The following is a 57,403-nucleotide window of genomic DNA, read 5'->3' as shown; positions in this document are numbered from 1 at the left end:
CGGGGTTTGCGGCACTCCGCCCGTGGCGATGACCACCATATCCGGTGATAGCGCCAACACATCCTCAGCCTCGGCATAAACCTCTGTTTTAATAGGGATATTCATGGCTGCAAGCTCGCTAAGCCGCCAATCGATGATCCCCGCCAACTCGCGCCGGCGCGGGTTTTTGACCAGCAGGTTCACCTGCCCGCCGGGCTGGGCGGCGGCCTCCAGCACCACCACATCATGCCCGCGCGCCCCCGCCACGCGCGCCGCCTCCAGCCCCGCCGGCCCGGCCCCCACAACCACCACGCGGCGCAGCCGTTCGCTGCGCGCAATCACATGCGGCATCACCGCCTCGCGCCCGGTAGCGGCGTTGTGAATGCACAAAGCCTCGCCGTTTTCGTAAATCCGATCAAGGCAATAGGTGGCCCCGACACAGGGGCGGATGCGCGCCTCATCGCCCGCCATCACCTTGGCGCTGATATGCGGGTCGGCCAGATGCGCGCGCGTCATGCCAACCATGTCGAGCTTGCCCGTGGCCACCGCGTGCCGCGCAGTGGCCACATCGGCAATGCGCGCGGCATGAAACAGCGGAAATTTCGTGGCGGCGCGCAGATCCCCCGCAAAATCCAGATGCGGGGCGCTGGCCATGCCGGCAATGGGAATGACCTTGGTCAGGCTGGCATCGCTGTCGATATTCCCGCGGATGAGGTTGATGAAATCGAACTGGCTTGATGCCGCAATCCGCTGCGCAATCTCCATACCTTCGGCGCGCGAAATCCCACCTTCGACCATCTCATCGGCCACCATGCGGATACCGACAATGAACTCCGCCCCCACGGCGCGGCGAATGGCGGCGATCACCTCAAAGGCAAAGCGCAGCCGCGCGTCAAGCGCGCCGTTCCAGCCATCATCGCGCTGGTTCAGGCGCGGCGACCAGAAGCTGTCCATCAAATGCCCATAGGCTTCAAGCTCGATCCCGTCCAAGCCCGCCGCCTGCATCCGCGCCGCCGCATCGGCATAATCGGCGATGATGCGGGCAATGTCCCAATCCTCCGCCGCTTTGGGAATGGCGCGATGGGCTGGCTCGCGCACCGAACTGGCCGAGACGACCGGCAGCCAATCTCCGGTATTCCACGCCGTGCGCCGCCCCAGATGGGTGAGCTGGATCATCACCTTGCAGTCATGCGCGTGACAATCCGCCACAAGCGCCGCCAGGGGTGCCACAATCTCATCCTTGTAGGCCAGCAGGTTGCCAAAGGCGGGCGGGCTGTCGGGGGAGACCAGCGCCGAGCCTGCCGTCATGGTCAGCGCCATGCCGCCGCGCGCCTTTTCGCGGTGGTAAAGCCGATACCGCTCGCCCGGCATTCCGCTTTCGGAATAGGCCGGCTCATGCGCGGTCGACATGATGCGGTTTTTCAGCACCAGATGTTTGAGCGTATAGGGCTGTAAAAGCGGATCACGAGACATGGCGGGCCTTTCGACTGGTCCCCCAGTCTAACGCCGCCTTGCCAGCGCGCAATCGCCCAAAAGCGACAGCGGGCCGCCATCTTTTGCTCTTAAATATCCCCGCCGGAGGCTCCCGCCGCCGTGCTGCGCGCTACCGGCTCAGGGTGCGCGCCACCGCATCTTTCCAGCCGGCATAAAGCGCGTCACGGTCCGGGCCGGCCATCGCTGGCGCAAACTGACGCTCCAGCCGCCAGCCTGCTGCAAACGCAGCCATATCCGGGTAAATCCCGGCGCGCATTCCGGCCAGCCAGGCCGCCCCCAGCGCCGTGGTTTCCAGCACATCGGGGCGGTCGACCGGCGCGGCGATGATGTCGGCCAGAAACTGCATCGTCCAATCGCTAGCGCTCATCCCGCCATCCACCCGCAGCACGGTATCGCCCGCCGCCCAGTCGCGCTGCATGGCCTCCAGCAGGTCGCGGGTTTGAAAGCCGACGCTTTGCAGCGCAGCGCGGGCCAGTTCCGCCGGGCCGGAATTGCGGGTGAGGCCAAAAATCGCCCCACGGCATTCGGCATCCCAATAGGGCGCGCCGAGGCCGGTAAAGGCGGGCACCAGATAGACCTGATGGCCGCGATCCGCACGCGCGGCCAGCGGCTGGGTTTCGGCGGCCTTGCGGATAATGCCAAGCCCGTCGCGCAGCCATTGCACCACGGCGCCCGCAATGAAGATCGAACCTTCGAGCGCATAGGTCGGCGCGCCATCAAGCTGATAGGCGATGGTGGTCAGCAGCCGGTTTGTCGAGGTGACCGGCGTTTTGCCGGTGTTGAGCAGCGCAAAACAGCCGGTCCCATAGGTGGATTTCATCATGCCGGGCTTGAAACAGGCCTGCCCGATGGTTGCGGCCTGCTGATCGCCCGCAACGCCCAGAACAGGAATGGCGCGGCCCAGCAGATCGGCGCGCGTTGCACCAAAATCGGCGGCGCAATCCTTCACCTCGGGCAGCATGTTTTGCGGGATGTTCAGCAATGTGCAGATATCGGCATCCCAGGCGCCCTCGTGGATATTGTAAAGCAGCGTGCGCGCGGCATTGGTGGCGTCGGTTGCGTGGCGCTTGCCGCCCGTCAGGTTCCAGATCAGCCAGCTATCGACCGTGCCAAAGGCGAGCTCACCCGCCTCGGCACGGGCGCGCGCACCTTCCACATTATCCAGGATCCAGGCCAGTTTGGTGGCCGAGAAATACGGGTCGAGCAGCAAGCCGGTTTTGGCTTGCACCATATCGCCATGCCCGGCGTCACGCAGCCGCGCACAGCTATCGGCGGTGCGCCGGTCCTGCCAGACAATGGCGTTGTAAACCGGCTGGCCGGTTTTCCTGTCCCAGACCAGCGTGGTTTCGCGCTGGTTGGTGATGCCGATGGCCGCAATATCATCGGCCCGCAGCCCGGCGCGTTCCAGCGCCCCGCGGCAGGTGGCAGCGGTGGTCGACCAGAGATCGGCCGGGTCATGCTCCACCCAGCCGGATTGCGGAAAATGCTGGGCAAATTCGCGCTGGTCCTGGGCGACAATGCGCATCTTCGCATCAAAGATTATGGCGCGCGACGATGTGGTGCCCTGGTCAATGGCAAGGATATGGCTCATGGTCCGGCCTCCATATCAGCGGTGAGTTTCGCGGTCATTTCAGGGGTAAACTGTAGCCCCAAACGGGTGCGGCGCCACAGAATATCTTCGCTGGTTTGGGCAAATTCACAGCTGCGCAGCCACGCCACCTCGGCGGCGGTAAGCGTGGCCCCGTAATGCGGGCCAAGATCGGCGGCAGATTTTGCACCGCCCAAAACCTCCCACGCCTCCAGCCCATAGGCGCGAAACAGGCGCGTGGCCCATTTTTTACCCAGAAACGGATAATCCTTCATCAGCCTGGCCTGCAATCGGGCCACATCGGCCACCGGAAAATCGCCGCCCGGCATGGGGGCGCGGGCAGTCCATTTTCCGGCATGGGCGGGCAGATGCGGGCCGAGTTTGGCAAGCGCCGATTCCGCCAGCCGCCGATAGGTGGTGATCTTGCCGCCGAAAATATGCAGCACGGCGGGGCCATCGGCATTGAGCGACAGCACATAATCGCGCGTGGCTGCGGTGGCGGAACTGGCCCCGTCATCATAGAGCGGGCGCACACCGGAATAGCGCCAGACCACATCGGCCAGCGTGATGGGCTTGGCAAGATAGTCCGAGGCCAGCTTGCACAGATATTCCGCCTCGTCATCGGTGCAGATGGCGGCACCGGGGGCGCCGTCATGGTCGACATCGGTGGTGCCGATCAGCGTGAAATCCTGCTCATAGGGAATGGCGAAAACCACGCGATTGTCGGGGCTTTGCAGAATGAAGGGGCGGTCATCGTCAAACAGGCGGCGGGTGATGATATGGCTGCCGCGCACAAGGCGGATGCCTTCGGTTGACGGCAGGTTCAGCGCATCGTCGATAACATCGCGCACCCAGGGGCCGGCGGCGTTGACCAGCGCGCGGGCGTAATGGGTTTGGGTGTTGCCGTTCCGGTCGGTTTCAATGCGCCACAGATTTGCTTCGCGCCGGGCGGATGTGACCTTGGTGCGGGTCAGAACATGCGCGCCCCTGGCTTGCGCGTCGCGTGCATTCAGCACCACAAGCCGGCTGTCCTGCACCCAGCAATCGGAATATTCGAACCCGGTGGTGAAACGCGATTGCAGCGCCTGCCCGGCCGCATCTTTGCGCAGGTTGATGCGCCGCGTGGCGGGCAGAATCTTGCGGCCGCCCAGATGGTCATACATGAACAGGCCAAGGCGCAGCAGCCAGCGCGGGCGCATCCCTTTTTGATGCGGCAGGATAAAGCGCAGGGGCCAGGAAATATGCGGCATGGCGGTGAGCAGGGTTTCACGCTCGCGCAGGGCCTCGCGCACCAGACGGAACTCGTAATATTCCAGATAGCGCAGCCCGCCGTGGAAAAGTTTGGTCGAGGCCGAGGAGGTGGCCGAGGCGAGATCGCCCATTTCGGCCAGCGTTACCGACAGCCCGCGCCCCGCCGCATCGCGCGCGATTCCGCAGCCGTTGATGCCACCGCCGATGATGAACAGATCGGTTGGATTTTGCGCGTTGGACATGATTCACCTCTGCCGGTCAAAATGCGCGTTTATGCGCGTTTTTGCAATGTTTGTTTTCGGTGTTGCCAAATTTGGTTGCGTTTTCGCGCGAAGCGCGGCAGATTTGGGCATGGCCCAGAATTTCAGACATGCCGAGATCTTGCAGCTTGCCCGTGCCGAGGGGCGCGTGCTGGTCGAAGATCTGGCCGCGCGCTTCGGGGTCAGCCTGCAAACCGCGCGGCGCGATCTGGCCAGCCTGTGCGAAAGCGGGGCGCTGGCGCGGGTCTATGGCGGGGCGATGCTGCCAAGTGGCGTGGCCAATATCGGCTATGAGCAGCGGCGCCAGATGGGGGCGGCGTCCAAGGCGCGGATTGCAGCGGCCTGTGCGCGCGACATCCCCGATGGCGCGTCGGTGTTCCTGAATATCGGCACAACAACCGAGGCGGTGGCGCGCGCGCTGCTGGGCCATAAAAACCTGCTGGTGGTGACCAACAACATCAACGTGGCCAATATTCTGGGGCCAAGCGGGGCGGCAGAAATTGTAGTGGCGGGCGGCAGCTTGCGCCCCTCCGATGGCGGGCTTGTGGGCGATGCCACGGCCGAGTTCATCCGCCAGTTCAAGCTTGATTATGCGGTGATTGGTGCATCCGCGCTCGATGCGGATGGCGATCTGCTGGACTATGATTTTCGCGAAGTGCGGGTAACGCAGGCGATATTGGCCTCGGCCCGGCTGCGCTTTCTGGTGGCCGATGCGGGCAAGTTTGCGCGCAAGGCTCCGGTGCGCATTTGCAATGTCACGGCGCTTGATATGCTGATCACCGATGCCGCCCTGCCCGTGCCTTTGGCGCGGCTTTGCGCAACCGGGCAAACGCGCGTGGCGCTGGTTTGACCGGCGGCGCCGTCAGGGCGCGGAAATATCGGGCGAATGTTGCGCCCCTAATGGGCGTAATCAGACCCTTCGGCATCCAGTATCGCCCTCAGCTCGGCCAAATGGCGGTCGGCCTGCTCGGGGTAGTTGTCCAGCTCGGCGGCGGTTTTTTCGGCCACCGCGTCAGACAGCACCCGCAAGGGCCGGCCGGTTTGCAGGGCGCGGATATAGGTTTCTGCGGCGCGCTCGAAATAATAGAGCCGGTTGAACGTATCGGCCACGGAACTGCCCAGCACCAGCACGCCGTGATTGCCCATGATCATCACACGTTTCTTCGGGTCGCTCAGTTGGGCTGCACAGCGCGCGCCCTCATCCTCGAAGGCCAGCCCGCCATAGCCCTCGTCAACCACGGTGCGGTTGAAGAAGGTGCAGCAATTCTGGTCGATCGGCGGCAGGGTGCTGTCGGCAAGGCTGGCCAGCACGGTGGCAAAGATCGAATGCAAATGCATCACGCAACGCGCATGTGGCACCAGCCGATGCACCCCGCCATGCAGCCCCCAGGCCGTGGGGTCGGGGGCATCGGGGCGCGCCATAATTGCCGGATCATTGGCGTCGAGCAGCAGCATGTCGGATGCGCGGATGCGGGCAAAATGCATCTGGTTGGGGTTCATCAGGAATTGTGTGCCTTCCGCGTTCACGGCCAGCGAGAAATGGTTGGCCACCGCCTCGTGCATGTTCAGCCGCGCGGTCCAGCGAAAGGCGGCGGCAAGCTCAACGCGTTCGTCCCAATGGGCAATGTTCGGGGTGGCGTGCGGCGGCGTCGCGGTCATGGTGGCTCCTGTGTCGATACGCATCGCAGCCTAGCGCGGTTTGGCGCGGGCGCAACGGGGTGGCGATGAATTTCCGCCTGCGGGGGTCGCAATGCGCTGGCGGGTGGCCTATATCGGCAACACCAGACCCGCACCGCATTAAGGATAGTTCATGATCATTGCATTTTCACTCGTCGGGCTTGGCCTTTTGCTTTTGGTTCTGGGGGGCGAAGCGCTGGTGCGCGGGGCAGTCACTTTGGCCGCCCGGGCCGGGGTTTCGCCCTTGCTCGTCGGGCTGGTGATTGTCGGGTTCGGCACGTCGGCGCCCGAGCTTGTGGCCAGCGTCGAGGCCGCATTGGCCGGGGCGCCCGCCATTGCCTGGGGCAATATCATCGGCTCCAACATTGCCAATTCGCTGCTGATTCTGGGCGCGGCCGTGATGATCACACCGCTTGTGCTGGAGCGGGCAACCGCGCTGCGCGACCCGCTCATAGCCTTTGTTGCCGCGCTGGCTTTTGCGGCTGTCGTGCTGGCCGGGCATGGGCATTGGCTGGTGGGGCTGGCCGGGCTTCTGGCCATTGGCGCCTATGTTCTGGCGGCCTATTTCAAGGGCAAGGCCGATCATGTGCCGGTGGATATTCCTGAAACAGGCCAGGCGCATTGGGCCGTTGCACTGCTGGGTGTGCTGGTCGGGCTGGGCCTGCTGATCGGCGGTGGCAAGATGCTGGTCATGGGCGCGGTGGATCTGGCCGAGCTGGCGGGCATGTCGCAAACCGTGATCGGGCTGACCGTGGTGGCCATCGGCACATCGGCGCCGGAACTGGCCACGGCTTTGGTGGCCGCGCGGCATCGGCAAATGCAGGTGGTGTTCGGCAATATCATCGGCTCCAACATCTATAACCTGCTGGCGATTGGCGGCACGACCATGATCATCGCCCCGGCACCCCTGTCGCCCGACCTGCTGTTGCGCGACATTCCCGTGATGCTGGCCGCCATGCTGGTGGTGCTGCTTGTGGCGCTGTTCAGCGGGCGGCTGGGCAAACTTGCCGGGCTGGGCCTGCTGGCCAGCTATGCAATTTATATCGCGGTTCTGGCAATTAGCTGACGTTTCGGCCGAATGTTTCGGCATTTCGCCAAGGCCGCGCAATTACGCTTGACAGGTTCCGCCGCCAGCGCATCATTTCAGGCGCAACGTTCGTGTTGCGCTTGAGATTTTTATGACAGTCCAGACAATCGACCTTGCCGGTGAAGCCCCCGGTTCAACCCGCAGGCTGGTGCGCCATTCCTGGGGCGCGGCGGGCGCGCGGCCGAAAGTGTATTTGCAGGCCGCGCTGCACGCCGATGAAATGCCCGGCGTGATTGCGTTGCAACACCTGATGGACCTGCTGGATGTGGCCGAGGCCGAAGGGCGGATCACGGGCGAAATTTGCGTCGTGCCGCTGGCCAACCCCATCGGCTTTGGCCAATGGATCAGCCATAAGCCGATGGGCCGGCAAGAGCTTGAATCCATGCAGAATTTCAACCGGCACTACCCCGACCTTGCCACGCTGGTCGCCGATGCGCTGGAGACGAAACTGACCGAGAGCGCCGCCGAAAACCTTACGATCATCCGCGCGGAAATGGCGGCGGCAATCGCGGCACTGCCCGTTAAATCTGACCTTGATGCATTGCGCAAAACCCTGCTGGGGTGGAGCCATGATGCCGATTATGTGCTGGATTGCCATTGCGACCATATGGCGGTGATGCATCTTTACGCCTCGCCGCTGCGCCCGGCCGATACCAGCCTGCTGTGCCGTGCCACCGGCGCAAGACTGGCGCTGATCCAGGAGGTTTCGGGCGGCAATGCCTTTGACGAGGCGCATACCGTGCCCTGGGCGGTGCTGAAGCGCCGCTATGCCGGCCGCTTCCCCATTCCCGATGGCTGCTTTTCCACCACGCTGGAGTTTCGCGGCCAGCTGGATGTGGATGACGCGACCGGCGCGCAGGACGGCGCCAACCTGCTGGCGTTTCTGGGGGCGATTGGTGCGGTCGCGGGCTGCGCGGCGCCTGCCCATGACGATGCGCCCCATTACCCGCTTGGCGGCACGGACGAGGCCTTTGCCCCGCAGGGCGGCGTGGTGACTTGGCAAAAACGGCCCGGCGACTGGCTGCAAAAGGGCGAGACCGTGGCCCATGTCACCGACCCGATGACACGTTTGCGCCTGCCTGTGACTGCGCCCAATAGCGGCCTGTTGTTTCGCATTGAACTCTGGCGCCACTGTCTGCGCGGCCAGAGCCTGTTCAACCTGGCCGGCCCCGATGTGCTGCGCAGCGGCGATTTGCTTTCAGACTGACATTCAACCAAGGAGACAGCTATGAAAATGGATATCAAGCAACATTGGAAGGGTGCGCTGCTTTCTGTCGCGCTGGCCATGTCAAGCCAGCCCGCGCTGGCACAGGATGGCGTTCTTGACCGTGGCATCGGCTCGGAATGGTCATCGCTCGACCCGCATGTGAACTTTGACGCGGCCGCGGGCTGGATTCAGGGCGACGCCTATGAAGGGCTTGTCACCTATTCGCCCCAGGGCGAAGTATTGCCCGGACAGGCCGAAAGCTGGGATATTTCCGAGGACGGCACCACCTATACCTTCCATTTGCGCGAAGGGCTGAAATGGTCCAACGGCGACCCTGTGACCGCGCAGCAGTTTGTCGATGGTGTCTTGCGCACGCTCAACCCCGAAACCGGTTCGGAAAAAGGCTATTACTTCTATTCCGTCGTGAACATTCCCGGCGCCGCTGAATTGGCCAATGGAGAGACCACCGACCCGTCGGTGCTGGGCATTACCGCCCCTGATGAGCGCACGGTTGTGGTGCAAATGGCCACGCCCGCCCCGCATCTGCTTGACCTGATGGGCGCGTTCGTGATGACCCCGCTGCACGGGCCAAGCTTTGAGGCCAACGGGCCGGGCGTGTTCATCGACCCTGCCAATGTGGTGACAAACGGCGCCTATATGATAGCCGAGGTCGTGCCGCAATCGCATGTGCTGCTGGTGAAAAACCCGAATTACTGGGATGCCGCCAATGTCGCCATCGAGCAGGTGAAATACCATGTCACCGAGGATGTGAACACCGAGTTGCTGCGCTATCAGGCGGGCGAGATCGATGTGACCTATGACATCCCGCTTGCGCAGATCGCGCCGCTAAGCGCATCCATCCCCGATCAGGTGCGCATCGCGCCCTCGACCGAGGTGATCTACTACACGTTCAACCTGACCCGCGACGCCTATCAGGATATCAACCTGCGCCGCGCGCTGACCCTGGCAATAGACCGTGAGGTGCTGGAAAACAACATCGTGCGCGGTGGGGCCATTCCGGTTTACGCCTATGCCGGCGGGTTCGACCCAACCTATAACGGCCCGGTCATTGCCGAAGCCAGCATGTCTCAGGCCGAGCGTAACGCGCTGGCGCAAGAGCTTTATGCCGCCGCTGGTTATAGCGCCGACAACCCACTGACCCTGAACATCGTGACCACCGTATCCGAGGATTCCACCCGCCGCGCACAGGGCATTGCGCTGATGTGGAAACAGGTTCTGGGTGTGAATGCCGTGGTGGAACCGGTCGAGCGCAAGGCATGGCTCGATGCTTTCTATGCCGGCACATGGGATGTGTTCGCCGATGATCTGGTGGGCGATTTCGCCGGTGCGGAAAGCTTCCTGGCCTATATGCGCCCCTCGGCCGAGGCGGGCTATAACTGGGAAAGCCCGGAATTCGAGGCTGCGATGGATGTCGCCGCCGCCCTGCCCGACCGCCCCTCGCGCAACGAGGCGCTTGCCGCTGCCGAACGGATTTTGCTTGACGCCTATCTGTTCGCGCCGGTGGCCATCGTGCCCTCGCGCCATCTGGTCAACCCTGCGCTCAAAGGGTGGGCAACCAGCGTTGCGGGCTATAACAACAGCCAGTGGATGCGGTTCGAATAAGCGCATATCGGCGGGCGCAGCCCTTGCGCCCGCCGCCTTTCAGGGTTGATCAATGCTCCGCTTCATTCTCAAACGGCTTGGCCACGGCGCGCTGACGCTGGGTGTGCTTGTCACGCTCACCTTCTTTGTAATCCGGCTTGCCCCCGGCGGCCCGTTCTCAAAATCGCGCAAACTTTCGGCTGAAGTTCTGGCCAATATCGAGCGCGCCTATCATCTGGACGAGCCGCTCTACATGCAGTTCGGCCGCTATGTCTGGGGCATTCTGCGGCTGGATTTCGGCCCCTCCACCCGGTTTCGCGACTACGATGTGGGCGCTATCCTCGCCTCGGGCCTGCCCTATTCGCTGACGATCGGGCTTTGGGCGGTGCTGCTGGCCAGCGTGGTGGGCGTGTCGCTTGGCATTGCCGGGGCGCTGCGGCGCAATTCGCTTACCGATTATTCCGCCGGAATAATCGGCGTGGCGGGCATTGCCGTGCCGATTTTCGTCATCGCCCCGCTGATGCAGCTGTTCTTCGCCATCAGGCTGGGCTGGCTGCCGGTGGGCGGGTGGAACAATGGCTGGCAAAGCCTTGTTCTGCCGGTCATCGCGCTGTCTTTGCCCAATATCGCCTATATCTCGCGGCTGACCCGCAGCGCCATGATCGAAACCCTGCGCGAAAACTATATCCGCACGGCGCGGGCCAAGGGGATTGGCGGGCGCCGCGTGGTCTGGCGGCACGCGATGATTGGCGCGCTCATGCCGGTCATTGCCTATATCGGGCCGGCCACGGCGGCAATCATTACAGGCTCTATCCTCATCGAAACCATTTTCGCGCTGCCCGGCATCGGGCGGCATTTTGTCGATGCGGCGCTGAACCGCGACTACCCTTTGGTGATGGGCATTACCATTGTCTATGGGGGGTTCCTCATCCTGTTCAACATCCTGACCGACCTGTTGCGCGGCTGGCTCGACCCACGGGTGCGCCATGTCTGATATGACAAGCGCCCCGCCGCAAAGCACGCTTGCGCTGCAAATGCGCCGCTTTCGCCAGAACAGGCTGGCAATGGCCGGGCTGGTCGTGCTGGGGCTGATCGTGCTGGCCTGCTTCCTTGGCCCCTATGCCTTTCCCTTCACGGGCGAAGATGCCGATTTTACCGCCATCGCCCTGCCGGTGGACCTGCTTTCGGCCCACCCGTTCGGCACCGATAATTTTGGCCGCGATTTGCTGGTGCGCACGCTGGAAGGCGGGCAGGTCTCGCTGGCCATCGGCTTTGTCGGGGCGTTCACGGCGGGGGTGATCGGCGTGCTGTATGGCGCGGTTGCAGGCTATATCGGTGGCCGGATCGACGGGCTGATGATGCGCATGGTCGAAATCCTCTACGGGTTTCCCTATGTGATTCTGGTCATCCTGCTCAGCCTGCTGTTTGGCGGTGGCAATATCGCGCTGTTTGCGGCAATTGTATTTACGCTTTGGCTTACCCCCGCCGTGATCGTGCGCGCCCAGGCCCAGGCCCTGGCCAGGCGCGAGTTCATTGAAGCGGCGCGCGCAGGCGGTATGCGCACCGGGCAGATCATCCTCACCCATATCGTGCCGAACACGCTGTCGGTGGTCATCGTCTATGGCTCGCTTCTGGTGCCCGAGGTGATCTTGTCGGAAAGCTTCCTGTCTTTCCTTGGCATCGGCATCAAGGAACCCCAGGCCAGCTGGGGCAACCTTATCCAGGCCGGCACCTCGGCCATGTCAACCGACTTGCGCCTGTTGCTTCTGCCCGGCGGCTTGCTCGCCACGGTGCTGTTTTGTCTCAACTTTATCGCAGATGGGCTACGGGATGCCTTTGATCCAAATGAAAGATAGCCTGCTCGATGTGCAAGACCTGTCGGTGCGCTTCAAACTGCCCGCAGGCGAGATGACTGCGGTTGACCGTGTCTCCTTCACCCTTGGCGCGGGCGAGGTTCTGGGCATTGTCGGTGAAAGCGGCTCTGGCAAAAGCCAGATCCTTTATGCGCTGATGGGGCTGCTGGCCAGCAATGGCCACGCAACCGGGCAGGCGCTGTTTGCCGGTGATGACCTGCTGGCCATGAAGCCCGCCGCGCTTGACCGTGTGCGCGGCGCGACCATGTCGATGATCTTCCAGGACCCGATGACCAGCCTCAACCCCTATCAGCGCGTGGGCGACCAACTGGCCGAGGGGCTGATGGTGCATGGCGGGCTGGGCCGCAAGGCGGCACTGGCCGAAGCCGTGCAGATGCTTGCGCGTGTGCGTATACCCGATGCCGCCCGACGCGCGCGCCATTACCCGCACGAATTTTCGGGCGGGATGCGCCAGCGCGTGATGATCGCAATGGCGCTGCTGGCCAAACCCCGGCTGCTGCTGACCGACGAGCCGACCACCGCGCTTGATGTGACCGTGCAGGCCCAGGTGATCGACCTGATGGCGGAACTGGCGCGCGAAAGCGGCACCTCGATGATTTTCGTCACCCATGACCTTGGGGTTGTGGCGCGGATATGCGACCGCGTGGCCGTGCTTTATGGTGGTCGGATTATGGAGGAAGCCCCCGTCACAACCCTGTTTGCCACCCCCCGCCACCCCTATAGCGCGGGCCTGCTGCACACCACGCCGCGCATGGCCACAAAGCTGACACCGCGGCTGGAAACCATTCCCGGCACGCCGCGTTCCGGCGGGGCCATGCTGCCCGGCTGCCCCTTTGCGCCGCGCTGCATGGTAAGGGTTGCAGCCTGCGAAACCACCCAGCCACCGCTTGCCGCCATCGCCCCCGGCCACCATGCCGCATGTCACCTGATCGGGGGGAACGCATGAGCCTGCTTTCGGTGCGCAACCTTGATGTGGGTTATCCCATCGGCGGCGGCTTGCTGCGCAAATCCACCCTGCTGCCCATTGTGCGCGATGTGTCGTTCGAGCTTGAGGCAGGCAAAACGCTGGGCATAGTGGGGGAATCCGGCTGTGGCAAATCCACCCTTGGCCGCGCGATCTTGCAGCTTGTGCCCCCCAGCGCCGGGCAGGTGCTGTTTGAAGGCACCGACCTTGCCAGCCTGCCCGCCGACGCGCTGCGCAAGCGCCGCTCGGAGATGCAGATCATCTTTCAAGACCCTGTCGCCGCGCTCGACCCGCGCATGACGCTTGGGCGCATCATCACCCGCCCCTTGGCGATATTCGAGCCGGGCTTAAGCCGCGCTGAACTGCACAACCGTGCCGTGGCCGCGCTGGAACAGGTTGGCCTGTCGGCCGATTTTGCCGCCCGCTACCCGCATGAACTGTCTGGCGGGCAGGCCCAGCGCGTGGGCATTGCCCGCGCCATCATCGGCAAACCGAAGCTGATCATCTGCGACGAGCCTGTCTCGGCGCTCGATGTCTCGATTCAGGCGCAAGTGGTGAACCTGCTGATGGATCTGCAAGACCAGATGGGGCTGGCGCTGGTCTTCATCTCGCATAACCTGTCGATCGTGCGCCATATCAGCCATGATATTCTGGTCATGTGCCTTGGCCGCACGGTGGAACTGGCCAGCCGCGATGCATTCTATGCGCGCCCCGCCCACCCCTATGCGCAGGCATTGAAGGATGCCGTGCCCGAACCCGACCCCGTGGCCGAACGCGCCCGCCTTGGCACATCGCTGCCCGGCGAGCTACCCTCGGTCATGCGCCCGCCGCCCGGTTGTGTATTCGCCAGCCGCTGCCCCATCGCGCAGTCGCGCTGCCATGCAGAGCGGCCCGAATTGCGTGTTTTGAAAGACGGTCGCCACGCCGCCTGCCATTTTGCCGAAGGTTAGACTATGGATGATATCGAAACCCGCGCCGCCCTCTTGGCCAGCCTGCCCGGCATCGAGGCGCTGCACGTGTCTGCCGATGGCAATTGGGTGTTCTGGTCATGGGCCGGCCCGCATGAAAATACCGAAATTTACTGCGCCCCGACCGATGGCAGTGCTTCCCCCAAACGGCTGACGACAAGCCGCGACCATGCCTATATCCGCGCCGTCAATCATAATGGCAGCCAAGCCATTTTCGCCCGCTCGCCCGATAGCTGCGAGCGTGACCAGTTGTTTTTGCTCAGCCGCGATGGCGCAGAGTCTCCGCTGACCCATGCTCAGCGCGACCATTATGTGTTTGGCGGTGCGTTCTCGCCCGATGGGAACTGCGCGATCTGGATTGCCGATTACGACTACACCGCAGGCCAGCCCACATCCGGCGGCTGGATCTGGGTGCAAGACCTAGCCAGCGACACGCGCCGTGTTTTGCACAAAATGGAAGGCCCGTTTGAATCCGGTGCCGAATTTTCGCCCGATGGCGCGCATATCCTGTGGCGTGTCATGTCCGGCCCCGCCGGGGCCACGCAGCTTTGGATAATGTGCGCCGATGGCAGCGAGGCGCGCGAGGTTGTGCGCGCCTCCGACACCAGCCCGATTACCGGCGCATGGCTTGATGCCGATACGATACTTTTCATCGGTGAGGGCACAACGAACGATTATGTGGGCCGCTATACCCTGTCCACCAACAAGGCCGAAGCACTGGCCGAAGCGGCTGATTTCAACCCGCAAGGGCTGATCGCCGGGCCGGATGGGCGCTGCGCGGTTATCGCCTATGCGGATTCACGCTGCACACCCGAGCTGCTGGCAGGCCACAGCCGCACCCCGCTGGCCAACCCCACCGGCCGCGGCTCTATCCTGCCGCTTGGCAGCCACCCCGATGGTAGCTGGATTGTTGAAGCCTATGACGCGGGCGCGCCGCATGAAATTCTGCGCCTGCACCCCGACGGGCGCTGCACAACCATTGCGCGCGCCCCGCATGGCGCCGCCTGTATCCGCCCCGAAAGCCTGCACTGGACATCGCCCGATGGCACGCGCGTGCAGGGCTGGCTTTACAAGCCCAAAGGCACGCCGCGCGGCCATGTCACCTATGTGCATGGCGGCCCGACCTGGCATTCGGAAGACTGGACCAATCCGAAAATCCAGTTCTGGCTGTCATGCGGCTATTCGGTGTTGGACCCGAATTACCGTGGCTCTACCGGGCGCGGCATGGCCTGGCGCAAGCGCGTAAAGGAAGATGGCTGGGGCGGGCGCGAGCAGGCCGATATCCGCGCGGGAACCGAAGCAGTTATCGCGCTGGGGCTGGCGCAGCCGGGGCGCATTGCCGTGGCGGGCAACAGCTATGGCGGGTTTTCAAGCTGGTATGCCATTACCCGCCATGCCGATCTGGTCAATGCCGCCATCCCCATGTGCGGCATGTATAAGCTCGATATCGACTATAACGAAACCGAAATGCCCTGGGGCAAAAGCTATTCCGAAGAGATGATGGGCGGCAGCCCCGCAGAATTGCCCGAGAAATATGCCAACGCCTCGCCCGGCAATTTTGTTGACAATATCAAAGGCCGGGTGATGGTGGTGCATGGGCTGGCCGATACCAATGTCGGGCCCGCCAACACCCATGTGGCGGTGCAGGATATGCAGGAAAAGGGCATCAACCACACGGTGCTGCTGTTTGCGGATGAGGGCCACGGCGTGACACGGCGCAGCAATCTGGCACAATATCTTGCCGCCAGCGCGCAGTTTCTGGAGGATGCTTTCGGCCATGAATGACCTGCGCGGCTTCTTCGTAGCAGGCCCCCATGACAGCGGCGAGCCTGTCATGGGCCATTATTATGAGATGGCCAGCGCCGACCCAACCCGCCCGCAAGTCTGGGGCTATACGGGCGGCCTCAGCTATGCCCCCGGCGAGCGGCTTGCACTGCACGCCATCGCCACCTCACCCGAGATCAGCCTGACGATTATGCGCGACGGCCTTGCGCCCGAAACCGTGTTCAGCGGCACCATTCCCGGCGGCATGGCCCCCACCCCCGCCACCTGTTCGCAGCAGGGTTGCAACTGGCCCAAACGCTGGGCGATGGAGATCCCCGCCAACTGGCGCTCGGGCGTTTACCGTGTCGCGCTCACCATTGCGGGCCATGCCTCCGAGCATATGTTCGTGCTGCGCCGTGCCGCCCACCAGCCCAAAGCCGATGTGCTGATGCTGCTGACCACCGGCACTTGGTGCGCCTATAACGATTGGGGCGGCTCGAACCATTACCAGGGGCTGTGCGGGCCGGACGGGCGCGACTTTGCCGCCGATGTTTCGCTGCTGCGCCCCTGGGCCACGGGGTTTGTGCGCTGGCCCGATGGCGCCCCGCGCATTCCCCATGCCAGCCCGCCGCTGACCCGCCCGCGCTATCCGCATATGGAATTTGCTCGCGCCAACGGCATATCCAAGAAATACGCCTCATCAGGCTGGGCGGCATTCGAGCGCCCCTTCGCGCTTTGGGCCGAGGCCGAGGGGATCACGCTCGACTACACCACCCAGCACGACCTGCACCGCGATGCCGAGGCGCTTGCGGGTTACGAGCGTGTCACCATCGTCGGCCATGATGAATACTGGACATGGGAGATGCGCGACCATCTCGATGCCTGGCTCGATGCGGGTGGCCAGCTTGCGCGCTTTGCGGGCAATTTCTTCTGGCAAACGCGGCTATCCGCCGATGGGCTGACCCAGACCTGCTATAAAAGCCGCGCTGCCGAAGACCCGACCACAAACCGCCGCCGCCTCACAACCTATTGGGACAGCCCCGCGCTTGGCCGCCCCGCCGCCGCCACAATGGGGCTGACAGGTGCTGCCGGCGTTTATGCGGGCTGGAGCCGGTGCGCCGCGCATGGCGCCGGCGGCTTCACCATCTACCGCCCGCAGCATTGGGCAATGGCCGGCACCGGGCTTGGCTATGGCGATGTTCTGGGGCGGAATGCCACGATCTTTGGCTACGAGGTCGACGGGCTCGACTACACAATGGCCGATGGCCTGCCATCGCCCGCGAAAAACACCGGGCTGCACGGGCGGCTGACCATTATCGGCATGGCCCCGGCCACAACGCTGGCCCATTCAACCGGGCCGGATGATGCCGACCCCTTCATCGGGCAGGATGACCTGCGCGAGGTTGCCGAGGTCGTGCATGGCGAAACGTCACCTGAAACCCTTGCCCGCGTGGCGCGCGGCAACGGCATGATGGCGCATTATCGGCGCGGGCGCGGCGCGGTCTTCAATGCAGGCACCTGCGAATGGGTGGCCGGGCTGATCCGCCGCGATGCCCCGGTCGAACAGGTCACCCGCAACCTGCTCACTGGCGCCTGGCGCTAGGCACACAAACGCCGCCCGAATTGCTTCGGGCGGCGCGGCATGTCAGCCCAGATCAGAACGGGCTGTCAGGATAGTAGTATTGTGCGGCGTTTTCCGGCGTGACCAGAACCGAGCCAATGGTAAACGTGCCCGAAACCGGCGCATTCGAGACCAGGCCCACAACCGTCATTTCAATTGCCGTGGCAATCATCGCGGGCGGATAGGTGACGTTGGCAGGGATCATCGCATCGCCATCGCGGGTGCGGGCGATCATCTCTTTCATGCCGGCCCCGCCCAGAACGAACTGGATGTCGTCACGGCCCGCCGCTTCAATCGCCGCCAGAACACCGATGGCCATATCGTCATCCGAGGCCCAGACCGCGTCGATCTCAGGGTAGCGCGACAGGAAGTCCTGCATCACGGTGAAGCTGTCATCGCGGTTCCAGTTGCCATGTTCCATTGCCAGAACGTTGATGCCCGAACCTTCGATTGCGGCATTGAACCCGTCAACGCGCATATTGTCGATGGTTGTGGGAATGCCGCGCAGCACGACGATATTGCCACCCTCGGGCATGGCGCCAACCATGAATTCGCCCGATACACGGCCAAAGCCCTCATTGTCGCCAGCAACATAAAGGTCTTCGATGCCCTCAACCGAAAGGCCACGGTCAACAACCGTGATCCAGACACCGGAATTGCCAACGGCCTGCACAGGGCCGGTCAGCGGCTCAGATTCAAAGGGCAGAACGACCAGCGCGTCAATGCCGCGCGTGGCCACCATATCCTCGATATCGGCGACCTGCTCGGCCGGGTCCGAAGCGGTTGCCAGAACAAGGTCAACATTCGGATAGGTGGCTTCCAGACGGGCCACGGTTTCCTGAGCAAAGAAGTTCATGCCCCCCGCCCAGCCGTGGGTTGCTGCCGGAATGGACACGCCAACCGTAAATTCCTGCGCCACAGCCGGCATGGCCAATGTGACCATTGTCGATGCGGCGATTGCAGATTTTGTGAATATATTCAACGCTTTTCTCCTCCAGTGGTTGAAACGCCCTCTCCTCAGGACGTTTTGCGTTCGCGCTGCAAAATCACAGCGAGAATGATGATGACCCCCTGAATCGCGCCGTTCAGATAGGGCGATACAAAGTCGGTCAGGTTCAGAATGTTCTCGATCAGGCCAAGGATAAGCACCCCAAGCACCGTGCCCCAGACGCGGCCAAACCCGCCCTTCAGCACCGTGCCGCCGATAATCACCGCGGCAATCGCCTCCAGCTCCCACAACACTCCTGTCGAGGATGAGGCCGAGCCGAGCCGCGGCACATACATGATGGTGGCCACGCCAACCAAAAGCCCCAGCATGGCATAGGTCAAAAGCCGTGTGCGCCTGACGTTTACGTTGGAATAATGCGCCACATCTTCATTGCTGCCGGTGGCGGCGCAATGGCGGCCAAACACCGTGCGGCTCATCAGGATTTCACCCAAGATCACCACAATGGCGAACACGATGATCGGCCATGCAATGCCGAAAATCCCGTCGAAATAGACCGGGCGGTAAAAGGTGCGCAGCTCGAAATCCAGCGACAGCGTGCCGCCATTGGCCAGCCATGTAACAAGGCTGCGGTAAATCCCCATCGTGCCCAGCGTTACGATAAAGGCTTCAATGCGCAACGTGGTTATCATGAACCCGTTGAGCAGCCCCGCCAGAATGCCCGCAAAGATCGCCACGACCATGCCCAGCAGCACGATGGGAATGCCAATGCCCATGCTTGGCAGGGCGGCGTTCATCACCAGAATCATCAGCCCGGCAATGAAGGCCGCCATCGAGCCGACCGACAGGTCCAGCCCGCCTGCGGTAATCACAAAGGTCATGCCCACCGCGATGATGCCAATAAAGGCCGAGCGCGCCAGCACATTGGTAATATTGCCCGCGCTCAGGAAGTTGGCGTTGATCAGCGCACCCGCGATGACAAGCAGCACCAACGCCAGAATGGGGCCAAGCACGGTCATCGAGGGGAGGCGCGACAGCTTCCCGCCGCCAGTGGTTTCGTTGACTGTCGACATCTTAAATCGCTCCCATCGGGTTGTTTTCTGCTGTTGCGGCGCGCGTCAGGGGCTTTGCCCCGACACCCATAGCCAGCTTCACAATTGCGTCTTCGGTTATGTTTTCGCCTGAAAGCGCGCCCGCAAGCCGGCCCTGGCGCAGCACCAGCACACGGTCGGCAAGGCCGATTGATTCCTGCATTTCCGAGCTGATCATGATGATCGCATGGCCCTTGGCGGCAAGCGCGCGCAGAAAGGCGTAAATCTGCTGCTTGGTGCCGATGTCGATGCCGCGCGTCGGCTCGTCGATCACCAGAATCTTCGGATCGGCCAGCATGGTTTTGGCCAGAAGCAGCTTTTGCTGGTTGCCGCCCGACAGGTTGCCAACCTTCACGCTGCGCGCCCCGGCGCGAATGTCAAACTCGGCAATGGCGCTGGTCAGCGCCACATCCTCATCGGCGGTTTTGGTGAAAACGGGGCCAAATTTTTCGGCCAAAGTCTGCAAGGTCAGGTTCGGGCGCATCCCCCAATCCAGCAGCAACCCTTTCAGCTTGCGGTCTTCGGTGAGGTAGCACAGACCGTGGCGCAAGGCATCTGCGGGGCTGCGCATTTTCACGGGCTTGCCAAGAATTTCGAGCGAATCGATGCTGGCCGCGCGCAGCCCGCACAGCCCTTCCATCGCCTCGGTCCGGCCCGCGCCGATCAGCCCGGCAATGCCCAGAATTTCGCCGCGCTTCAGCTCGAACGCTATGTCATGGGCAAAGCGCGGCACGCTCAGCCCCTGCACGCGCAGCACAACCTCGCCCTCCGCCACGGCTTCGGGCTTCTCTGGGAACAGGTCCGACACATCGCGCCCCACCATTTTCGTGGCCATGTCATCTTCGCTCAGCTCACGCGCCGGCCCGCAATGCACAACCGCACCATCGCGCATCACGGTCACACGGTCCGCCAGCAGGCTCACCTCGTCCAGCTTGTGCGATGTGAACAAAATCGCCGTGCCCGCATCGCGCAACCGGCTGACCTGTTCGAACAATATCGCGGCTTCGGCATTGGTCAGCACGGCGGTTGGCTCGTCCATCACCAGCACCCTGGCCTTGCGCGACAGCGCCTTGGCGATTTCCACCATCTGCTTGTCAGAGTTCGACAGGCGCGAAACAGGCGTTGCCGGATCAACCTCGCAGCGCACCATTGCCAGATATTCCCTGGCCTGGCGGCGCATCTCTGCCCGGTCGGCCAATAGCCCGCGGCGAATTTCGCGGCCCAGAAAGATGTTCTGCTCCACCGTCAACTGCTCGGCAAGGTTGAACTCCTGGTGGATCATCACGATCCCGGCCTCCTCGCCATCATGAAGCGATTTGAAGGCCACCGGCGCACCATCGAGCAGCACCTCGCCGCTGGTCGGCGGCTGGTAGCCTGCCAAAATCTTCATGGTGGTCGATTTACCGGCACCGTTCTCGCCAATCAGCGCATGAACCTCGCCCGCGTAAAGCTCAAGCCCCACGCCATGCAGCACCTCGATCGGCCCAAAGCTGCGCCGGATATCTTTCAGGGCAAGTCTGGGCCGCGCGCTCATAGTGCAACCCAGGCGGCGTTTTTGCGGTTGGAGGCGACGCAGGCGGCAATAAAGGCCATGCCCGCCAACCCGTCATCAATACCGGGCAGCAGGCCCATTGCATCGGCGCGGCTTGCCCCGCTTTGCACGGCGCGAATGGCTTCGGCGGCGGCGGTATAGATATTGGCGAAGCCTTCCAGATACCCTTCGGGGTGGCCGGATGGTATGCGCGACACGGCATTGGCCGCATCCATCGCACCGGCACCGTTGCGGCGGATCAGGCGCTTGGCCTCGCCATGCGGGGTGAACCACAGATAGTTCGGGTCTTCCTGGGCCCATTCCAGCCCGCCCTTGTCGCCATAGATGCGCAGGCGCAAACCGTTTTCATTGCCCGGCGCCACCTGGCTCGACCACAGCATTCCCCGCGCGCCACCTTCATAGCGCAGCATGATATGGGCGTTGTCATCCAACTGCCGCCCGGCACCGAAACTGTGCAAATCGGCGGCCAGTTCCACGCCTTTCAAGCCCGATACAAAGCAGGCAAGGTTATAGGCATGGGTGCCGATATCACCAATCGAGCCACCGGCGCCCGAACGCGCCGGGTCCACCCGCCATGCGGCCTGTTTCTGGCCCTCGGCCTCGATCGCATCGGTCAGCCAGTCTTGCGGATATTCGGCCTGCACGAGCCGCACCTTGCCGATCTCGCCGGCCGCCACCATCGCGCGGGCCTGGCGCACCATCGGATAGCCCGTGTAATTATGCGTCAACACGAACAGCGCATCGCTTGCCGCCACGGCCTTGGCCATCGCGGCGGCATCATCCGGCGTTGCGGTCAGCGGCTTGTCGCAAATCACATGGATTCCCACGTCCAAAAACGCCTTGGCGGCCGGGTAGTGCATGTGGTTGGGGGTGACGATGGCCACTGCCTCGATCCCATCCTCGCGCGCCGCCTCGGCTGCCGCCATTTCGGTAAAGTCCCCATAGCAGCGCGCCGCATCCAACCCCAAAGCCGCCCCGCTGGCGCGCGATTTTTCGGGGGTGGAAGACAGCGCACCGGCCACCAGTTCGAACCGCCCATCAATGCGGCTGGCAATGCGGTGAACGCCGCCGATAAAGGCGTCATTCCCGCCGCCAACCATGCCCAAACGAATTTTTGTCATGGTCATATCCCCAGCATTTTGCGGTTGGCCGCCTCATCCGTTCCACCATCGGCGAAATCGTCAAAGGCGCGTTCGGTCACGCGGATGATGTGATCGGCCACAAACCGCGCCCCTTCGCGCGCCCCGTCCTCGGGGTGTTTGATGGCGCATTCCCATTCGACAACGGCCCAGCCGTCAAAGCCATTGGCGGCCATTTTCGAGAAGATCGCCCCGAAATCGACCTGCCCGTCGCCCAGGCTGCGGAAGCGCCCGGCGCGGTTGACCCATGACTGAAAGCCGCCATAAACGCCCTGCCGCCCTGTCGGGTTGAACTCGGCATCCTTGACATGGAACATTTTGATCCGGTCTTTGTAGATGTCGATATTGTCAATATAATCAAGGCATTGCAGCACATAATGCGACGGGTCATACAGCATGTTGCAGCGCGCATGGTTGCCCACACGCTCCAGAAACATCTCAAAGGTCACACCGTCATGCAGGTCTTCGCCGGGGTGGATTTCATAGCAGACATCCACACCGTTTTCCTCGGCATGGTCCAGAATCGGGCGCCAGCGGGCGGCCAATTCGTCAAAGGCGGTTTCCACCAGCCCTGCCGGGCGCTGCGGCCACGGATAGACATAGGGCCAGGCCAAAGCACCCGAAAACGTGGCATGGGCCGAAATGCCCAGATTGCGGCTGGCAGTGATGGCCTTTTTCACCTGATCAACCGCCCAAACCTGCCGTGCTGCGGGGTTGCCACGCACTTCCGGCGCTGCAAACCCGTCAAAAGCCGCGTCATAGGCGGGGTGAACGGCCACAAGCTGGCCCTGCAAATGGGTGGAAAGCTCGGTCACCTCAATGCCGTTTTCAGCCGCCTGCCCCTTGAACGTGTCGCAGTAATCCTTGCTTTCGGCGGCGCGGGCAAGGTCGATGAAGCGCGCATCCCAGCTTGGCACCTGCACGCCCTTATAGCCACAATCGGCCGCCCATTTGGTGATGCCATCCCAAGTGTTGAACGGGGCGTCATCGCCTGCAAACTGCGCCAAGAACAGCGCCGGACCCTTGATGGTTTTCATATCTGTCTCCCTTTCACCTTCGCCTAGACGAAGCGGTTCACGATGTTTTCGAGTATTTCCTGACGGCCCGAAACCGGCTGCGGGTCCAGCCCCTCGGCTTCCACCCGCGCGGCGATCGTCGCCAGATCGGCATCGAGCATCGCCTTGGCGGCGGGGGTCTGCCAACCGGCATAGCGTTCGGCGCGGGCGGCTTCCAGGCTGCCATCTTCAAGCATGGCGGCGGCGGCCTTCAGCCCGCGCGCGCATACATCCATAGCCCCCGCATGGGCGGCGATCAGGTCCACCGGGTCAAGCGACTGGCGGCGCAGCTTGGCATCGAAATTCGTGCCGCCGGTGGTAAAGCCCCCGGCTTTCAGAATTTCGTAATAGGCCAGCGCCACTTCCGGCACATTATTGGGGAACTGGTCGGTATCCCAGCCCGACTGGTAATCATTCCGGTTCATGTCGATCGAGCCGAAAATGCCAAGCGAAGCCGCCATCGCAATCTCATGCTCAAACGAATGCCCCGCCAGAATCGCATGTCCCTGCTCGATATTCATCTGCACTTCGCCCTCCAGCCCGAAACGCTTGAGGTTCCCGTAAACCGTGGCCACGTCGTAATCATACTGGTGCTTGGTGGGTTCCTGCGGCTTCGGCTCGACCAGAATCGCACCCTTGAAGCCGATCTTGTGCTTGTAATCGACGACCTTGGCCAGAAAGCGGCCCATATGGTCCAACTCTTGGCTCAGGTCGGTGTTGAGCAGGGTTTCATAGCCCTCGCGCCCGCCCCACAGCACATAATTCTCGCCGCCCAAACGATGGGTGGCATCCAGGCACAGCTTCACCGTTGCCGCCGACCAGGCGTAAATATCCGGGTCGGGGTTCGTCGCCGCGCCCGACATGAAGCGGCGGTTGGAAAACAGGTTCGCCGTGCCCCAAAGCAGCCTGGTCTTGCTGGTCGCCATCTTGGCTTCGAAAATGTCGATGATCTCTTCGAAATTGCGGCGGCTTTCAGCAAAGCTCGCACCCTCGGGGCGGATATCGGCATCATGAAAGCAGAAATAGGGCGCGTTCAGCAATTCGAACATTTCAAAGGCCACATCGGCCTTCAGCCGCGCGCCCGCCATCGTGTCATCCATCCAGGGCCGCGCGAATGTCTGCCCGCCGAACGGGTCGCCGCCGGGCCATGCAAAGCTGTGCCAATAGGCCACGGCAAAGCGCAAATGGTCCTCCATCCGCTTGCCGGCCACCATCGCATCGGGGTTGTAATGGCGAAAGGCCAACCCGTCGCTTTGCGGGTCATAGTTCAGCGGCGCAATATCGCCAAAAAACTGGGTCATTCTGTCAGGCTCCTGATATCGGTAAAACTTTGGCTGGCCTCGGGAGGCAGATTGTCGCGCACATAAATGGCCAGCGTTATGGGAAGGCAGCTTGCCAGCGGCAGCCGGTTGGCGGCGGCGCGCATCAGCTCGATGGCGCGGTCGATCTCATCCTCGGGGCGCTGGTCGATGACCACATCAACCAGCCCGTCCTTCAGGGCTGTGCGGGTATGCGGCATCAGGTCATGCACCACGCAGAAGGGGCGCGTGGGGCGGCGGGCAAACAGCCGCGCAATGCCGCTGCTGCCCCCGCCGATATTGTAAACCGCGCTGATGTCCGGCGCGGCGCGCAAGGCCTGCTCCAGCCTGTCCTCAACAATGTCATTTCGGTCGCGGCCAATGATTTCAGCGCGCAGCGCGATCTGCGGAAAATCTGCTTCCAGCACGGCCCGGAAACCCGCCAAACGTTCCTGGTGGTCGCGCAGGCTGAGCGAGCCGACAATCGGCTGCACCGCGCCCGCCCCGCCATTATGCGCCATGCCCACCATACGCGCCGCCGTGCGCCCGGCCATTGTGTTGTCAATGCCGACATAGCCCATCCGCTCGCTGGCATTCAGATCAGAGATAAAGCTGAACACGGCAGCGCCCTGCCCTTGCAAGGCGGCCAGTTGCGCGGCCACGCCGGGGCTTTCGATCCCCACAACCGCCACGCCGTCATAGCCCGCACCGGCCAGATTTTTCAGCGCGCCCTCCAGCGCCGCCGCCTCAAAGGCCTCGACCCCGACAATATCGATCGTCTGGCGCAGATCGCGGCCCGCAAGGTCACGCTGGGCCAGCAGTGCATGGATATGGCGAAAGAAGGAATTGCTTTCCGTCGGAATGACGAAGGCGAAGCGGTATACCCGCTGGGTGGACAGGTTCGCCGCCGCGACATTGCGCACATAGCCAAGCGCCGCCACGGCCTTTTGCACCTTTTCAACCGATTTCTGCGCAACGCCGCCGCGCGCATTCACCACCCGGTCGGCGGTCGCATAGCTTACACCCGCAGCGCGGGCAACATCCGACAATGTTGGCGTTTTCATCTTCCCCCCAACCCGGCAGCCGCGTTCTATCCCACGGCCAATCCCGCGGTGCCGAATCTCTTGACCAACAGCATGTGCGCCAGAATGCCATACGTCAATCATTTTTTGACATACGTCTATCATTTCTTCTGCCTCCGGCGGCAGCCAAACCTGTTTTGCAGCGCATCGGTCATATTTTGTTGCTGCTCTAGCTATGTTGCAATCTGCAAGTCTGCTGTCAAAGGGCTTGCATGTAATGTATACTTGCTGTCGTATTTGTGTCACCGTAACGCCGTAAAGAACCCGAGATGCAAACTGAAACCCAGAGGAAACAATGAAGAATTTCACGCTCATCCCAGCAATCGCGGCCCTGGCCATTGCCCTGCCCGCCAATGCCCAATTTCGGCTTGATGACCGGTTCACCGATGCCGATGGCGACCTGATTGCCGACATTCCCACCGATCCGGCCGACCAGATCGACCCCGACACGCTGATCTTTGCCTATACCCCGGTCGAAGACCCTGCCGTTTATGCCGAAGTCTGGGCCGGGTTCCTCGAGCATCTGTCCCAGGCCACGGGCAAGGATGTGCAGTTCTTCCCCGTTCAGTCGAACGCGGCGCAAATCGAGGCCATGCGCGCCGGCCGTCTGCATATTGCCGGGTTCAACACCGGGTCCAACCCGCTGGCCGTGGCCTGCGCCGGCTTCCGCCCCTTTGCGATGATGGCCGCCGATGACGGCTCGTTCGGCTATGAAATGGAGATCATCACCTATCCCGGTTCGGGCATCGAAACGGTTGAAGATATCCGCGGTGGCCAGATGGCCTTTACCGCCGAAACATCGAATTCCGGCTTCAAGGCGCCCTCGGCCATTCTGTCGGCCGAATTCGGCATGGTTGCCGGCACCGATTTCGAGCCGGTCTTTTCTGGCGCGCATGACAATTCGATCATCGGCGTTGCCAATAAAGACTATCCTGCCGCCGCCATCGCCAATTCGGTGCTGCGCCGCATGTTGGAGCGTGACGTTGTCACCGCCGATCAGATCGTCACCATCTACACCTCGCAAACCTTCCCCACCACGGGCTATGGCACTGCCTATAACCTGACACCGGAGCTGCAAACCGCCATTCAGGAAGCGTTTTTCAGCTATGACTGGGAAGGCACCGCGCTGGCCGAAGAATTTTCCGGCAATGGCGAATCGCAGTTTATCCCGATCACATTCAAGGATAACTGGGCCGTGATCCGCACCATCGACGAGGCTTCGGGCGTCGTCTACGCGTGTAACTGAACCCGCAATTGCGGCCATGATTGCGGGCGGCAGCTTGCCGCCCGTGACGCTTTGAAGAAGGTTTGATCGATTATGCTCACGCTTGAAGGTCTGTCCAAGACCTATAAGACAGATGACACCGCATTGTCCGATGTGTCGCTTGTGGTTCCCAAAGGCCAGATTCTGGGGCTGATCGGCCCATCAGGCGCAGGCAAATCCACGCTCATCCGCTGCATCAACCGCCTGGTCGAGCCGACCAAGGGCAAGGTCGTGCTGGGCGATGTGAACCTTGTCGGCCTTGGCAAGCGCGAGCTGCGCCGCCAGCGCCGCCGCATCGGCATGATCTTTCAGGAATATGCCCTGGTCGAACGCCTGACCGTTATGGAAAACGTGCTGTCGGGCCGTCTGGGCTATGTGCCCTTCTGGCGCAGCTATCTGCGCAAATTCCCCAAATCCGACATCCAGCGCGCCTATCAACTGCTCGACCGTGTCGGCCTGCTGGAACATGCCAGCAAGCGCGCCGACGCGTTATCCGGCGGCCAGCGCCAGCGTGTTGGCATTGCGCGTGCCTTGGCCCAAAACCCCGAATTGCTGCTGGTGGACGAGCCGACAGCCAGCCTCGATCCGAAAACCAGCCGCCAGATCATGCGCCTGCTCACCGAAATCTGCCAGGAAACCAACCTGCCCGCCATTGTGAACATCCACGATGTGCCGCTGGCCCAGCAGTTCATGCAGCGCATTGTCGGGCTGCGCGCTGGCCGCGTGGTGTTTGAAGGCACCCCCGATGAGCTGACCCAGAACGCGCTGACCACGATCTACGGCGAGGAAGACTGGAATGCCATGCGCCAGGGCGATCAGGAACAGGCCGAGGCCGAAGCCGATGCCAAGGCCCGCATGGCGGTGCTTAGCCTATGAGCGCGCCCGGCATGAACCTGTCGGACTATCCGACCACCTGGAAACGCCCGCCACAGTTAATCAAGGACCGGCGCTGGCGTATCGGCATCCAGATCCTGATCGTCGTCTATCTCATTCTGGCAATTGACACGGTCGAGGTGAACTGGACCCGCGTTTACGAAGGGCTGGAACGCGGCCAGCGCTTCATCCTTGGCTTCTTGCAGCCCGATTTTGCCAGCCGCTGGCGCGATATCAGCCAGGGGCTGATCGAAAGCCTCACCATGTCGCTGACCTCCACCGTCATCGGCGTGGCCATCTCCATCCCCATCGGCATCGGGGCGGCGCGCAACCTTGCCCCGCGCTGGATTTACTATATCTGCCGTTCGATCATCGCCGTCAGCCGCGCGCTGCAAGAGGTGATCATCGCCATCTTCTTCGTGGCGATGTTCGGCTTTGGCCCCTTCGCGGGCTTCCTGACCCTCACCTTCGCCACGATCGGCTTTATCGCCAAACTGCTGGCCGATGATATCGAGGAAATCGACGAGGGGCAGGCCGAAGCCATCCGCGCCACGGGGGCCTCATGGTGGCAGGTCGTCACCTATGCGGTGCAGCCGCAGGTTTCGCCGCGGCTGATCGGCCTGTCGCTTTACCGGCTCGACATCAATTTCCGCGAAAGCGCGGTCATTGGCATTGTCGGGGCTGGCGGCATTGGCGCCACGCTCAACACCGCGATCGACCGGTATGAATATGACAGTGCCGGCGCGATCCTGCTCATCATCATCGGCATTGTTTTCGTTGCCGAATACAGCTCCGGCTATCTGCGAAAGTTCCTGCAATGAGTGAGATTACCAGTTACAAACAGGTCTGGACCTATCGCACCCCGCGCGGCCGTCTGCTGCTTTGGGGCGGCTGGCTGGCGCTCGTGGCGCTCTTTGTCTGGTGCTGGCAGTTGATGACCGAAAAGACCATCTGGTTCTTCGTGCTGGACGCCCCCACACAGGCCGCCGATATCGGTGGCCGCATGTTTCCGCCGCGCTGGGCCTATATGCCCGAGCTGTGGATGCCGCTCTGGGATACGATCAACATTGCCACTCTGGGCACGATCGGCGGTGTGATCATGGCCGTGCCGGTGGCCTTCATGGCGGCGCGCAACACTTCGCCCTCGGTGCGCATCTTGCGGCCCGTCGCGCTGTTCATCATCGTCGCCTCGCGCTCGATCAACTCGCTGATCTGGGCGCTGCTCCTGGTGGCGATCATCGGGCCGGGCCTGCTGGCCGGGATCGTGGCCATCGCGCTGCGCTCCATCGGTTTTGTCGGCAAGCTGCTTTACGAGGCGATCGAGGAAACCGACGCCAAGCAGATCGAGGCGATCACCGCCACGGGCGCCAGCGGACCACAGGTGCTGACCTATGGCATCGTGCCGCAGATCATGCCGGCCTTCTGGGGCATTTCGGTGTTCCGCTGGGATATCAATATCCGCGAAAGCACCATTCTGGGGCTGGTTGGCGCGGGCGGCATCGGCCTCAAGCTGCAAGCCTCGCTCAACACGCTGGCCTGGAGCCAGGTCTCGCTCATCCTGCTGCTGATCCTGTCCACCGTCGTGGTCAGCGAATGGGTCTCGGCCCGAATGCGCCACGCAATCATCTAAGGCTCCAGCAGCCCCGCAATCCGGCGCAGCCGCTCCGTGTCTTCGGGAAGCGTCAGCGCCGTCTCGGCCCGCCCCAGCGCCAGTCTGGCATGGCGGCGGGCCTGTTCTATATAGTCGGCCTGACCAAGGGCAGACAGTGAGACGAAGGCTTTTTGCAGCCTGATCCCGGCTTCCACATTGCCCGCCCCGTCGCGCGCCAGCACGGTAAACGCATCGTCGAACATCTCGCCCAAATCCAGCGCCGGCACGATAATCCGGTCATGGCGCGCCTCGGGCAGCGCATCGTCCAAAGCCTTGGCCCAGCCGGCGAACAGCCGCACGAAACGCCCGATGATCACAATCGCCGTGCCGGCATCGTTTACAGCAGGCGACAGCGCGCGCGCCGCAATTTCCGAAAGCACGATCAGCCCGAAACGCGGATCTTCCTCGAATGTCCGGTCATCGCCGATCACGAATTTGCGGGCAATCCGCGCGGCAAGCTCCTCATCAACCTTTTGCCCCTCACCCAGCAGCACCACGGCACGGCCCGGTGCCACAAAGGTGCCGGGCAGGGTTTCAACCATCATGTGTAAGTCATGCTCATCGGCAAGGCTTTGCAGCCCCTGCATGTCGATATGCTGCACATAGCCGATATTCGGGCTGTATACCGCCGCGCCCTCCAGTGCATTTGCCCCGGTTTTCGCCACGCCGCCAAGCCAGGGGTTCTTGCGGCGCTGCTCCATACTGTTGCGCGCCGCCGCCTCGGCCTTGTCAATCGCCGTGCCCAGCCGCCCGAGCCGCGCGATATTGTCGACCCAACGCACGAAGGTCAGCACGACCCAGCCGAAAATCGCCAATGTCAGCACGAACAACACGAACAGGCCGCCACGCTCGTAAAGCCCGGTTTTCAGCGTCACGATCGATACGATGCTGAAGATGAAGGCGCCGATAAAGCTGGACAGCGCGGTTTGTGACACATCATCGGCCAGCACCAGCGCAAAGGCGCGCGGCGTGGCCGCATCGCTGGCCGAGGCATAGCTGGCAATCATCGAGCCGACCGCGAAAGTGGCCACGGCCAGCATGGAGGATGAGATGATTTTCAGCAGCGTTTCAATCGTGTCGGGCGAGATATCGGGCAGATACCTGCCAAACACCGCGAAATCCGCCGCCATTGCCAGCAGCGAGGCCAGCACCGCCAGCAGGCAATAGATCAGCGGTTTCACCCAAAGCCGCTTGCGCAACTGCATCAGGTAGAAGGCAAGGTTGAACTTCATGGCGCGGCCTTTGCTGCAAATCATTTCAGCACCGCGGGCTTGGCGCGGGCCGGGTGCAACTATAGGCCAGCGCCCCCTGCCCGGCTAGGGCGTTGCTAGATCACCGCGCGTTCCCAAAGCGGCTGGCCGCGCAGAATCCGCTCATAGCGCAGCGGGCTCAAATCAAGGCTGCGAAAGGCGCCATAGGTCAGCCATTCCGCCGTGCCGCGCCCCATAGCCGCCGATTGCTGCAAGCCGTGGCCGGAAAACCCGTTCAGGAAGATGAAGTTCGGCAGTTCCGGATGTGGGCCGACAATCGCGTTCTGATCGAAGGTGTTATAGGCATAATGCCCCGCCCATTCGCTTTGCACCTTGATCGCTTCAAACTGGGGGATGCGCGTGGCGATGACCGGCCAGACATGGCTTTCCCACAGGTTGAAATCCATTGCGAAATCGTCAAAATCCACCGCCGGGTCCACATCGCCATGCCCGCCCGCCATATAGGTTCCGCCGCCGTTTTCACGAAAATGCACACCCGACGGGTCAATCGTCAGCGGCAGGGGCTGGTCGAGCGGGTTTTCGGCCTTGAACACCCATGTGAAGCGTTTGCGCGGCTCGACCGGCACGCTTAGCCCCGCCATTTTTGCCACAAGTGCTGCCCGTGGCCCGGCGGCATTCACCACCTGCCCGCAGCCCAGAACCGTGCCGTCACCCAATGTAACCGAGGCCACGCGCTGCCCGCCTGCATCACGGTTCACCGCCACGACCTCGCCGCGCACATACTCCACCCCACGCTCGCGCGATTGCCGCCGCCACCAGTCAAACAGCGTGCTGCCATCAAAAAACCCCTCATCCTTGCGGTTGATAGAGCCAAGGATGATGTCATCGAGCTGGTAGAACGGATAGGCCGCCTTCAGCGCGCTTGCATCCAGCAACTGCGTTTGCGCCCCCGCTGCAAGCTGCACCTTCTGGTTGGCGCGCAGCACGTCGGCAAAGCCTTCATTGTCCGCCAGATACAAATAACCGAAATTCTGCACGCTCAGGTTCGGCACGCGTTCATCGCCCCCCATATTGGTGCGCAAATCCTTGATGAAGGCGGCGGCAAATTGCGAGATCTGCACATTCAGCGGGTCGGAAAACTGCTGGCGCATACAGGAATTCGTGTGCGTGGTCGAGGCGGTGGCATAGCTCGGGTCGCGCTCCACCACCAGCACCGTGCCGTCAAAATCGGGGGTATCGGTCAAAAACCACGCGGTCGAGGCGCCCATGATGCCGCCACCGATAATGACCACATCATAGTTTTGCCGGCTTGGCTGATTGGCTGGCATGGCGCGCGACTCCCCGATGAATTTGCGCTCAATTCACCATAGGCCGCGCGCCCCTGCCAGCCCCAAAATCAGCCCCCCAGAATACCGGGCAGGCGCAGCTTGTTCACCCGCGCGCAATCCAGCGCCACCTCATAGCCCGCATCGGCATGGCGCCACACGCCCGAGGCCGGGTCGTTCCACAGCACCCGTTCCAGCCGTTTGGCGGCTTCCGGCGTGCCATCGGCCACGATCACCACCCCGGCATGTTGCGAAAACCCCATGCCAACCCCGCCGCCGTGGTGCAGGCTTACCCATGTCGCCCCGCTTGCGGTATTGACCAGCGCATTCAATAACGGCCAGTCCGATACCGCGTCCGAGCCATCGCGCATCGCTTCCGTTTCACGGTTCGGGCTGGCGACCGAGCCAGAATCCAGATGGTCGCGCCCGATCACAATCGGCGCTTTAAGCTCCCCGCTGGCCACCATTTCGTTAAACGCCAGCCCCGCCTTGTGCCTGTCGCCAAGCCCGATCCAGCAAATCCGCGCGGGCAGGCCTTGGAATGCAATCCGCGCGCCCGCCATGTCCAGCCAGTTGTGCAAATGCGTGTTCTCGGGGAACAGTTCCTTCATTTTCGCATCGGTCCTGGCAATGTCTTCCGGGTCGCCCGACAGCGCCACCCAGCGGAACGGGCCAATGCCCTTGCAAAACAGCGGGCGAATATAGGCGGGCACGAAACCGGGGAAGGCAAAGGCATCCTTTAGCCCCTCCTCCAGCGCCATCTGCCTGATATTGTTGCCATAATCAACCGTCGGCACGCCTGCTCTGTGGAAATCGACCATCGCCGCGACATGGGTTTTCATGCTGGCCCGCGCCGCGCGTTCCACCGCTTTCGGGTCGCTCTCGCGCTTGTCCTTCCATTCGGCCATGCTCCAGCCCTGCGGCAGATAGCCGTTCACAGGGTCATGCGCGCTGGTCTGGTCGGTCACGATGTCGGGGCGCACGCCGCGCTTGTATAGCTCCGGAAATACATCCGCCGCATTGCCCAGAAGCGCGACCGATTTCGCCTCGCCCGCCGCTGTCCAGGCCGCGATCATCGCCAAAGCCTCATCCAGGCTGTTGGTCTTCTCATCGACATATTTCGTGCGCAGCCGAAAGTCGATGCTGTCGGGGTTGCACTCCACCGCCAGGCAACACGCGCCCGCAAACACCGCCGCCAGCGGCTGCGCGCCGCCCATGCCGCCCAGCCCCGCCGTCAGCACCCAGCGGCCCGACAAATCGCCGCCGTAATGCTGCCGTCCGGCCTCGGCAAAGGTTTCATAGGTGCCCTGCACAATCCCCTGCGTGCCGATGTAAATCCAGCTTCCCGCCGTCATCTGGCCATACATCATCAGGCCCTTTTTATCGAGCGCGTTGAAATGGTCCCAGGTCGCCCAATGCGGCACGAGGTTCGAGTTTGCGATCAGCACGCGCGGCGCATCGGGATGCGTGCGCACAATCGCCACGGGTTTGCCCGATTGCACCACCAGCGTTTCATCCGCCTCCAGATCCCGCAGACTGTCGCAGATCAGATCAAAGTCCTTCCATGTCCGCGCCGCCCGACCAATGCCGCCATAGACCACCAGTTCATGCGGGTTTTCGGCCACATCGGGGTGCAGGTTGTTCATCAGCATCCGCAAGGGTGCCTCGGTCAGCCAGCTTTTGGCCGAAATCTCGGTGCCGGTCGGCGGAAAAATATCGCGGGTGTTCTTGCGCGGGTCGCTCATTGCGGTCTCCATTGCGAAAGGAAGGTCAGAATATCGGAAAGTTGGGCGCGCAGCCGCGTGGCGCGGGCGGCATCATAGGTCCAGGGCGGGGCCTCGGCGGCCAGATAGGTGCTTTGCGCCAGCTCCATCTGAATGGCGTGGATGCCCGCTTGCGGCTGGCCATAATGCCGCGTTGTCCAGCCACCCTTGAAGCGGCCATTCAGCACATGGCTTCGGCCCGTGGCCTTGCAGCGCGCCAGCACACCGGCTTCGATGCTTGCCGCGCAGGTGGTGCCAAGGTTGGTGCCGATGTTGAAATCGGGCAACACGCCCGCAAACAAGAACGGAATTTCGCTGCGGATTGAATGGCAATCATACAGCACCGCAAAGCCGTGCCGCGCCTTGGCGCGCGCCAGCGCCTCGGCCATAGCCGCATGATAGGGCGCGTGGAATTTTTGCGCCCGCGCCGCCACCTCCTCCGCCGTCGGCCCCGCGCCCTCACGGTAAATCGGCAGCCCGTCAAAATCGGTGGTCGGGCACAGGCCGGTCGTGTTCTGGCCGGGGTAAAGGCTTTGCCCGCCCGGGTCGCGGTTGGCATCGATCACATAGCGATGGAAGCTCGCGCGCACGCTCGATGCACCTTCCGCCAGCCCATCGTAAAGCTGGTGGATATGCCAGTCGGTATCGGCCAGCGCCTGCCCCCTTGCGTTCAGCCGCGCGGCGATATCGGGCGGCACATGGGTGCCGGTATGGGGCAGGCCCAGCACCAGCGGGCTGTCGCCAAAATGCGCTTCAACGCTCATAAAACACCGCCATAAATGCGTTTATGCAGGCTGTTTGTGCCAATCCGGTAGGCAAGTTCGGCAGGCTCGGCCACATCCCACACCGCCAGATCGGCCCGCAAACCGGGCGCAATCTGCCCCCTGTCGGCCAGCCCAAGCGCGCGCGCGGCCACCCGTGTAACGCCTGCCAGCGCCTCCTCCGGCGTTAAGCCGAACAACGTGCAGCCCATATTCACCACCAGCAAAAGCGAGCCGAGCGGAGATGAGCCGGGGTTCCAGTCTGTCGCCAGCGCCATCGCCACACCCTGCGACCGGAAGGCCGCAACCGGCGGCATTTGTGTTTCGCGCAAGGTGTAGAATGCGCCGGGCAGCAGCACGGCCACCGTGCCCGAAGCCGCCAGCGCGCGCGCATCATCCGTGGTGCAATATTCCACATGGTCGGCGGAAAGCGCACCATAGCGCGCCGCCAGTGCCGCCCCGCCCAAATGGCTAAGTTGCTCGGCATGAAGCTTTACCGGCAGGCCCAGTTCGCCCGCCACATCAAACAGCCGCGCAATCTGTGCGGGCGAAAAGGCGATGCCCTCGCAAAACCCGTCAACCGCATCAACCAGCCCTTCGGCATGGGCGGCGCGCAGCGTCGGAATGCAGATATCATCCAGATATTCATCGCCATCCGCGCCCTTGGGCACGGCATGTGCGCCCAGAAAACTTGTGCGCACCGTAACATCGCGCGCCAAAGCCACCGCGCGGGCCACGCGCAGCATTTTCAACTCGGTCGCACGGTCCAGCCCATAGCCGGATTTGATCTCGACCGCGCCCACGCCCTCGGCGATCAGCGCATCAACCCGCAGCAGCGCGCTGGCCAGAAGCTCCGCCTCGCTCGCGCCGCGCGTAGCACTAACGGTCGAAATAATTCCGCCGCCGGCGCGCGCAATCGCCGCGTAACTTTCGCCATTCAGCCGCATCTCGAATTCGCGGGCGCGGTGCCCGCCATGCACCAGATGCGTATGGCAATCTATCAGCGCCGGGCTCACCAGCCGCCCGCCCATGCTGTGCTGCGGCGCATCGGCATAAGCGGCCGGCAGGTCCGCCTGCTTCCCGACCCATGCAACAACACCAGCCTCAACCACAATCGCCGCATCTGCCACCAGCCCATAGGGCGCGGCATTCGGCACCATCGTGGCGGCGCTCAGCTCTGTCAGGATGAAATTTTCCGGCATCTGCAATCCCTTGCTTATCGCTGCGCAGACGATATTATGTATATACATATAAAGTCAACGGATTCGCTCATGCAAATTATCCATGCCCGCCAAGCCCTTACGCCCGAAGGTTGGAAAGACGATATCGCCGTCACCCTGGGCGATGATGGCCGCATCGCAGAAATCGCGCCGCAAATCGGCACGGCAGATTGCACGGTTGGCCTGCTTCTGCCCGCCCCCGTGAACCTGCACAGCCACGCCTTTCAGCGCGCGATGGCCGGGCTGAGCGAGGCGCGCAGCCCCAACCCGGCCGACAGTTTCTGGACATGGCGCGACCTGATGTATCGCTTCCTCACCCATCTCACGCCGGATGATGTGGAGGTGATCGCCGCGCAGGTTTTCATGGAAATGCTGGAAAACGGCTATGGCGCGGTCGCAGAATTTCACTATCTGCACCACGCGCTTGGTGGCACGGCCTATGCCGACCCGGCTGAAATGTCGGCCCGCATCATTGCCGCCGCAAACCGCGTTGGCCTTGGCCTGACCCTGCTGCCGGTTCTTTACCAATATGGCGGCTGCGACCAGCGCCCGCTGTCCGGCGGCCAGCTCCGCTTTGGCAATACGCCCGAAAGCTATGCCAACTTGCTAAACGCAATCACGCCCGGCGCCCCCGATTTCATCCTTGGCGTGGCGCCGCACAGCTTGCGCGCCACCAGCCCCGAAGCCTTGCGCGACATTGCCGCGCTGCGCCCCGATGCCCCCATCCACATCCACATCGCCGAACAACTGGCCGAGGTCGACGAGGTGCAGGCCCATCGCGGCGCGCGCCCGGTGGAATGGCTGCTTGACAACGCCGCGCTTTCGCCGCGCTGGTGCGCCATTCACGCCACGCAGATGACCGAGGGCGAAACCACCGCGCTTGCAAAATCCGGCACCATTGCCGGGCTCTGCCCGATCACCGAATCCAACCTTGGCGATGGTATTTTCAACGGCACCGAATTTCTGGCCGCGGGTGGCGGTTTCGGCGTCGGCTCCGACAGCAATATCCACATCACCCTGTTCGAAGAACTGCGCGTGCTGGAATATAGCCAACGCCTGCGCCACAAATCCCGCGCAGCACTTGCCCGCCCGAATGCCTCGACCGGCCATGTGCTTTACACCGGGGCGCTGACGGGCGGCGCGCGCGCGGCTGGGCGCAACTCTGGCGCGCTTGCCCCCGGCCTCTGGGCCGATATGGTCGCGCTTGCCACCGACAACGCCTTTTTGTGCAACCGCAAGGGCGACATGGCGCTGGATACCGCCATTTTCGTGGGCCACGGCCCGTCCTGCATTACCGATGTCTGGTCGGCGGGTCGCCACAAGGTGCAGGGCGGCCAGCACCGCGACCATGCCTCCATTACCCGCGATTTTTGCGCCACAATGGCGGCACTCCAGGCCCGCCTCTAAAAAAATACGCTGCACCCGCCAAGGATTGCGCCGGCGCCCGCGTCTCATCTAACGTGATGTTGATGGAAACCTCGGACGAAGATTTGGCGCTGGCAGCGGCGGGTGGCGACAGGGCCGCCTTCGCGCTTTTGCTCGACCGCCACTATGACCGGATTTTCGCGCTCGCCTTTCGCCTGTTCGGGCGGCGGGCCGATGCCGAAGATCTGACGCAGGATATTTGCGCCGCCCTGCCCGCCAAACTTGCGGGTTGGCGCGGCGATGCGCGCTTCACCACATGGCTTTACCGCGTTGTGGTGAACGCCTGCCACGATGCCCGCCGCCGCCTTGCCACGCGCGCCAAAGCGGCCAACGGTTGGGGCGATTGGGAAAAATCCCGCCGGGCCGAGGCGCGTGAGGCGGCCGAGGCGCAAGACTGGCTGCAAACCGCGATGGCCCGGCTTGGCGATGATCTGCGCGACACGCTGGCGCTGACCCTGGGCGAAGAGCTGACCCAGGCCGAAGCCGCCGAGGTGCTGGGCGTGTCCGAAGGCACAATCGCCTGGCGCATGTCGGAAGTAAAAAGGAAATTGCGCGCTATGGCCGCAGAGGAAGGTGTCGCATGAGCGATGAATTTGACCGCCTGAAAGACGCATTAAAGGCCGCACCACCAGCCCCTGATGCCGCGCGCCGTGCTGAAAACATTGCCGCCGCGCTCAAAAATTTCGATGAGGCCCAAGAAAACGCCAACGCGCCGCGTCCTACATCTGACCGCCCACAAGGTGCGGGACTGATGACAGGAGTTTTCAAGATGTTCAACAAGCTTTCCGCCAATGCCGCATTGATCGGCAGCACATCCGTGGCCGCGCTGGTCATCGGCATTTACATTGCCAACCCGTTTCAGGCGAACAATACCCTGCCCGACAGCCCGCCGCGTGTGGATGTCGCCGCCGAGGAACTGGCCCGGCAAGGCGCCAGCCCTGACATAACCCAGCCCACAACCCCCGCCGTGGATGAGCGCGTGACAACCGCCAATGCCCCCGCCGAAGCGCCCACCGCCCCGATAACAGAATTTGACCAGCCCGTTGTTGATACGGCGACCGACACAGACGGGCGGGCACGCACTGAGGCGGCTGATGGTGGTGACGGTTACGCAACCGCCCAGGCCACTGAACTGGCCGATTCCACGACCCTTCAACGCCAAGCCCCCGCCAGCCCCGTGCTTGGGGGCGTGGTGGCCGAGGCCGAGGCACAGGACTATGCCGCAGCCCCCGCGCCGCGCGCCGCGGCCCCCCTGGCCAGCGGCATGGTCATGCCCGTTGTCACCCCTTCCGACATGGCCATCCCCCGGCCCGAAAACACCGAGGAATTTGCGAATGAAAGCCCGAACCCGGTGCAGGTCACGCTGGAAAACCCGGTTTCCACCTTTTCGGCCGATGTCGATACCGCAAGCTGGGCCATTGCCCGCTCATCGCTGATGAGCGGCTATCTGCCCGGCCCCGACACGGTGCGCATCGAGGAAATGGTCAACTATTTTCCCTATGACTATGCCGCGCCCGATGCGGGCGAAGGGCCGTTTCGCCCGTCGATTTCGGTCATGCAAACGCCGTGGAACCCCGACACCCGGCTTGTGCGCATCGCATTGCAGGGCGAAATGCCGAGCGTTGAAGACCGCCCGCCGCTGAACCTTGTGTTCCTGATTGATACGTCCGGCTCGATGGACAGCCCCGACAAGCTGGGCCTGCTGCGCCAGAGCCTCAAGCTGATGCTGGGCGAGCTGCGCCCCGAAGACCGGGTCGCCATTGTCGCCTATGCGGGTTCCGCCGGGCAGGTGCTTGCCCCCACCGCCGCGGCGGACCGCGCCACGATCATGGCCGCGCTTGACAGGCTATCAGCAGGTGGCTCCACCGCTGGCCAGGCTGGCTTGCAACAGGCCTATGCGATTGCGGCGGGCATGATGGAGGAAGGCGAGGTTGCCCGCGTGCTGCTGGCAACGGATGGTGATTTCAACGTCGGCATTTCCGACCCCGACGCGCTGAAAGACTATATCGCCACCCAGCGCGATACCGGCGTTTACCTTTCGGTGCTTGGCTTCGGGCGTGGCAACCTGGACGATGCCACCATGCAGGCGCTGGCCCAGAATGGTAACGGTCAGGCGGCGTATATCGACACGCTGGTCGAGGCGCAAAAGGTGCTGGTCGACCAGCTCACCGGCGCTTTGTTCACCATCGCCGGCGATGTGAAATTGCAGGTGGAGTGGAACCCGAGCATGGTCGCCGAATACCGGCTCATCGGTTACGAGACCCGCGCGCTGGCGCGTGAAGATTTCAACAATGACCGCGTTGATGCGGGCGAGCTTGGGGCCGGCCATTCGGTGACTGCGCTTTATGAGATCACCGCGCCCGATTCGCCTGCCTTGCTGAACGACCCGCTGCGCTATGCCACTGCCGCGCCCGCCAATGGCAGCGGCGAGCTTGGCTTCCTGCGGCTGCGCTTCAAGGCGCCGGGCGAGGATGTTTCGCAGCTCATCGAAACCCCCATCCTGCTGCCCGAGGCCACCACACCCCCCGATGCCGACGCGCAATTCGCCGCCGCCATCGCCGGGTTCGGCCAGCTTCTGCGCGATGCGAAATATCTGGGTGACTGGGGCATTGATGACGCCATCGCGCTGGCCATTGCGGGCCGCGGGGAAGACGAATTCGGCTACCGCGCCGAGGCGATCAACCTCATGCGGCTGGCCGGTTCGCTATTGCCGAAGTAAGGTTTCGGTAACGATCACCGGGCCGTGGCGAAGGCTGCGGCCCTTTTGCATGGCTTGAAGTTACATTGTAACTTGTGGTGCAAAATTGCTCCGAAAACGGGCTTCGCAACGCCGAAATGCACGAAAATGCGGTTACAATGTAACTTCAAACAGCGCCGCGCCCCAGCCATCGACCGAACAGCGCGCGCGGATGAAAACCCGTGCGGTGCCAGCCGGAATCGCCACATCGCCAAGCGCGCGGGTGAAGGGTTGCTCTGTCTCATGCGGGTGCAACAGCGTGCGGGTGCCAAGGCTCCTGCCATCAGCGTCCAGCACCTCCCAGGCATCGGCATAATGCGCCCAGCCCGTATCGGGGTGGGCAAGGGTTACATCAAACCGCCAGCCAGAGGCACCCATCCGCGCCTCAACCGCCACAATTTCAACGGGTTCGGCAAGCGCGGTAAGCGGGCCAAGGGTTGAAAACAGCAGGGCGAGATATTTCATATTGCCAGACTGTCAAAGATGCACGCGCCTGTCACCTCACGAATGCGCGCGCCGGATTGCGCCACACCCTGTCGCCTTTGGCCTTGACCATTTTGCGCCAAGGGCGGACATTCACGCCAAAGCCCAAAGGCGGCAAAGCCCGCCAGAAAGTCAGGAATACCATGCTGGAAAAACGCGATTTCTACATCAACGGCGCCTGGGTCGCCCCGGCCAAAGCCAATGATTTCAACGTGATAGACCCGTCGACCGAAGATGTCTGCGCGGTCATCTCGCTTGGCGGTGCCGCCGATACCGATGCCGCTGTCGCAGCCGCCAAGGCTGCGTTCAAAACATGGTCGCTCACCGCCCCCGCCGATCGGCTGGCGCTGGTCGAAAAGATTCTGAAAATCTACAAATCGCGCAACGAGGATATGGCGCAGGCCATCAGCCTTGAGATGGGCGCACCGATTGATATGGCGCGCGATGATCAGGCCACCTCGGGCGATTGGCACATTGCCAATTTCATTGCCGCCTTCAAGGATTTCGAGTTCGAACACAGGCTTGGCGACCATGCCCCGAATGACCGGATTGTGCATACCCCGATTGGCGTGTGCGGGCTGATAACCCCTTGGAACTGGCCAATGAATCAGGTCACGCTCAAGGTTATTCCAGCACTTCTGGCGGGCTGCACCGTGGTGCTGAAGCCGAGCGAAATCGCGCCGCTGTCGTCAATCGTCTTTGCTGAAATCATGCATGAGGCGGGCACACCGCCCGGCGTGTTCAACATGGTCAATGGCGACGGGCTTGGCGTGGGCACGCAGCTCTCCACCCATCCCGATATCGACATGATCTCCTTCACCGGCTCGACACGGGCGGGCATTGCCATTTCCAAAGCCGCCGCCGATACGCTGAAACGCGTGCATCTGGAGCTTGGCGGCAAGGGTGCGAACCTGATCTTCGCCGATGCCGACCCGCGCGCCGTGGCCCAGGGCGTGCGCAAGGTGATGAACAATTCCGGCCAGTCGTGCAACGCGCCGACCCGGATGCTGGTCCAGCGCGAGATTTACGACCAAGCCCTTGAAACCGCAGCCAAAACCGCCGAGAGCATCGCGGTGGGGCGCGCCAGCGAACCGGGCAAGCATATCGGCCCGGTGGTCAGCCAGGCGCAGTATGACAAAATCCAGGGCCTTATTCAGGTGGGGATTGACGAGGGCGCCAGGCTTATCGCCGGTGGGCTTGGTCGCCCGCAGGGCATGAATCGCGGCTATTTCGTGCGCCCGACGGTTTTTGCCGATTGCACCAATGACATGACCATTTGCCGCGAGGAAATTTTCGGCCCCGTCATGTCGATCATCCCGTTCGATACCGAGGACGAGGCGCTGGAAATCGCCAATGACACGGTTTACGGGCTGACGAATTATGTGCAATCCACCGATGGCGCGCGGCGCAACCGGCTTGCGCGGCAGCTTCGCTCGGGCATGGTGGAGATGAACGGCAAATCGCGCGGCGCGGGCAGCCCGTTCGGCGGGATGAAAGCCTCGGGCAACGGGCGCGAGGGCGGCAAATGGGGGATCGAGGATTTTCTCGAGGTGAAATCCATTTCCGGCTGGGATAACGAGGCGTAGCGCGAAGCCGCAGACAAAGCCGTCCCGGGCCTGACCCGGGACCTCGACCCGCAAAGCAAGAGGTCCCGGGTCAAGCCCGGGACGGCGCAGGGTATTGGGCCAGTGGTGCGAAAATGGCGGTTAAGCCGTTGTTTCCACAAGCCAATCCGATATGGGGGCCACGGCTTTGATCAGCTTGCCTGCATAGTCGACCGCGCCCGGCCCCAGCATCTCTTCAGGGATCGGCAGGCGCTTATGGCTGCGCGCCACCAAGCCCTTGTGCCGTAGCAAATGGTCATCGTCACCGATGGACTCCACGCCTTTGGGCAGGCGGGCAAGCGCGGGTTCGGTGAGCGTTGCGCCGACTTCTTCTGCGGCTTTCAGGGCGGATTTCAGTCTTGCGCGGCGCGCAGGGTCCACCACAGCGGCGCGATGGGCGGCAAGCTCTGCCGGTGTCATCGCCCATTGGCCAACGCCAAGGCCAAGCCCATCGCCATGCAGCACAAGGTGGATGGCGGGGGCGCGGTTGGGGTGGCTGCCATGCCAGAACACAAGGTGCAGGCGCGGGCTGAACGGGGTTTTGTCTTTTGAAAACCGCAGGTCGCGATGCAGGCGCCGCAGCGAGCCGTTCATCTTTGGCACCGCCTGATAGGCAGGGTTCATCTGCGCCACCACCGGCGCCATTGCGGCCACAAAATCGAGCGCGGGGGCGATCAGGTCATCCTCATAGGCGGCACGGTTCGCCGCGAACCAGTCCTTGCTGTTATTGGCCTCCAGCCCCGCCAAGTAACCGAATGTCGCCTTTGAAAACCCTGAAAACCCCGGCATATGCCCCCCTGTTTGTGCCATACTGTGCTGCAGCGGGCAGATTTGGGCAAGACCGGCTGTCGCGCCCACCTCATCATTTCGTGACCAGCCGCGGGGTTTGGTTTGATTTTCCGCGCCAGCGCCCCCATTTTGAGGGGTGAAACCAGTCAGGGAGCCGATGATGACCCGCTATGCCAAAACCCCCGAAGCCCTTGCCCGCCTGTCGCCCGAGGAATTCCGCGTCACGCAGGAAAGCGGCACCGAGCGCCCCGGCACGGGCGCGCTTTTGCACATGACCGAGCCGGGAATCTACGTGGATATCGTTTCGGGCGAGCCGCTTTTTGCATCTGCCGACAAGTTTGAGTCCGGCTGCGGCTGGCCGAGCTTTACCAAGCCGATTGTGCCCGCCCATGTGAATGAGCTGCGCGACGTGAGCCACGGAATGATCCGCACCGAAGTGCGCTCGACCTATGGCGACAGCCATTTGGGCCATGTGTTCAATGATGGGCCACCGGAAGCGGGCGGCTTGCGCTATTGCATCAACTCGGCCAGCTTGCGCTTTATCCCGCTTGCCGACATGCAGGCCGAGGGATATGGCGAATTTATCAATCAGGTGGAGGAAGTCTGATGGCACAGGAACGCGCCGTTTTGGCCGGTGGCTGCTTTTGGGGTATGCAAGACCTCATCCGCAAGATGCCGGGCGTCATTTCAACCCGCGTGGGCTATTCGGGCGGCGATGTGCCCCATGCCACCTACAAGAACCACGGCAGCCATGCCGAGGCGATCGAGGTGCTGTTTGACCCCGATGTGATGAGCTACCGCGCCCTGCTGGAGTTTTTCTTCCAGATCCACGACCCCAGCACGCCAAACCGGCAGGGCAATGACCGCGGCGCCTCGTATCGATCGGCGATTTACTATGCGAACGATGCGCAGCGCGATTGTGCGCTGGATACGATTGCCGATGTCGATGCTTCGGGCCTGTGGCCCGCCAAGGTGGTGACCGAGGTCGAGCCGCTGGGCGATTTCTGGGAAGCCGAGCCAGAGCATCAGGATTATCTGGAACGCATCCCGCATGGCTATACCTGCCATTTTGCGCGGCCCGATTGGGTTTTGCCCAAACGCGCCGCCGCCGAATAGTGGGTATCCGCTTTCAAAACAGCTATGCCGAGCAGCTGGCCGGGTTCTTTGCCGCTTGGCAGGGCGATGCGGCCCCGGCCCCGGCGCTGGTCATGCTGAACCACGGGCTTGCCGACGAATTGGGGCTGGATGCGGATTTTCTGGCCAGCCCCGAAGGGCGCGCCCTGCTCACCGGCGGCACGGCCCCCGCCGGCGCCGTGCCGCTGGCAATGGCCTATGCGGGCCACCAGTTTGGCGGGTTCTCACCGCAACTGGGCGACGGGCGTGCGCTGCTTCTGGGCGAGATCATAAGCCCGCAGGGCGCGCGGTATGACCTGCATCTGAAAGGCTCGGGCCGCACGCCGTTTTCGCGCGGCGGCGATGGCAAGGCCGTGTTGGGGCCGGTTCTGCGCGAATATCTGATGGGCGAGGCCATGCAGGCGCTGGGCATCCCGACCACGCGCGCGCTGGCGGCGCTGACCACGGGTGAAACCATCATCCGCGATGGCGCGAGGCCCGGTGCGGTGCTGGCGCGCGTGGCGGCAAGCCATATCCGCGTGGGCACCTTCCAGTTTTTTGCCGCGCGCGGCGAGGCGGACAAACTGCGCCAACTGGCCGATTACGCGATTGCCCGGCACGACCCGGCACTGAAGGCCGACTATCTGGGCTTTCTGGCGGCGGTGGTGGCGCGGCAGGCGAAACTTGTGGCGCAATGGATGCAGGTTGGCTTCATCCACGGCGTGATGAACACCGACAATATGGTGATTTCGGGCGAGACGATTGATTACGGCCCCTGCGCCTTTCTGGATGGCTACGGGCCGGATGTGGTGTTCAGCTCCATCGACAGCCACGGCCGCTATGCCTATGGCAACCAGCCGGTGATTGCGCAATGGAACCTTGCGCGGCTGGCCGAATGCCTGCTGGGGCTGATCGATGAGGATACCGACCGCGCAATCGCCAAGGCCACCGAGGTGGTGAACGGTTTCATGCCGCAGTATCAGACGGCATGGCTGGCGGGGATGCGGCGCAAGTTCGGGCTTGCGGGCGAAGATGCGGCCGATCTGGCTTTGGCCGAGGATATTCTGGCAGTCATGCACGCCCAGCGCGTTGATTTCACGCTGTTTTTCCGGCATCTGGCCAAGGCTGCGGCCGGTGATGATGCGCCCCTGCGCGCGCTGTTCAGTGATCCGGCACCGCTTGTGCGCTGGCTAGCGGGCTGGCGCGCGCGGCTAGAGCCGGATGCGGCACCCGGCATGAACCAAACCAACCCCGCCTATATTCCGCGCAATCATCTGGTCGAGGCGGCGCTCGATGCTGCCGTGGCGCAAAAGGACATGGCCCCGTTCCAGACCCTGCTGGATGTTCTGGGCGACCCGTTCACCGAACGCGCCGGGCTTGAAGCCTATACCCAGCCCGCGCCCGAAAGCTTTGGCCCGTTCCAGACATTTTGCGGCACGTAACGTCGGATCCATTTTATTTGTTCAGTATTGCCTGAACAAATAATACGTGTATGCTGCGCGAATCTTATTTGCGGAGCATGTCATGAGCAGCCAAACCCCGACCCAGGACGCCAATGAACCCAAGCCCGATTGGGCGATGAGCAAGGGCGAGGCCGAGCGTGCGCGCCGCCGCCGCGAAGGCTTGCCGCCAAAACGCCGCAAATGGCCCTGGATGCTGCTGGTTTTGGCCATTGCCGGTGGCCTGGCCTATATGAACAAAGCCGCCTTCATGCCGCCTGTCGACATGGCGCAAACCCCCGCGCCCGCCGAATTGCCCATGCAGATCAACCCGCTGGAAATGGCGGTGCTTGCGCCGCAAACCCTGCAACGCACGGTGCGGGTAATCGGCACGCTGCGCCCCATCCGGCAGGCACAGCTTTCCAGCCAGGTCAACGGGCGCATTGAAGATGTGCGCGCAAAACCCGGCGACAGGGTGGCCGAAGGCGATGTGCTGGCGCAGATTGACGTGCAGACCCTGACGCTGGAACTGGCACAGGTGCGCAGCAATGCCGCCGCCACGCGCGCGCAACTGGCACTGGCCGAATTGCAGCTTGAGCGCGTGCAAACGCTGGTTGACCGGGGCGTGACCACCGCATCAAGCCTGGATGAGGCCGAGAGCAACGTGACCGGCTTGCGCGCCAGTGTCAGCGCACAGGATGATCAGGTGGCGGGCGCGGAATTGCGGCTGGCCAATGCCACGGTTGTCGCGCCGTTTGACGGGATTATTTCGGCCCGCACCGCCGAGCCGGGGCAATATGTAGGCATCGGCACCTCGTTGATGACGATTGTCGATCTGACCAGCGTTGAAATGCAGGCCAATGCGCCGGTGGGCACGGGTGCTTCGCTTGCGCCCGGCCAATCGGTGTCGGTCAAGGTCGACGGGCTGGGCACGCGGATTTTTGAGGGCATTGTCACCCGCATCAACCCCGTGGCCGAGGAAGGCACGCGCACCATTCCGGTCTATGTGACCATCGACAATGCCGACGGCGTGTTGCTGGGCGGCATGTTCGCCAGCGGCCAGATCGTTGTCGAACAGGCCGACGCGGCTTTGGCTGTGCCAAGCGTTGCGCTGCGCGAAACTGCCGATGCGGTGCAATTGCTGCGCATCACCGATGGCCGGCTGGAGGCGGTAAGCGTTGAAACCGGCGGCACATGGGCGGGCGGGCTGACGCGCATAACCGCCGGGCTGGCGGCAGGAGACCGCGTGATCACCGCACCGCTGCCGGCCTTGAACGCTGGCGACGCCGTGCAGATTGTGGCGGAGTAGGCCCATGTTCTTGACCCGCATCAGTGTCAACGCCCCGGTTTTTGCAACCATGATCATGGTCGCGCTCATGGTCATCGGGGTCTATTCCTTCCAGCGCCTGCCGATCGAACAGCTGCCCGATGTCGACTTTCCGGTTGTGGCCGTTGTGGTCAGCTACCCCGGTGCCTCGCCCGAGGCGGTTGAAAGCGATATTGTCGAGCCGATCGAGGAATCGGTGAACACGATTTCCGGCATCGACTATATCGAAAGCACCTCGCGGGCTGGCGAAGCGATGGTCATTCTGTTCTTTGACATGAGCGTTGACAGCTCGACCGCCATGCAGGATGTGCGTGACAGGATGGGCGGGCTTTCGGGCCAGTTCCCGACCAATGCGAATGACCCGCTTTTGTTCAAGTTCGACCCGTCGGAACTGCCGGTCGTATCGCTTGCCGTAAGCGCATCGACCATGTCGCTGCGCGATCTGACCGCGCTGACCGAAGATGTGATCGAGCCGCGGCTTTCATCCATTCAGGGGGTGGGGCGCGCCACCGTTGTGGGCGGTATTCCGCGCCAGTTGAACGTGCTGATCGACCCTGACCGGCTGACGGCCTTTGGCGTGGGTGTGGGCGAGGTGACGGCGGCGCTTGGCCAGGAAAACCAGAACCTGCCCGCCGGCGATATTGAACAGGGGCTGGAGGTGCAGTCGATTCAGGTGGAGGGCCGGATCGAGAATGCCGCCGACTTCCTTGACATCATCGTTGCGCGCCGGGGTGGCCAGCCCGTGCGGCTGGGTGATGTTGCCACGCTGGTGGATGGCGAGGCCGAGGTGAACAGCCTTGCCCTGCTGAACGGCTCTGCGGCGCTGGCCGTGGATATTGTAAAAACCCAGGGCGCCAACACCGTGGGCGTGGCCGAAAGCATCCGGCAGGCCGTGGCGGAACTGATGGCTGACGATCTGCCGGAAGGGGTGATTGTTGAAATCGTGCGCGACAATGCCGTGCCGGTGGAAGACAGCTATTACGGTGTGCAAAACATGCTGATTGAAGGCGCGGTGCTGGCGGTGCTGATCGTGTTCCTGTTCCTCAATTCGTGGCGCTCGACCGTGATTACCGGGCTGACATTGCCGATTTCGGTGATCGGCACGATGACGGTGCTGTTTTTCCTTGGCTTCACGCTGAATATCATGACGCTGCTGGCCCTGTCTTTGGCGATTGGCCTGCTGATTGATGATGCGATTGTGGTGCGCGAAAACATCATGCGGCATTTGCATATGGGCAAAACGCACAGGCAGGCGGCGCTGGATGGCACCAACGAAATTGGCCTTGCCGTGCTGGCCACGACGCTGTCGATCGTGGCGGTGTTTCTGCCCGTGGCCTTCATGGACGGGATTATCGGCAAGTTTTTCCTGCAATTCGGGGTCACAGTGTCGGTTGCGGTGCTGATCTCGATGTTCGTGGCCTTCACGCTTGACCCGATGATGTCTTCCGTCTGGTATGACCCGGCGGGCGACCCGAAAGCTGCGCGTGGTTTTCTGGGCCGCCAGATCGGCCGCTTTGGCGATGCGTTCGACCGGCTCGGCCTGCGCTATCGCGGCTTGCTGCGCTGGAGCCTGCGCCACCGCGTGACCACGCTCGTGTTGGCCTTGGCCGCTTTTATCGGCAGCTTTTTTCTGGTGCCGCTGGTCGGGGCGGAATTTGCACCTGCGGTCGATAACAGCGAATTTCAGGTCGAGGTGGAAACGCCCGTCGGCTCGTCGCTGGCTTATACGGCCAGCAAAATCCGCCAGATCGACAGGGTGCTGCGCGCCTTCCCCGAAGTGACGGGCACCTATGCCACGATCAACGGTGCAACCTCCAGCGGTGGCGAGAATGCGGCAACCGTGGCGGTTACAATGGTCAGCCCGTCGCAGCGCAACCGCAGCCCGCAAGACATGACCCTGCCGGTGCGCCAGGCTCTGGCGCAAATTCCGGGGATTGATGTGACTATCGGCGCGGCTGGCGGGCTTGGCGGCGTGGAAGCCCCCGTGCAGATCAACCTTTATGGCGACAATTTCGACAGGCTCGGCCCGCTGGCCGAAAGACTGGTGCGCGCGCTTGAAGCGATTGACGGTCTGGAGGATGTAAGCTCGTCGCTTGACGCGGCGCAACCGGTGCTGGGCGTGCGGATCAACCGCGATGCGGCCTCCGATCTGGGCGTGTCCCTGCAGCAAATCGCCGCCACCCTGCGCCCCATGCTTGGCGGGCAGGATGTGAGCGACTGGACCGCGCCGGACGGGCGCAGCTTTACGGTGACCGTGCGCCTGCCCGCCGATATGCGCAACGATCTGGATGTGCTGCGCTCGCTTCCCGTGGCGCAAAGCGGGGCAACGGGCAGTGCGGGCATGGTGCGGCTGGACCAGGTTGCCGAGATCGTTCAAAGCTTCGGGCCATCCGAGATCCGGCGGCGCGATCTGTCGCGCCAGGTGCTGGTAAGCGCCAATATTTCCGGGGTGACGCTGGGCGAGGTGATGCCTGCCGTGCAGGCGGCAATCGACGGGCTGGACCTGCCATACGGCTATCGGGCGAGTGCGGGCGGCGATGCCGAGCAGCTTGCCGAAACCGGCGCGGCAGCCGCCTCGGCGCTGTTGCTTGCGGTCATCTTCATCTATCTGGTGCTGGCCAGCCAGTTCGGCAGCTTTTTGCAGCCCGTCGCGATCATGGCCGCCCTGCCGCTGGCGCTGATCGGGGTCATGCTGGGGCTGCTTGTCGGGGGCTCGACGCTGAACATGTTCTCGATGATCGGCTTCATCATGCTGATGGGGCTGGTCGTGAAAAACGCAATTCTGCTGGTGGATAACACCAACCAGCAGATGCGCGACCACGGCCTGAACATCTATGATGCGCTGGTTGAGGCAGGCTCAACGCGGTTCCGCCCGATCATCATGACCACATTGGCGATGATCTTCGGGATGCTGCCACTGGCGCTGAACCTTGATGAAGGCTCGGGGCAGAACGCCCCAATGGCACATGCGGTGATTGGCGGGCTGATCTCATCAACCATTCTGACGCTGGTCGTGGTGCCGGTGGTGCTGACCTATGTGCAAAGCTTCGGGCGCAGTGTTGGCAGGCTGTTCCCCAACGGGCCGGACCACGGCCAAGCGCCACAGCCACCCACACAAAATTCCTGACGGCGAGCAGGATGAAGCCCGGCCCTGCGAAACCAGGGTCGGGCTTTTTAGCCAGAGGCGCTCAAGGCCTGGCGCGCAGCTTGGCAGAGACTGCGCTGACCGCTTCGTTGATCGCCTCGTAAAAATCGGCGTAATCGGTCAGGCGCGCGCGCGGCCCGGCTTCGCTTTCGGGCAGTTCGGCCAGCGTTGCGGTTATTTCCTTATGCGCACGGCGGCTGGAATTGGCCGAATTTTCGAGCAATGTGATAAAGGCGTCATCGGCAATCTGGAAATAATCCTGCCGATCGCCCGGCTTGGCGACGCGCTTGATGATCTCGCGGCCTTCCAGGAGCCGCACCGAAGAGCTGACAGAGCCCCGGCTGACATTGAGCATTTTGGCAAGCTCGCCGAAAGACACACGCGCGCCATCATAGATCAGCAGCGCCAGCAGGCGGCCGGCAATGCGCGGAATGCCGTCGGCCTGGGACAGAACGCCGATTTTCTCGATGAAATCTTCGCGTATTTGCGCAATTTCTGCGGCAGTTTTCTGCGTGGCCATAGGGATTTTCCGTTCGCTCCTGTCGTCATGGGCAGGCTATAGGTTTGGCGCATGAAGGTCTAGTGCGTTCAGTTGCAATTGAACGCGCAGGCCAGTTCGGCGGCAAGCAGGCAATTTCAATTCTTGGTATTGCGATTTACCTGCCGCGCAAATATTGAGTTGCATTACACAATTTCAGCATCCTCGCCCGAAGCTTATGGGCAGGCACGCGCGCACCGCCCGCTGGCCAGATGTTTTTCGACATCAGAAAGTGACATGCCATGCAAAACGAACATCTGGCCGCCAACCCGCCCAGCGCCGCTGATGCCGCGCGCAACCGGCTTGTCATCATCCTGCTGCTGATTTCGACCTTTGTGATGATCCTGAACGAAACCGCGATGAGCGTGGCCCTGCCGCCGCTGATGCAAGACCTTGGCCAGACGGCAAGCGCGGTTCAATGGCTGACAACCGCGTTCTTGCTGACAATGGCGGTGGTCATTCCGATTACCGGGTTTTTGCTGCAACGCTTTCATACCCGCACCGTATTCATGCTGGCGCTGGCGTTTTTCAGCTTTGGCACCCTGGTCTGCGCCCTGGCGCCGGGCCTGGAAATGCTGGTTGTGGGCCGGGTTGTGCAGGCCTGTGGCACGGCCATGATGCTGCCGCTGCTGATGACCACGGTCATGAACCTTGTGCCCGCGCATAGCCGTGGCAAGACGATGGGCAATATCTCTATCGTGATTTCGGTTGCACCGGCGATCGGGCCAACGCTGTCCGGGGTCATCCTTGACCTGCTCGGCTGGCGCTGGCTGTTCATACTCATCCTGCCAATTGCGCTGGCCGCGCTTGGGCTTGGATATGCCAAGCTGCAAAATGTCACCGTGCCAAAGATCGTGCCGCTCGACATTCTCTCGGTGCCGCTTTCGGCGATCGGCTTTGGCGGCGTTGTTTACGGGCTTTCAACCCTGGGCGAAGGCAGTGGCGAAGCGGCCCTGCCCGTCTGGCTGCCGCTTGTGGCGGGGATGGCGGCGCTGACCCTGTTCATCTGGCGGCAGATCGTGCTTGGCCCAAAAGAGCGCGCCTTGCTGGATTTGCGCACCTTCACCGTGAGGGTGTTTACGGTTGCTGTCATCATGATGGCCATTGCCATGATGGCGCTGTTCGGCATGATCATTCTGCTGCCGCTCTACATGCAGAATGTGCTGGGCATGGCGCCGGTCGAATCCGGGCTGATGCTGCTGCCAGGCGGGTTGGTCATGGGCCTGCTTGCCCCCTTTGTCGGGCGGCTGTTTGATGCGCATGGGGCGCGCAAACTGGTCATTCCGGGCGCAATAGCGGTGAGTTCCGCGCTGTGGATCATGGCGGGGTTCGGCCCCGAAACGGCATTTGCGCTGGTGCTGGCCAGCCATATGATTCTAAGCCTCGGGCTGGCCTTCTTGTTCACGCCGCTATTCACATCGAGCCTTGGTTCGCTGCCACAGGCGCTGTATTCGCATGGCAGCGCGGTTCTGGGCACGACCCAGCAGGTTGCCGGGGCGGCGGGGATTGCGCTTTTCGTGTCGATCATGTCGCTGCGCAGGGCGGATGCGCTGGATACGGGCCTTGGCCCGCTGGACGCCACAGCCGCCGGGCTGCAACTTGCCTTCACCGTGGCGGCAAGCATTTCGCTGCTGCTGATCGTTGCCGGCTTTTTCGTGCGCCGCCCGCCGGACCAGGCCTAGCCGGCGCAGGCGCGCCAAGGCGCCACCCCCCATTTGCTGTAAAGCCGTTCGCGGCGATGCGCACAGCCGGCCACACTCGGCAAGATTGTGCGCACTTGGCGCTATTCGCTTGTAGCGCCTATTATGAAGACATAGAATAACCTGCAAATAAACGTTCAAGTTACCTGACGTTACGGCAAGTTGTGGCGCAGTCATGTTCGTCGGCGCATTGCGCCCGACTCCATGCACGCGCGACCGGTGGCAGATGAAGGCACTGCAATAGTGAACAACACGACAGACATCAAACAAGGCGCGGCATCGCGCCTCGGATTTTTCTATACGCGAATCCTCAAATGGGTGTTCTTTACGCTCGCCATCGGGCTGGTCCTGCTGTCTTTTGAAAACGAATCCGGTGTGCAGGCCGAATATCTGTTCATGGGCACGCCGGTTCTTGTTGTGTTTTACGCGCTGTTTCTGCACGCAAACCGGAAAAGCAGCACGCCCGCGCGCAAGCGGCAAACCCTGGAATGGCTATATTGGATTGCGGCAATCTGGCTTTTGCCCTGGGCTGCCTTGCGCCTGTTTTTTGGCGTGTTCGAAATTTACGCAGCCCTTTTTCATTTGCAGGCCGGCTTCGGCTCTGCCGCTGATTTCACAACCGTGCTTGCCATCATTGCAAGCACGATCATCGTTCTGATTGCCTTCCACGCGGCCCTTGTGCTGGCGCGGAAATTTCCGCTGCCCCGGCTGGCCCTGCTTGCCGCCATCGTGGTGGTCATCGCGGTCAACCCGCTCAACAAATATATGGTAGAGCAGCAATTTCGCGCCGCGGCATCGGACTATTTACTGCCGGAACTTGTAACCCCCGAAGTGGTTGGCACACCGGAGAGGCTGCCGAATCTCGTCATCATCTATCTGGAAGGCATGGAGCGCACCTATCGGCAAGCCGAGGCTTTTGGCCCGGCCTATGCCCCGATTTCGCGGCTCGAAGATGAGGCGGTGACCTTCGAGCAAATCGGCCAGTTGCCGCTGACAGAATGGACTATGGCCGGCATGGTCGCCGGCCAATGTGGCGTTCCGCTGGTGCCACGCGGTTTCTTCCAGAAAAACCGCGCCAATGACGGTTCTGTCTTCATGCCGGGCAGCACCTGCCTGACCGATATCTTGCGCGCTCAGGGCTATCGGCTTGAAAACCTGACCGGGGGCGACAAGGATTTCGGCGGATTGGCCGCCTTTGTTGCCAGTCATGGCAATGGGGCTTTTACCGATTATCAGCAGTTGGATGAGGTGCCCGGCCGCGCGCCGGATGATTGGCAATGGGGCGTTGGCGATGCAAATATGTTTGACGCCGCATTGGCACGGATCGGCGCGCTCGAAGCGGGTGATCAGCCCTTTTCCTTCATTCTGCAAACCGCCGGGCCGCATGGCCCGAAGGGGCATATCGCAGCCCCCTGCCGGCGCCCGGGCGAAGCACAGGTTTCCAACAGCATCCTGCGGCCGCTCGAATGCACCGCGCAATTGACCGAAGCCTTCGTGCGCAACCTGCAAAACACCGTAGATATGGACAATACGCTGATCGTGCTGATGAGCGACCATTTCGCCCACCCTTTTGTGAATGTCGCCGACACGCTTGCCAGCTACGAGCGGCGCAACACGGTCATGTTCATCGGTGCGGGCGCAACGCCCCGGCGCATTACAAAGCCCGGCACGATGATCGATGTATTCCCGACGATTCTTGCGACGATGGGCTTTGACATGGCCACTGACACCGCCGGATTTGGCGTGTCGCTCTACGCCGCACAACCCGGTAATTTCCTGCGCGACGACCCCGAAACTCTGGCGCGCGTTTTCCGGCAGGATATTGACCTGGCCAACGCCTTGTGGCGCAGCGAATAACCCGTTCATTGCCCTTGCACTGCGCCGGAATGTTGCTGCAAAGCAACGTGAACAAACAGCGCCAAACTCCCCAATGAGGAATTCGCGCAATCTGTTCAAGCAAGGAAAAGTTTGGTGAGCCCGGCGGGATTCGAACCCACGACCCACTGATTAAAAGTCAGTTGCTCTACCAACTGAGCTACAGGCCCGACCGAGGCTGCTTCTAGTGGCGGGTGGCCAAAGCGTCAAGCGGAAAATCCCAAGTTTTTGCATTGGAATTTCATCCTCTGGAACATCGCGACAGATCGGCGTATACGGGGCGCATGAATATGGGTCAAAAATCGGCGCTGCGTTTTGCCAAGATGCACGGGCTGGGGAATGATTTTGTGGTGGTGGATGCGCGTCGCTCCAGTGCCACGATCACCCCTGCGCTGGCGCGTGCGCTGGGAGACCGGCATCGGGGCGTGGGGTTTGACCAGTTGGCGGTTATCCGCAATGGCGCGGGCGTTGCCGCCGAGGTGGATTTCTGGAATTCCGATGGCAGCACGGCGGGCGCTTGCGGCAATGCCACGCGCTGTGTGGCGCAGATGCTGCTGGCCGAGTCCAGTGCCGAAAGCCTGACCCTGCGCACCGAGCGCGGCGATCTGGCCTGCGCGCTTGCGCCCGGCGGGCTGGTCCGCGTGAATATGGGCGCACCTGTGCTGCACTGGGCCGATATTCCGCTGGCGCAAGATGTCGATCTGAATGCGCTGCCGCTTGCGGGGCGCGCGGGCACTGCCGGCATGGGCAACCCGCATTGCGTGTTTATTGTTGCCGATGCCGACGCGGTTGATCTGGCCGTAGAGGGGCCGAAATACGAGCATCATCCGCTGTTTCCGGCCCGCACGAATGTGGCATTCGTGCAGGTAATCGACCGTTCGAATTTGCGGATGCGGGTGTGGGAACGGGGCGGCATGGTCACGCTGGCTTGTGGCTCGGGTGCCTGCGCGGCGGCGGTTGTCGCCCATCGCATGGGGCTGGCCGAGGCCTGTGTCGACATCCAGCTTGACGGTGGCACACTCAATATCGACTGGCGCGAAGATGGCGTCTGGATGACCGGCCCCACGGCGCATGTATTTGACGGCATTCTCACCCCCGAAATGATGGCGCTGGCATGAGCGCGCCGAAATTCGAAACCTTTGGCTGCCGCCTGAACGCCTATGAAACCGAGGCGATGAAAGACCTTGCGACCGGGCTTGATGATGCCGTGGTGATCAACACCTGCTCGGTTACAGCCGAAGCCGTGCGCCAGGCCCGCCAGCGCATCCGCCGCATCCGCCGCGAACAGCCCGATGCGCGGATTATCGTGACAGGTTGCGCCGCACAGACCGAGCCTGAGACTTTCGCCAGAATGGCCGAGGTCGATCTGGTGCTTGGCAATTCCGAGAAGATGGACCCGGCCACATGGGCGGCCATGAAATCGCCCGACTTTATTGGCCAAAGCGAAAAGGTGCTGGTTGATGACATCATGGCCGTGCGCGAAACCGCTGGCCATTTGATTGACGGTTTCGGCACCCGCAGCCGCGCCTATGTGCAGGTGCAAAACGGCTGTGACCATCGCTGCACCTTTTGCATCATTCCTTACGGGCGCGGCAATTCACGCTCGGTGCCCGCTGGCGTGGTGGTCGAGCAGATCAAGCGGCTTGTGGGGGCGGGCTATAACGAGGTCGTGCTGACCGGCGTTGATATGACAAGCTGGGGCGCGGACCTGCCCGCGCAGCCCCGTCTTGGCGACCTTGTGCAGCGCATTCTGAGGCTGGTGCCAGACCTGCCGCGCCTGCGGATATCCTCGATCGATTCGATCGAGGCGGATGCGGCGCTGATTGATGCTATTGCCACGGCCCCCCGCCTGATGCCGCATTTGCACCTGTCGCTACAGGCGGGCGATAACATGATTCTGAAGCGCATGAAGCGGCGGCATATGCGCGAAGACGCCATCCGCTTTTGCGCCGATATGCGCCGTGTGCGGCCCGATATTGTGTTCGGGGCCGATATTATTGCGGGCTTTCCCACCGAAACCGATGAAATGTTCGAAAACTCGCTGGCTTTGGTGAAAGACTGCGGGCTGACCTGGCTGCATGTTTTCCCCTATTCGGCCCGCAAGGGCACGCCCGCGGCGCGGATGCCCGCGGTAGACGGCGCCGCGATCAAGGCGCGTGCGGCGCGGCTGCGCGCGGCTGGCGCGGCGGCGGTCGCCCGGCATTTGCAGGCGCAGATCGGCGCGCGGCACAATATTCTTGTGGAAAGCCCGCGCATGGGCCGCACCGAGGGGTTTACCGAGGTGGATTTTGACACCGACCAGCCCGTGGGGCAGATCGTGCAACATGTCATTACCGGCGCATCGGCGGCACGGTTGCGCGTCGCCTAGGCGGGGTTTTCGGGCTGAAACGTCGTATCCATGCTGTTGTTGTCGGGGCCACGCCGCTAGGCTGGCCGCAAACAGCAAAAGGTGCGCCGCATGACCGCGTTTTCAACCGAGATTTTCCAGCACGCAACGCTTGACCATGTGGCACACAACCCCGGCCCCGGCGATGCCATAGAAACGGTGCTGCCACGGGGCGATTTTGCAGCCGCGGTAGACGAAATCCGCACATGGCCGGGCTATGCGCCCACTCCGCTGCACAGGCTTGATGCGCTGGCCGCCCGCCTTGGGCTTGGCGGCATTCATTACAAGGATGAAGGCCCGCGCTTCGGACTTGGCAGCTTCAAGGCGCTGGGCGGTGCCTATGCCGCGCTGCGGCTGTTGCAGCGCGAGCTTACAGCCATGCGCGGCCATGAGGTCAGCGCCGCCGACATTCGCGCAGGCCGGTATAAGGCGGCTGTTGCGGGCATCACGCTGGTCTCGGCCACCGATGGCAACCACGGCCGTTCGCTGGCCTGGGGGGCGCAGATGTTCGGCGCACCCTGCCGCATTTACATCCATAAGGATGTGAGCGCCGGTCGGGCTGATGCAATGGCCGCGCTTGGTGCCCATATCACGCGGATTGACGGGGATTACGATGCCTCGGTCGCGCGGGCGCGCAAGGATGCTGAAGACAACGGATGGTTTGTGGTCTCCGATACCTCGTGGCCCGGCTACAGCCAGCCGCCCCGCGATGTGATGGCCGGATACGGGATGATGCTGGCCGAGGTCACGGCCGCCATGCCCACCGCCCCCAGCCATGTATTCGTGCAGGCGGGTGTGGGCGGGCTGGCGGCAGCCGTGGCTGCGGCGCTTGTGCAGCATTGGGGCGCGGATGCGCCGCGCATTGTGGTGGTGGAACCGGCCTTGGCCGCCTGCCTGCTGGCATCGGCCAAGGCGCAGGCGGCGCGCAGCGTGGCGATTGACGCGGAAACCATTATGGCGGGCCTGTCCTGTGGCGAGCCTTCGCCACTGGCCTGGCAGATCCTCAGCCAGTGCGTGCAGGATTTCCTGACGATCGAAGACAGTCTTGTGCCGCCCACCATGCGGCTTCTGGCGCAGCCCCTGCCGGGTGATGCCGCCATAGATGCGGGCGAATCCGCCGTTGCCGGGCTGGCGGCGCTGATCGCCGCAAGCCAGCAGCCCGAATTGGCCGGCGCGCTGGGGTTGAAGGCGGATTCAACCGTCCTGCTCATCGGCTCGGAAGGGGTGACCGATGCGACGATTTTCAGCACCATCATGGCCGGTGTCTGAACATGG

48 protein-coding genes and 1 tRNA gene (2 of these 49 running past the window's edge) are annotated in these 57,403 nt (G+C 62.7%); 29 read left to right on the top strand and 20 right to left on the bottom strand.

The annotated features are described in order from the left end of the window. From LGT41_RS07465 to glpD, 3 genes are all read right to left on the bottom strand, one after another. Positions 1–1,452, bottom strand: the 5' portion of a protein-coding gene (locus tag LGT41_RS07465; protein WP_274129491.1) for an NADH:flavin oxidoreductase. The gene continues 588 nt to the left of window position 1, outside the view; 1,452 of the gene's 2,040 nt are visible here — the first part of the coding sequence; its start codon is at positions 1,450–1,452; the stop codon falls past the left edge of the window. Between the two features lie 130 nt (positions 1,453–1,582). Beyond that, complete coding sequence (gene glpK, locus LGT41_RS07460) at positions 1,583–3,064, bottom strand: glycerol kinase GlpK (RefSeq protein ID WP_274129490.1); 1,482 nt, start codon at positions 3,062–3,064, stop codon at positions 1,583–1,585. Further along, positions 3,061–4,554: a glycerol-3-phosphate dehydrogenase gene (gene glpD / locus LGT41_RS07455; RefSeq protein ID WP_274129489.1), complete on the bottom strand. Its 1,494-nt coding sequence runs from the start codon at positions 4,552–4,554 to the stop codon at positions 3,061–3,063. Before glpD ends, glpK begins: the two co-directional genes overlap by 4 nt. A gap of 109 nt (positions 4,555–4,663) precedes the next feature. Here glpD and LGT41_RS07450 point away from each other — a divergent pair, with 109 nt between their 5' ends. After that, complete coding sequence (locus LGT41_RS07450; protein WP_274129488.1) at positions 4,664–5,422, top strand: DeoR/GlpR family DNA-binding transcription regulator; 759 nt, start codon at positions 4,664–4,666, stop codon at positions 5,420–5,422. A gap of 47 nt (positions 5,423–5,469) precedes the next feature. Here LGT41_RS07450 and LGT41_RS07445 read toward each other — a convergent pair whose 3' ends face one another. Then, entirely contained in the window at positions 5,470–6,231 is a 762-nt protein-coding gene (locus tag LGT41_RS07445; RefSeq protein WP_274129487.1) for a class II aldolase and adducin N-terminal domain-containing protein, read from the bottom strand. Positions 6,232–6,382: 151 nt separating this feature from the next. Between LGT41_RS07445 and LGT41_RS07440 the strand changes: the two genes are divergently transcribed. From LGT41_RS07440 to LGT41_RS07400, 9 genes are all read left to right on the top strand, one after another. Then, positions 6,383–7,315, top strand: a complete 933-nt coding sequence (locus LGT41_RS07440) for a calcium/sodium antiporter (protein ID WP_274129485.1) — start codon at positions 6,383–6,385, stop codon at positions 7,313–7,315. Positions 7,316–7,427: 112 nt separating this feature from the next. Next, positions 7,428–8,543, top strand: coding sequence for a succinylglutamate desuccinylase/aspartoacylase family protein (locus LGT41_RS07435; protein WP_274129483.1), 1,116 nt, complete (start codon positions 7,428–7,430; stop codon positions 8,541–8,543). A gap of 21 nt (positions 8,544–8,564) precedes the next feature. Continuing rightward, on the top strand, positions 8,565–10,166 hold the full coding sequence (locus tag LGT41_RS07430; RefSeq protein WP_274129482.1) for a peptide ABC transporter substrate-binding protein: 1,602 nt from the start codon (positions 8,565–8,567) through the stop codon (positions 10,164–10,166). Between the two features lie 52 nt (positions 10,167–10,218). After that, entirely contained in the window at positions 10,219–11,139 is a 921-nt protein-coding gene (locus LGT41_RS07425; RefSeq protein WP_274129481.1) for an ABC transporter permease, read from the top strand. Beyond that, positions 11,132–12,001 (top strand): ABC transporter permease, encoded by an 870-nt coding sequence (locus tag LGT41_RS07420; protein WP_274129480.1) that lies wholly within the window; start codon positions 11,132–11,134, stop codon positions 11,999–12,001. The genes LGT41_RS07425 and LGT41_RS07420 overlap by 8 nt, the downstream gene beginning before the upstream one ends. After that, on the top strand, positions 11,976–12,965 hold the full coding sequence (locus tag LGT41_RS07415) for an ABC transporter ATP-binding protein (RefSeq protein WP_274129479.1): 990 nt from the start codon (positions 11,976–11,978) through the stop codon (positions 12,963–12,965). Before LGT41_RS07420 ends, LGT41_RS07415 begins: the two co-directional genes overlap by 26 nt. Next, on the top strand, positions 12,962–13,933 hold the full coding sequence (locus tag LGT41_RS07410; RefSeq protein ID WP_274129478.1) for an ABC transporter ATP-binding protein: 972 nt from the start codon (positions 12,962–12,964) through the stop codon (positions 13,931–13,933). The genes LGT41_RS07415 and LGT41_RS07410 overlap by 4 nt, the downstream gene beginning before the upstream one ends. Positions 13,934–13,936: 3 nt before the next feature. Beyond that, on the top strand, positions 13,937–15,736 hold the full coding sequence (locus LGT41_RS07405; protein ID WP_274129477.1) for a S9 family peptidase: 1,800 nt from the start codon (positions 13,937–13,939) through the stop codon (positions 15,734–15,736). Continuing rightward, positions 15,729–17,318 (top strand): N,N-dimethylformamidase beta subunit family domain-containing protein, encoded by a 1,590-nt coding sequence (locus tag LGT41_RS07400; RefSeq protein ID WP_274129476.1) that lies wholly within the window; start codon positions 15,729–15,731, stop codon positions 17,316–17,318. Before LGT41_RS07405 ends, LGT41_RS07400 begins: the two co-directional genes overlap by 8 nt. A gap of 52 nt (positions 17,319–17,370) precedes the next feature. Here the strand turns inward: LGT41_RS07400 and LGT41_RS07395 are convergent, their stop codons facing one another. The 7 genes from LGT41_RS07395 to LGT41_RS07365 form a co-directional block, all read right to left on the bottom strand. Continuing rightward, positions 17,371–18,279 (bottom strand): ABC transporter substrate-binding protein, encoded by a 909-nt coding sequence (locus LGT41_RS07395; RefSeq protein WP_274129684.1) that lies wholly within the window; start codon positions 18,277–18,279, stop codon positions 17,371–17,373. 74 nt (positions 18,280–18,353) lie between these two features. Further along, the gene (locus LGT41_RS07390) at positions 18,354–19,355 is read right to left on the bottom strand and encodes an ABC transporter permease (protein WP_274129474.1); all 1,002 of its coding nucleotides are present in this window, start codon (positions 19,353–19,355) and stop codon (positions 18,354–18,356) included. Between the two features lies 1 nt (position 19,356). Continuing rightward, on the bottom strand, positions 19,357–20,907 hold the full coding sequence (locus tag LGT41_RS07385; protein WP_274129473.1) for a sugar ABC transporter ATP-binding protein: 1,551 nt from the start codon (positions 20,905–20,907) through the stop codon (positions 19,357–19,359). After that, positions 20,904–22,046, bottom strand: coding sequence for a Gfo/Idh/MocA family protein (locus LGT41_RS07380; protein ID WP_274129472.1), 1,143 nt, complete (start codon positions 22,044–22,046; stop codon positions 20,904–20,906). Before LGT41_RS07380 ends, LGT41_RS07385 begins: the two co-directional genes overlap by 4 nt. A gap of 2 nt (positions 22,047–22,048) precedes the next feature. Continuing rightward, the gene (locus LGT41_RS07375; protein ID WP_274129471.1) at positions 22,049–23,101 is read right to left on the bottom strand and encodes a sugar phosphate isomerase/epimerase family protein; all 1,053 of its coding nucleotides are present in this window, start codon (positions 23,099–23,101) and stop codon (positions 22,049–22,051) included. Positions 23,102–23,124: 23 nt separating this feature from the next. Further along, positions 23,125–24,420 carry a xylose isomerase gene (gene xylA, locus LGT41_RS07370; protein WP_274129470.1) on the bottom strand — a complete coding sequence of 432 codons (1,296 nt, stop codon included), beginning with the start codon at positions 24,418–24,420 and terminating at the stop codon, positions 23,125–23,127. Next, a complete protein-coding gene (locus LGT41_RS07365) occupies positions 24,417–25,481 on the bottom strand; it encodes a LacI family DNA-binding transcriptional regulator (protein WP_274129469.1) in 1,065 nt (354 codons plus the stop codon). Before LGT41_RS07365 ends, xylA begins: the two co-directional genes overlap by 4 nt. 313 nt (positions 25,482–25,794) lie before the next feature. On the opposite strand from LGT41_RS07365, the gene phnD reads away from it, so the two are divergent. The 4 genes from phnD to phnE (LGT41_RS07345) all read left to right on the top strand — a co-directional run bounded on the left by phnD (position 25,795) and on the right by phnE (LGT41_RS07345) (position 29,266). Next, positions 25,795–26,745 (top strand): phosphate/phosphite/phosphonate ABC transporter substrate-binding protein, encoded by a 951-nt coding sequence (gene phnD / locus LGT41_RS07360; protein WP_274129468.1) that lies wholly within the window; start codon positions 25,795–25,797, stop codon positions 26,743–26,745. A 72-nt stretch (positions 26,746–26,817) separates the two neighbouring features. Next, positions 26,818–27,639 carry a phosphonate ABC transporter ATP-binding protein gene (gene phnC / locus LGT41_RS07355; RefSeq protein WP_274129467.1) on the top strand — a complete coding sequence of 274 codons (822 nt, stop codon included), beginning with the start codon at positions 26,818–26,820 and terminating at the stop codon, positions 27,637–27,639. Then, positions 27,636–28,457, top strand: a complete 822-nt coding sequence (phnE, locus tag LGT41_RS07350; protein ID WP_274129466.1) for a phosphonate ABC transporter, permease protein PhnE — start codon at positions 27,636–27,638, stop codon at positions 28,455–28,457. The genes phnC and phnE (LGT41_RS07350) overlap by 4 nt, the downstream gene beginning before the upstream one ends. Further along, on the top strand, positions 28,454–29,266 hold the full coding sequence (gene phnE, locus LGT41_RS07345; protein WP_274129465.1) for a phosphonate ABC transporter, permease protein PhnE: 813 nt from the start codon (positions 28,454–28,456) through the stop codon (positions 29,264–29,266). The genes phnE (LGT41_RS07350) and phnE (LGT41_RS07345) overlap by 4 nt, the downstream gene beginning before the upstream one ends. On the opposite strand, the gene LGT41_RS07340 is transcribed toward phnE (LGT41_RS07345), so the two are convergent. From LGT41_RS07340 to hutI, 5 genes are all read right to left on the bottom strand, one after another. Continuing rightward, complete coding sequence (locus LGT41_RS07340; RefSeq protein WP_274129464.1) at positions 29,263–30,519, bottom strand: DUF2254 domain-containing protein; 1,257 nt, start codon at positions 30,517–30,519, stop codon at positions 29,263–29,265. The genes phnE (LGT41_RS07345) and LGT41_RS07340 overlap by 4 nt on opposite strands. 95 nt (positions 30,520–30,614) lie before the next feature. Next, entirely contained in the window at positions 30,615–31,826 is a 1,212-nt protein-coding gene (locus tag LGT41_RS07335) for an NAD(P)/FAD-dependent oxidoreductase (RefSeq protein WP_274129463.1), read from the bottom strand. A 68-nt stretch (positions 31,827–31,894) separates the two neighbouring features. Then, positions 31,895–33,568, bottom strand: coding sequence for a urocanate hydratase (gene hutU, locus LGT41_RS07330; RefSeq protein ID WP_274129462.1), 1,674 nt, complete (start codon positions 33,566–33,568; stop codon positions 31,895–31,897). Further along, entirely contained in the window at positions 33,565–34,350 is a 786-nt protein-coding gene (hutG, locus tag LGT41_RS07325; RefSeq protein ID WP_274129461.1) for an N-formylglutamate deformylase, read from the bottom strand. Before hutG ends, hutU begins: the two co-directional genes overlap by 4 nt. Then, the gene (hutI, locus tag LGT41_RS07320; protein WP_274129683.1) at positions 34,347–35,507 is read right to left on the bottom strand and encodes an imidazolonepropionase; all 1,161 of its coding nucleotides are present in this window, start codon (positions 35,505–35,507) and stop codon (positions 34,347–34,349) included. The genes hutG and hutI overlap by 4 nt, the downstream gene beginning before the upstream one ends. A gap of 111 nt (positions 35,508–35,618) precedes the next feature. On the opposite strand from hutI, the gene LGT41_RS07315 reads away from it, so the two are divergent. The 3 genes from LGT41_RS07315 to LGT41_RS07305 all read left to right on the top strand — a co-directional run bounded on the left by LGT41_RS07315 (position 35,619) and on the right by LGT41_RS07305 (position 39,711). Further along, entirely contained in the window at positions 35,619–36,974 is a 1,356-nt protein-coding gene (locus tag LGT41_RS07315) for a formimidoylglutamate deiminase (RefSeq protein ID WP_274129460.1), read from the top strand. A 62-nt stretch (positions 36,975–37,036) separates the two neighbouring features. Beyond that, positions 37,037–37,576, top strand: coding sequence for an RNA polymerase sigma factor (locus tag LGT41_RS07310; RefSeq protein WP_274129459.1), 540 nt, complete (start codon positions 37,037–37,039; stop codon positions 37,574–37,576). Continuing rightward, on the top strand, positions 37,573–39,711 hold the full coding sequence (locus tag LGT41_RS07305; protein ID WP_274129458.1) for a vWA domain-containing protein: 2,139 nt from the start codon (positions 37,573–37,575) through the stop codon (positions 39,709–39,711). The genes LGT41_RS07310 and LGT41_RS07305 overlap by 4 nt, the downstream gene beginning before the upstream one ends. Before the next feature lie 132 nt (positions 39,712–39,843). Here the strand turns inward: LGT41_RS07305 and LGT41_RS07300 are convergent, their stop codons facing one another. After that, positions 39,844–40,194, bottom strand: a complete 351-nt coding sequence (locus tag LGT41_RS07300) for a hypothetical protein (protein ID WP_274129457.1) — start codon at positions 40,192–40,194, stop codon at positions 39,844–39,846. Between the two features lie 161 nt (positions 40,195–40,355). Between LGT41_RS07300 and LGT41_RS07295 the strand changes: the two genes are divergently transcribed. After that, entirely contained in the window at positions 40,356–41,798 is a 1,443-nt protein-coding gene (locus LGT41_RS07295) for an aldehyde dehydrogenase family protein (RefSeq protein ID WP_274129456.1), read from the top strand. A gap of 120 nt (positions 41,799–41,918) precedes the next feature. Here the strand turns inward: LGT41_RS07295 and LGT41_RS07290 are convergent, their stop codons facing one another. Then, positions 41,919–42,605, bottom strand: a complete 687-nt coding sequence (locus tag LGT41_RS07290; RefSeq protein WP_274129455.1) for a DUF2461 domain-containing protein — start codon at positions 42,603–42,605, stop codon at positions 41,919–41,921. 160 nt (positions 42,606–42,765) lie between these two features. Here LGT41_RS07290 and msrB point away from each other — a divergent pair, with 160 nt between their 5' ends. From msrB to LGT41_RS07265, 5 genes are all read left to right on the top strand, one after another. Further along, positions 42,766–43,212 (top strand): peptide-methionine (R)-S-oxide reductase MsrB, encoded by a 447-nt coding sequence (gene msrB / locus LGT41_RS07285; RefSeq protein ID WP_274129682.1) that lies wholly within the window; start codon positions 42,766–42,768, stop codon positions 43,210–43,212. Next, positions 43,212–43,721 carry a peptide-methionine (S)-S-oxide reductase MsrA gene (msrA, locus tag LGT41_RS07280; RefSeq protein WP_274129454.1) on the top strand — a complete coding sequence of 170 codons (510 nt, stop codon included), beginning with the start codon at positions 43,212–43,214 and terminating at the stop codon, positions 43,719–43,721. Before msrB ends, msrA begins: the two co-directional genes overlap by 1 nt. Then, on the top strand, positions 43,721–45,160 hold the full coding sequence (locus LGT41_RS07275; RefSeq protein WP_274129453.1) for a protein adenylyltransferase SelO: 1,440 nt from the start codon (positions 43,721–43,723) through the stop codon (positions 45,158–45,160). The genes msrA and LGT41_RS07275 overlap by 1 nt, the downstream gene beginning before the upstream one ends. Positions 45,161–45,242: 82 nt before the next feature. Beyond that, positions 45,243–46,466 (top strand): efflux RND transporter periplasmic adaptor subunit, encoded by a 1,224-nt coding sequence (locus tag LGT41_RS07270; protein ID WP_274129452.1) that lies wholly within the window; start codon positions 45,243–45,245, stop codon positions 46,464–46,466. Between the two features lie 4 nt (positions 46,467–46,470). Beyond that, positions 46,471–49,611: an efflux RND transporter permease subunit gene (locus LGT41_RS07265; protein ID WP_274129451.1), complete on the top strand. Its 3,141-nt coding sequence runs from the start codon at positions 46,471–46,473 to the stop codon at positions 49,609–49,611. A 61-nt stretch (positions 49,612–49,672) separates the two neighbouring features. On the opposite strand, the gene LGT41_RS07260 is transcribed toward LGT41_RS07265, so the two are convergent. After that, complete coding sequence (locus LGT41_RS07260; protein WP_274129450.1) at positions 49,673–50,149, bottom strand: GbsR/MarR family transcriptional regulator; 477 nt, start codon at positions 50,147–50,149, stop codon at positions 49,673–49,675. A gap of 260 nt (positions 50,150–50,409) precedes the next feature. Between LGT41_RS07260 and LGT41_RS07255 the strand changes: the two genes are divergently transcribed. After that, positions 50,410–51,849 (top strand): MDR family MFS transporter, encoded by a 1,440-nt coding sequence (locus LGT41_RS07255; protein ID WP_274129449.1) that lies wholly within the window; start codon positions 50,410–50,412, stop codon positions 51,847–51,849. A gap of 261 nt (positions 51,850–52,110) precedes the next feature. Next, entirely contained in the window at positions 52,111–53,724 is a 1,614-nt protein-coding gene (locus LGT41_RS07250; RefSeq protein ID WP_274129448.1) for a sulfatase-like hydrolase/transferase, read from the top strand. A 112-nt stretch (positions 53,725–53,836) separates the two neighbouring features. Here the strand turns inward: LGT41_RS07250 and LGT41_RS07245 are convergent. Next, positions 53,837–53,912 (bottom strand) — tRNA-Lys (locus LGT41_RS07245). 114 nt (positions 53,913–54,026) lie between these two features. On the opposite strand from LGT41_RS07245, the gene dapF reads away from it, so the two are divergent. From dapF to LGT41_RS07225, 4 genes are all read left to right on the top strand, one after another. After that, positions 54,027–54,860, top strand: a complete 834-nt coding sequence (dapF, locus tag LGT41_RS07240; protein WP_274129447.1) for a diaminopimelate epimerase — start codon at positions 54,027–54,029, stop codon at positions 54,858–54,860. Further along, complete coding sequence (mtaB, locus tag LGT41_RS07235) at positions 54,857–56,110, top strand: tRNA (N(6)-L-threonylcarbamoyladenosine(37)-C(2))-methylthiotransferase MtaB (RefSeq protein ID WP_274129445.1); 1,254 nt, start codon at positions 54,857–54,859, stop codon at positions 56,108–56,110. Before dapF ends, mtaB begins: the two co-directional genes overlap by 4 nt. A 90-nt stretch (positions 56,111–56,200) precedes the next feature. Next, positions 56,201–57,397, top strand: a complete 1,197-nt coding sequence (locus tag LGT41_RS07230; RefSeq protein ID WP_274129444.1) for a diaminopropionate ammonia-lyase — start codon at positions 56,201–56,203, stop codon at positions 57,395–57,397. Between the two features lie 2 nt (positions 57,398–57,399). Then, on the top strand, positions 57,400–57,403 hold the beginning of the coding sequence (locus LGT41_RS07225; protein ID WP_274129443.1) for a M24 family metallopeptidase. It continues 1,187 nt past the right edge of the window; the window shows 4 of its 1,191 coding nt (coding positions 1–4); it begins with the start codon at positions 57,400–57,402; its stop codon lies beyond the right edge, outside the window.

Source organism: Abyssibius alkaniclasticus (assembly GCF_020447305.1).
GTDB lineage: Bacteria > Pseudomonadota > Alphaproteobacteria > Rhodobacterales > Rhodobacteraceae > Abyssibius > Abyssibius alkaniclasticus.
Note: the sequence above shows the minus strand (reverse complement) of the source record. Positions and strands in the feature narration are given on the sequence as shown.

What these genes read in the sequence shown, in the direction of transcription:
- LGT41_RS07410 (WP_274129478.1), top strand. Translation starts at nt 12,962, where the DNA reads ATGAGCCTGCTTTCGGTGCGCAACCTTGATGTGGGTTATCCCATCGGC.
- glpD (WP_274129489.1), bottom strand. Translation starts at nt 4,554, where the DNA reads ATGTCCAACGCGCAAAATCCAACCGATCTGTTCATCATCGGCGGTGGC.
- hutG (WP_274129461.1), bottom strand. Translation starts at nt 34,350, where the DNA reads ATGAGCGTTGAAGCGCATTTTGGCGACAGCCCGCTGGTGCTGGGCCTG.
- glpK (WP_274129490.1), bottom strand. Translation starts at nt 3,064, where the DNA reads ATGAGCCATATCCTTGCCATTGACCAGGGCACCACATCGTCGCGCGCC.
- LGT41_RS07430 (WP_274129482.1), top strand. Translation starts at nt 8,565, where the DNA reads ATGAAAATGGATATCAAGCAACATTGGAAGGGTGCGCTGCTTTCTGTC.
- LGT41_RS07295 (WP_274129456.1), top strand. Translation starts at nt 40,356, where the DNA reads ATGCTGGAAAAACGCGATTTCTACATCAACGGCGCCTGGGTCGCCCCG.
- msrA (WP_274129454.1), top strand. Translation starts at nt 43,212, where the DNA reads ATGGCACAGGAACGCGCCGTTTTGGCCGGTGGCTGCTTTTGGGGTATG.
- LGT41_RS07395 (WP_274129684.1), bottom strand. Translation starts at nt 18,279, where the DNA reads ATGGTCACATTGGCCATGCCGGCTGTGGCGCAGGAATTTACGGTTGGC.
- LGT41_RS07405 (WP_274129477.1), top strand. Translation starts at nt 13,937, where the DNA reads ATGGATGATATCGAAACCCGCGCCGCCCTCTTGGCCAGCCTGCCCGGC.
- LGT41_RS07305 (WP_274129458.1), top strand. Translation starts at nt 37,573, where the DNA reads ATGAGCGATGAATTTGACCGCCTGAAAGACGCATTAAAGGCCGCACCA.
- LGT41_RS07390 (WP_274129474.1), bottom strand. Translation starts at nt 19,355, where the DNA reads ATGTCGACAGTCAACGAAACCACTGGCGGCGGGAAGCTGTCGCGCCTC.
- LGT41_RS07450 (WP_274129488.1), top strand. Translation starts at nt 4,664, where the DNA reads ATGGCCCAGAATTTCAGACATGCCGAGATCTTGCAGCTTGCCCGTGCC.
- msrB (WP_274129682.1), top strand. Translation starts at nt 42,766, where the DNA reads ATGACCCGCTATGCCAAAACCCCCGAAGCCCTTGCCCGCCTGTCGCCC.
- LGT41_RS07310 (WP_274129459.1), top strand. Translation starts at nt 37,037, where the DNA reads ATGGAAACCTCGGACGAAGATTTGGCGCTGGCAGCGGCGGGTGGCGAC.
- LGT41_RS07230 (WP_274129444.1), top strand. Translation starts at nt 56,201, where the DNA reads ATGACCGCGTTTTCAACCGAGATTTTCCAGCACGCAACGCTTGACCAT.
- LGT41_RS07440 (WP_274129485.1), top strand. Translation starts at nt 6,383, where the DNA reads ATGATCATTGCATTTTCACTCGTCGGGCTTGGCCTTTTGCTTTTGGTT.
- LGT41_RS07270 (WP_274129452.1), top strand. Translation starts at nt 45,243, where the DNA reads ATGAGCAGCCAAACCCCGACCCAGGACGCCAATGAACCCAAGCCCGAT.
- LGT41_RS07265 (WP_274129451.1), top strand. Translation starts at nt 46,471, where the DNA reads ATGTTCTTGACCCGCATCAGTGTCAACGCCCCGGTTTTTGCAACCATG.
- LGT41_RS07425 (WP_274129481.1), top strand. Translation starts at nt 10,219, where the DNA reads ATGCTCCGCTTCATTCTCAAACGGCTTGGCCACGGCGCGCTGACGCTG.
- LGT41_RS07260 (WP_274129450.1), bottom strand. Translation starts at nt 50,149, where the DNA reads ATGGCCACGCAGAAAACTGCCGCAGAAATTGCGCAAATACGCGAAGAT.
- LGT41_RS07420 (WP_274129480.1), top strand. Translation starts at nt 11,132, where the DNA reads ATGTCTGATATGACAAGCGCCCCGCCGCAAAGCACGCTTGCGCTGCAA.
- LGT41_RS07335 (WP_274129463.1), bottom strand. Translation starts at nt 31,826, where the DNA reads ATGCCAGCCAATCAGCCAAGCCGGCAAAACTATGATGTGGTCATTATC.
- LGT41_RS07375 (WP_274129471.1), bottom strand. Translation starts at nt 23,101, where the DNA reads ATGAAAACCATCAAGGGTCCGGCGCTGTTCTTGGCGCAGTTTGCAGGC.
- LGT41_RS07340 (WP_274129464.1), bottom strand. Translation starts at nt 30,519, where the DNA reads ATGAAGTTCAACCTTGCCTTCTACCTGATGCAGTTGCGCAAGCGGCTT.
- LGT41_RS07385 (WP_274129473.1), bottom strand. Translation starts at nt 20,907, where the DNA reads ATGAGCGCGCGGCCCAGACTTGCCCTGAAAGATATCCGGCGCAGCTTT.
- LGT41_RS07435 (WP_274129483.1), top strand. Translation starts at nt 7,428, where the DNA reads ATGACAGTCCAGACAATCGACCTTGCCGGTGAAGCCCCCGGTTCAACC.
- phnD (WP_274129468.1), top strand. Translation starts at nt 25,795, where the DNA reads ATGAAGAATTTCACGCTCATCCCAGCAATCGCGGCCCTGGCCATTGCC.
- dapF (WP_274129447.1), top strand. Translation starts at nt 54,027, where the DNA reads ATGAATATGGGTCAAAAATCGGCGCTGCGTTTTGCCAAGATGCACGGG.
- xylA (WP_274129470.1), bottom strand. Translation starts at nt 24,420, where the DNA reads ATGACCCAGTTTTTTGGCGATATTGCGCCGCTGAACTATGACCCGCAA.
- phnE (WP_274129466.1), top strand. Translation starts at nt 27,636, where the DNA reads ATGAGCGCGCCCGGCATGAACCTGTCGGACTATCCGACCACCTGGAAA.
- LGT41_RS07315 (WP_274129460.1), top strand. Translation starts at nt 35,619, where the DNA reads ATGCAAATTATCCATGCCCGCCAAGCCCTTACGCCCGAAGGTTGGAAA.
- phnE (WP_274129465.1), top strand. Translation starts at nt 28,454, where the DNA reads ATGAGTGAGATTACCAGTTACAAACAGGTCTGGACCTATCGCACCCCG.
- LGT41_RS07290 (WP_274129455.1), bottom strand. Translation starts at nt 42,605, where the DNA reads ATGCCGGGGTTTTCAGGGTTTTCAAAGGCGACATTCGGTTACTTGGCG.
- LGT41_RS07445 (WP_274129487.1), bottom strand. Translation starts at nt 6,231, where the DNA reads ATGACCGCGACGCCGCCGCACGCCACCCCGAACATTGCCCATTGGGAC.
- LGT41_RS07380 (WP_274129472.1), bottom strand. Translation starts at nt 22,046, where the DNA reads ATGACAAAAATTCGTTTGGGCATGGTTGGCGGCGGGAATGACGCCTTT.
- hutU (WP_274129462.1), bottom strand. Translation starts at nt 33,568, where the DNA reads ATGAGCGACCCGCGCAAGAACACCCGCGATATTTTTCCGCCGACCGGC.
- LGT41_RS07415 (WP_274129479.1), top strand. Translation starts at nt 11,976, where the DNA reads ATGCCTTTGATCCAAATGAAAGATAGCCTGCTCGATGTGCAAGACCTG.
- LGT41_RS07255 (WP_274129449.1), top strand. Translation starts at nt 50,410, where the DNA reads ATGCAAAACGAACATCTGGCCGCCAACCCGCCCAGCGCCGCTGATGCC.
- phnC (WP_274129467.1), top strand. Translation starts at nt 26,818, where the DNA reads ATGCTCACGCTTGAAGGTCTGTCCAAGACCTATAAGACAGATGACACC.
- LGT41_RS07365 (WP_274129469.1), bottom strand. Translation starts at nt 25,481, where the DNA reads ATGAAAACGCCAACATTGTCGGATGTTGCCCGCGCTGCGGGTGTAAGC.
- mtaB (WP_274129445.1), top strand. Translation starts at nt 54,857, where the DNA reads ATGAGCGCGCCGAAATTCGAAACCTTTGGCTGCCGCCTGAACGCCTAT.
- LGT41_RS07300 (WP_274129457.1), bottom strand. Translation starts at nt 40,194, where the DNA reads ATGAAATATCTCGCCCTGCTGTTTTCAACCCTTGGCCCGCTTACCGCG.
- hutI (WP_274129683.1), bottom strand. Translation starts at nt 35,507, where the DNA reads ATGGTGCCGAATGCCGCGCCCTATGGGCTGGTGGCAGATGCGGCGATT.
- LGT41_RS07400 (WP_274129476.1), top strand. Translation starts at nt 15,729, where the DNA reads ATGAATGACCTGCGCGGCTTCTTCGTAGCAGGCCCCCATGACAGCGGC.